Genomic DNA, 55929 nt, shown 5'->3' with positions numbered 1-55929 from the left:
AAGCCCCTGTGGGAGCGGGTTTACCCGCGAAGAGGCCCTAAAGGGAGAAGTTAATGGCGGAAGGCAGCGGGAGTCGAACCTGCCCGGGAACGGCTGCCGTCCCCAACCGGGTTTGAAGCCCGGCCGCGCCACCGGGCGCGATTGCCTTCCTAGAACTCAGTGCCTGGCCTGCTGCTGGGCCAGGGCGCTGTCGGCGCGGATGTAACGCTGGTCGGCCACCCGGCGGGTCAGGCCGATGCGGTCGAAATACTCAAGAATCTGCACACTGCGCTTGCGACCGATGCCCAACATATCGCGAAACGCAGCCACCTGCACTACCGGCGCTTCACTCACCTGGCCAAGCAGCAGCGCGGCCATGCGCTGTACCGTCGCAGCCGGGTAGAACAGGTCCCGCACCACCTGGTGCACCAGGCCCAGCCTGGCCAGCTTGCGCATCAGCAAGCGCACATCCGTTTCGGCGCAGCCCAATTCACTGGCCAGCGTCCGCACCCACGGCGGGTCGTACTGCCCTTCCAGCAAGCGGGGTTCCAACCGCGCCCATAGCGCGTTATCGGCCTCACTCAATTGCACCTTGTGATCGGGCAGGTGCAACCACGGGCCGCTGCTGGCAACCTGCCCCTCATCAAGCAATTCATCCAGCAGGCTGACAAACGCCGGACGCTCCAGCGGCAAGGCAGCAAAGCGCCGTAAACGGTCGCGGTCCGGGCCGAGTTGGTCAGGCTCCTGCTGATGAAACAGTGCCAGCCGCTCCAGCACCTGCTGCTTCAACGCATCCCACGTCGCACGAGCAAATAGCAACGGCCCCTGGCGCGTGGCAATCACCAGAACATTCGCGGGCAACTGCCAGCTCGCACGCAGGCGGTTGAACTGTCGCTCCAGCCGCTGCGGGTCGAGCCCTGCGGGCGCGGCATCCAACAAGGCGGGTAACGCTTGCTCCAGGCCCTCGGCATCACGCAGCACCTGCAACTGGCGCAGCCGCGCCTCGCTTCGACGCTGCCGACTGGGCGCAAACGGGTCAAGTACCCACCCGCCCCCCAGCGTGCGCTGGGCGCGCTGGTCGCGCAGCACCAGCCGGTCGCCATGCACGGCCTGCAGCGGCGCGTTGAGTAGTAACTGGGCAAACATCCGCTGGCCGGCCAGCAGTGCCTCACCTTCGAGCAGCGCCACGCGGGCGGTCACATCCTGAGTGCCGAGGTGGACGTGCACAGCGCTGAAGTGCTCGAACGGGCGGGTTTCCCCCGCCAGCAACGTCAGCTCGATATCGACCCGAACGCTGGGTGCGTGCAGCCATTCGGGCACCAGCCAGTCACCCCGGTGCACCTGTTCGACGGACAACCGCTCGGCAGCGATGTTCAGCGCCACCCGCTGGCCCGCTTCGGCCATCAGCGCGGCCTGGCTCTGGGCATGCAGGCCGCGCACCCGCACGGGTTTGCCAGCCTTGCCCAACAACAGGGTGTCACCCGCACTGACCTGGCCGGCCAATGCCGTGCCGGTGACCACCACGCCAGCGCCAGACACCGCGAAGGCGCGGTCGATGGCCAGGCGAAAACCGCCGCGCACACTGCGCTGCCGCACGCGCCCTTGCGCCTGCAGCAGTGCCTGGCGCAATGCCTCCACACCCTCGCCCGTGATGCTCGACAGTGCAAACTGCGAGGCCCCCACATACGGCCCCGGCGCCAGCAGCGCGGCGATCTGCGCGTGCACTTCTGCCAGGCGAGCCGGCGCTACCCGGTCGCATTTGCTGACCGCCACTAACGCCTGAGGAATGCCCAGCAACTCGATGATCGCCAGGTGCTCGCGGGTTTGCGGCATGACGCCGTCGTCCGCAGCCACCACCAGCAACACCAGGTCGATGCCGTGCGCCCCTGCCAGCATGTTGTGGATAAAGCGCTCATGGCCCGGCACATCGATGAAACCGGTCAGTGGCGCACCTTCGGCCAGTGCGGCATAGCGATAGCCGAGGTCGATGGTCATGCCGCGCTCGCGTTCTTCCTGACGGTGGTCGCCAGCCTGCCCGGTCAAGGCCTGCAGCAGCGCCGTCTTGCCGTGGTCGATATGGCCAGCGGTACCGACGATCACTGCACCGGCCCCAGTTGCAGGGCAGGCAGCTGCGCCAGCCACTGGGCTTCATCGTCCAACTGGCGCAGGTCGAGCCACAGCGCATCGTCGTCGATACGCCCCAGCACCGGCACCGGTAACTCGCGCAAGGCGCGCTCCAGCACATGCAGGCTGCGCCCGCGCAGCTTCTTCGACACCTGCGGGCGCAGGCACAACGCGGCGCTGGGCAGGCGCGCCACCGGCTGGCTGCCGCTGCCAATCATGCCCAGTGCCGGTTCCACACTGACCGCCCATTGCCCATCGAGGCGGGCTTTGAGTTCGGGCGCCAGGCGCTCGGCCTGGGCCTGGATCTCGGCCTGGCTGCGGGTCAGCAGGCGCAGGCTGGGCAGGCGCTCGGCCAGCCGGTCCGGGTTGCGGTACAGCGCCAGCACCGCTTCAAGGGCGGCGAGGGTGATCTTGTCGACGCGCAGCGCACGTTTGAGGGGGTTCTTCTTGATCTTGGCGATCAGGTCCTTGCGCCCGACGATGATCCCGGCTTGTGGCCCGCCAAGCAGCTTGTCGCCGCTGAAGGTGACGATATCGGCGCCATCTGCCAGTGCCTGGCGCACGGTCGGTTCGGCGGGCAGGCCCCAGCGGGTAAGGTCAAGCAAACTGCCGCTGCCCAGGTCTTCGAGCAGCGGCAGTTCATGGTGATGGGCAATGCGCGCCAGCTCGGCGGTAGGCACCTGGGTCGTGAAGCCCTGGATGCTGTAGTTGCTGCAGTGCACGCGCATCAGCAGGCCGGTGCGCGGGCCGATGGCGGCCTCGTAGTCGCGCGCATGGGTGCGGTTGGTGGTCCCGATCTCGTGCAGCCGTACGCCTGCACGGGCCATGATGTCGGGGATACGAAAGGCCCCGCCGATCTCGATCAGCTCGCCTCGGGAGATGATGCCCTCCTTGCGCGCCCCCAGGCTGTTCAGCGCCAGCAGCACCGCTGCGGCGTTGTTGTTGACCACGGTGACGGCTTCGGCACCGCTCAATTCGCGGATCAGGCCTTCGATCAGGTCGTCACGGTCGCCGCGCTTGCCGGTGGCCAGGTCGAACTCAAGGTTGAGCGGGTAACGGGCGGCGGTCTGCATGGCGTCGATAGCCTCTTCCGGCAACAGGGCGCGGCCGAGGTTGGTGTGCAGCACGGTGCCGGTGAGGTTGAACACCCGGCGGACCTGGCTGCGTTGCTGGGTAGCCAGGCGCTCGCCAGTGCGGCCGAGCAGTACCTCTGCGGCCAACTCGGCAGCGCTGAGTTGGCCCAGATGGGCGGGCTCGCGCAGGTCATCGAGCAGTTGGCGCAGGGTGGCGAGTACAGCGTCGCGGCCGTGGCGGTCGATCAGCGGGAGGCAGGCCGGATGACGCAGGAGGGTGTCGATGGAAGGCAGGCGTGGGGTGTCGTTGGCGAGGCTTGAAGACATCAGGTACTACCTTCAGCTGATCCGTTGTCTGTTCTGGCCCTTTCGCGGGGCAAGCCCGCTCCCACAGAGAACTTGCTGGTTCCGAATACAGCGAAGTACCTGTGGGAGCGGGCTTGCCCCGCGAAGGGCGCGACTCGATCTTGCAGTGTAGACACTCACCCGCCACCCGGCGCCAGCAGCAGGTTTGGCGCCAGGCGATGAAACCCTTCCTCATCCAGCCGGATATCCAGCGCCAGGCTGGCCAGGTCATCGGCCAGCGGCTCGGCAGCGGCATCGTTCTCCAGATAATGCTGCTTCAGGTAGGTGTTGCACCCCGGGCAACACTCGGCCTGCAACGGCGCCTTGCCCGGCGCATGGCGATCATCCTCCAAGCTGGTATAGCGCAGGTCCTTGCTCGACTCGCAGTACACGCACTTGACCCGCACCACATGCCACTCGCAGGCACACAACGAGCAGGCCAGGTAACGCAGACCGTTATGCTTGCCACGGTTACGCACCACACCGGCCAACGCCGGCGACCCGCAGGCCGGGCACTGGGCCAGGCTGCCCGCCGGCTTGAGTTCGCAGGCCGGCAGCGCCAGCAGCCAATAGGACCAGGCGGCTTGCAGCGCCGCGCCCAGAAACGGCACAAACGCGGCCGGCACGGCATCGAACTGCCCTGCCAGCAACGCGATGCCCCAGCCCTTGCGCCGGCCGTCGTCACTGTTGCGCAGTGCCTGCAGCGCTTCAGCCAACGGCCCCGTGGCCACTTCACCGAACTGATCGAGCAACGCCTGCAGCCAGACCAGCCACGGCCCTTCGCGCACCAGGCTGTCGGCTGCCAGCGGCGGCAGCCCATGACTTATGCACAGGCGCTGGCGGTCTTCGGCCACAGGCAAAGCACCAGGCGGGTTATCCACAAGCCACTGCTGGAGGTGGCACAGCCGCGCGATCAGCCACAGGTAATCGCCAAGGGCATTACCTTCAGCCAGCAGCTCCAGCCGCTCCGCACGCAGGGCAAACAAGCCCTTGGGTGGCAGGTGCAAAAAGGGCGGCGCCACCGCCGAGGCCTCGATCTGCCCGGGTACGAGTATCGTACTCATGTACTCATCCTTCTTTACGTCCGTGATCACCCGGGGGCTTGTCGCCGGTCACCTCGCGGTACCACAGCTCATGATGTTTGCGGGCCCAGGCGCGGCTGACCCAGCCATGCAGCATGGCGCCAATGGAGCCCTTGATCCAGATACCGGCGTAGATGTGCACAATGATGCTAAGGATGAGCACAAAACCCGCCAGCGCATGCAACAAGGTAGCCAGGCGAATGGAGCCGATATCGAAGAAATGGCTGAAGTACGCGCGCCAGATGACCACACCGCTCAGCAACAGCACCAGCATGCACAGCAGCAGCGTCCAGAACAGCAGCTTCTGCCCGGCGTTGTACTTGCCAATGGGCGGCACGCCGTCTTCACGGTTGACCATCACCCGGTCGATGCGGCGCAGCCACAGGCGGTCGTTGGCGGTGATGAAGTTGGCGCGCCAGAAACGCACCACCAGGCCGAGGAAGAACACGAACATGGCCACGCCCATGAACGGGTGCAGGATGCGTGTCCACGGCCCACCGCCGAACAGGTGGCTTAGCCAGAACAGTGCCGGATGGAACAGCGCCAGCCCAGACAGCCCGGCCATGAAAAACAGAATGGCGACAATCCAGTGGTTGGTCCGCTCGTTGGCGTTGTAACGCAGGATAGGCTTGTTGTGGTTCATGGCCGTTGCTCCCCTTGCCCACCGGGCTGCTTCGGATCGTACACATGCACCGCAGGGTCCACCTGGTGCACGCTGTCATCAGGCGGCGTGGGGTGCTCGTCCTCTTCGACCCGCTGCGGGCCAACCCGCACATAGTGGAAGAACCCAGCCAGCACCGCCGCGCCCATGGCCAGCAGCGCCAGCGGCTTGGTGAAGCCTTTCCACAAGCCTACCAGCGGGCTGATCACCGGCTGGTCCGGCAGGCCGGCGTACAGCCGAGGGGTGTCGGCATGGTGCAACACGTACATCACATGGGTGCCGCCGACGCCGTCCGGGTCGTACAGCCCGGCGTTGTCGTAGCCACGTGACTTGAGGTCGACGATGCGCTCGGCGGCATGCACCTTCATCTCGTCCTTGCTGCCGAAAACGATCGCCCCGGTCGGGCAGGTTTTCACGCAGGCCGGCTCCAGCCCCACGCTGACCCGGTCGGAACACAGCGTGCACTTGTACGCCTTGTGGTCCTTCTGCGATATGCGCGGGATGTTGAACGGGCAGCCGGTGATGCAGTAGCCGCAACCGATGCAGTGGTCCTGGTTGAAATCGACGATACCGTTGGCGTGCTTGATGATCGCCCCCGGGCTCGGGCAGGCCTTCAGGCAACCGGGGTCGGCGCAGTGCATGCAGCCATCCTTGCGGATCAGCCACTCCAGGTTGCCGTCGTCGCGCTCGTGCTCGGTGAAGCGCATCAGGGTCCAGGTCTCGGCCGTGAGGTCCTGGGGGTTGTCGTAGGTGCCGTGGTTGTGGCCAACCTCGTCACGCAGCTCGTTCCACTCCGAACAGGCCACCTGGCAGGCCTTGCAGCCGATGCACTTGGTGGTATCGATCAGCTTGGCGACTTCCTCCTGCTGGCGTACCGAAGGCGGTACGGTGGTGGTGGCCGAGCGGGCGATGATGTCTTGGCTGGCCATCAGAGTTTCTCCACTTTGACGAGGAACGACTTGGACTCCGGCGTCTGGGTGTTGCCATCACCCAGGAACGGCACCAGGGTGTTGGTGAGGTAGCCGTGCCGGGTTGCCCCGGTGAAGCCCCAGTGCAACGGGATGCCGATCTGGTGCACGGTCTGGTTGTTGACCTGCAGCGGGCGAATCCGCTTGGTCACCACCGCCACCGCGTCGATATGCCCGCGCTTGCTCGACACCCGCACCCGGTCACCTGCCTTGATTCCCTTCTCGTTCGCCAGCACCTCGCCGATCTCGACGAACTGCTCGGGCTGGGCGATCGCGTTGAGCCGGCAATGCTTGCTCCAGAAGTGGAAGTGCTCGGTCAGCCGGTAGGTGGTCGCCGCGTAAGGGAATTCATCATGGGTGCCGAGGCTGTCCCACACCGAATCGAAGATGCGCCCGGCCGGGTTGCTGGTGGCCTTCTTGTTCTGCGGGTGCAGTGGGTTGATGCCGATCGGCGTTTCGAACGGCTCGTAGTGCTCGGGGAACGGGCCTTCGGCCATCTTGTCGATGGCAAAGAACCGCGCCACGCCCTCGGGGTTCATGATGAACGGGTTCATCCCGGCTTCCGGTGGCGAGTCGACCTTGAAGTCGGGCACATCGGTACCGGTCCAGGCTTTGCCGTTCCACCACACCAGGCGTTTTTTCTCTGGGTCCCATGGCTTGCCTTGCGGGTCGCTGGAGGCACGGTTGTAGAGGATGCGGCGGTTGGCCGGCCACGCCCAGGCCCAGTTCTGCACCTGGTGCATGCCGTACGGGTCGCTGTTGTCGCGGCGTGCCATCTGGTTGCCTTGCTCGGTCCAGCAGCCGGCGAAAATCCAGCAACCCGAAGCGGTACTGCCGTCATCCTTGAGCTGGCCGAAGCCCGACAACTGTTGCCCACCCTTGAGCACCGCGCCGGTCGGGTCGGTGACGTCGGTTACCGCCCAGCCGTTCATTTCCTTGGCCAGCTCCTCCGGGGACGGCTCTTCAGGGACCTTGTACGGCCAGCTGATGTTCATCAGCGCATCGGGGTAAGCGCCGCCCTCAGCCTGGTAGCGTTGGCGCAGGCGCAAGAACAGCTCGCTCATGATGTGCACATCGGTGCGGGTCTGGCCCGGGCCGTCGGCACCTTTCCAGTGCCATTGCAGCCAGCGGCTGCTGTTGACCAGCGAGCCGTCCTCCTCGGCAAAACAAGTGGTGGGCAGGCGGATCACTTCGGTCTGGATATTGGCCGTGTCGACGTCGTTGAACGGCCCGGCATTGCGCCAGAACTCCGAGGTTTCGGTGGCCAGCGGGTCCATGATCACCAGCCACTTGAGCTTGCCTAGCGCGGCGGTGACACGGTTCTTGTCCGGCAGCGCGGCAATCGGGTTGAAGCCTTGGCAGATGTAGCCGTTGACCTTGCCCTGGCCCATCATCTCGAACATGCGCAGCACGTCGTAGGCCGGCACATCGAGCTTGGGTAGCCAGTCGTAGCCCCAGTTGTTTTCCGCCGTGGCATTGGCGCCATACCAGGCCTTCATCAGGCTGACATGGAACTTGCCGTAATTCTGCCAGTAGGACAGCTGCCCAGGGCGCAGCGGCTTGGAGGCACGCTTGTCGATGAACGCGGCGTAGTCTTGCTCGGCATCACCGGCCAGGGTCAGGTAACCCGGCAGCGAGTTGGACAGCAGGCCGAGGTCGGTCAGGCCTTGGATATTGGAGTGCCCACGCAAGGCGTTGACCCCACCACCCGGCATGCCGACGTTACCTAGCAACAGCTGCACCATCGCCGCACTGCGGATGATCTGCGCGCCGATCGAGTGCTGGGTCCAGCCCAGTGCGTAGAGAATCGTCATGGTCTTGCCCGGTACCGAGCAGGTGGCGATCTCTTCCCAGATTTTCATCATGGCGTCCTGCGGCATGCCACAGGTCATGCTGGCCAGCTCCGGGGTGTAGCGGCTGTAGTGCTGTTTCATCAGCTGGAACACGCAACGCGGGTGCTGCAAGGTCGGGTCGACATTGGCAAAGCCGTCCTCACCCAGCTCGTAGCCCCAACCGGACTTGTCGGCGTACACGCGCTTGGCCGCGTCGTAGCCGCTGAACAGCCCGTCCTCGAAGCCATAGCCTTCTTTGACGATGAACGACACGTCGGTGTAGTTGCGCACGTATTCGTGCTGGATCTTGTCGGTGCTCAGCAGGTAATTGATCAGCCCGCCCATGAAGGCGATGTCGCTGCCGGTGCGGATGGGCGCGTAGTAGTCCGCCACCGAGGCGGTACGGGTAAACCGCGGGTCGACCACGATCAGCCGCGCCTTGTTGTGCGCCTTGGCTTCGGTCACCCACTTGAAGCCGCACGGATGCGCTTCTGCTGCGTTGCCCCCCATCACCAGGACCAGATTCGCGTTGGCGATATCGGACCAGTGGTTGGTCATGGCACCACGGCCGTACGTCGGGGCAAGACTTGCCACCGTCGGGCCATGTCAGACACGTGCTTGGTTATCGAACCCCAGCATGCCTGTTGCACGAACAACCTTGTGGGTCAGGTAGCCGGCCTCGCTGGAGGCGGCGGAGGCGGCGAGAAAACCGGTGGTAAGCCAGCGGTTGACGGTTTGCCCCTGGGCGTTCTTCTCGATGAAGTTGGCATCGCGGTCCTGCTTCATCAGGTCGGCGACGCGGTCGAGCGCCTCGTCCCACTCCACCCGCACCCACTCCTTGCTGCCCGGCTTGCGCACCTCGGGGTACTGCAGGCGGCTTGGGCTGTGGATAAAGTCCAGAAGGCCCGCGCCTTTCGGGCACAGGGTGCCGCGATTGACCGGGTGGTCGGCGTCGCCTTCGATATGGATGATGTTCTGTTTGACGTTCTTGCCCGCATCACCCTGGCTGTACATGATCAGGCCGCAGCCGACCGAGCAGTAGGGGCAGGTGTTGCGGGTCTCTTTGGTGTGCGCCAACTTGAAGTGACGCACCTGCTCGGCGAAGGCCGGCGTCGGGGCCATGCCCAACGCCGCCAGGCTCGAGCCTCCAAGGCCGACAGCGGCGACCTTGAAGAACTGCCGACGGTTGAGGTCCATCGTGCACTCCTGATCAGGTGGTGGACGCGCGGAACATAGCCGGCGCCTCTTGGTAGTCACGGTGGCGGGTTTTTGATGGCCGCCGATAGGTAAGACTAGTCAAGAATCGGGAAGGTGCTATGACAGGGGTCAGGGGGGGATCGGTGTGGAGGCTGACAGGTGCTCGCCATAACATCTCCAGCGGCTGTGAGATCGAGCGCCGCCCGCGCGGCGCTTCGCGGGGCAAGCCCGCTCCCACATCTGTTTCGGGCCAATTATTCCTGAGGCATTGGCGCGCGGCCCCTTGGCGCCCGCCTCGATATCGCGTCGGACAAACAAGGCGGTCGCGCGCAAATGCCACAGGCCTCACTGGCCCGAAACAGATGTGGGAGCGGCGGTGCGGCGGTCCGACTTGCCCCGCGAAGCGCCGCGCGGGCGGCGCTCGATCTCATAAGCGCCGAAAATGTTACGGCGAACACCCTGCGCGCGCACCTCTATCAAGCAGCGCCCAACGGCCTGGGCAGATTTCGCACCACATTCAGCGCCGCACTGCTCTGCGCCACCGGCATGATTTCGAGGGTGTTGATATTCACATGCGCGGGCTGCTCGGCGATCCACGCCACCGTAGCCGCGATATCCTCCGGCAGGATGGCTTCCACGTCGCGGTACAGCGCCTCCACCGCGTCCAGGTCGCCCTTCAGGCGCACCACCGAAAAGTCGGTGCCCGAGCACAGGCCCGGCTCGATATTGCTCACCCGCACGCGGGTACCGGCCAGGTCGGCACGCAGGTTGAGGCTGAACTGGCGCACGAATGCCTTGCTGGCGCCATACACGTTGCCGCCTGGATAGGGATAGGTGCCGGCAATCGAGCCGATGTTGATGATCATCCCGCTGTCTGCTTCCACCATCTGCGGCAGGATCTTGTGGGTGACCATGGCCAGCCCGGTGATGTTTGTATCGATCATCCGCTGCCAATTCTCGGCGCTGCTGGCCTGGGCGCGATCGACCCCAAGCGCCAGCCCGGCGTTGTTGACCAACAGATCGATTTGCAGCGAGGCATCACGAATCTGCTCGACAGCCGTTTCAAGCGACGCAGGGTCGGTGACATCCAACGCCAAGGGGATGAAGTTGACCCCCAGTTCACCCTCCAGCGCCTGCAGTTTGTCCATGCGCCGGGCGCCACCGATCACGCGGTAGCCCTTGGCAATCAACGTACGGCAGATGGCTCGGCCAAACCCCGAGGAGGCGCCGGTTACGAATGCGGTTTTCATCAGTTATCTCCGAGTAGGTAGGTCAAACCAGGTACTTCACGCCCAGGCTGGTGAACAAGCACAGCATCGAGAACACCAACACTTTGCGCACCACGTCGTTGCCTTTGCGCAAGGCCAGGGCACTGCCCATGTGGTTGCCGAGAATGTTGCAGGCCACCAGTGGCAGGGCCAGCAGGTACACAACCTTGCCGGCCATGATGAACGCCACCAGCGCGCCGATGTTGGAGGCGAAGTTGAAGGTCTTGGAGTTGGCCGAGCTGGAGACCAGGTCCATGCGCAGCAGGTAATGGAAAGCGATGATGAACATGCTGCCGGTGCCTGGGCCGAAGAAGCCGTCATAGAAGCCGATGGTCAGGCAGGTCAACGGCACCACGGTGTAGAGCGTGCGCGGCGACAGTTCGCGCTCCTCGACCGGGCGGTCTTTGGGGGTGAGGAAGATCAGGATGCCGAACGGGATCAAAGCCAGGATGATCTTGCCCACGGTCTCCTGGGAGATCGACACGATCAGGTGCGCCCCCAGATAAGCGCCGAGCAACGAGAACGGCACCCCGACCAGCGCCACCTTCCAAACCATCTTGCTGTTGGCCAGAAAGTTGCGGATGGCAGCCAGCGTGCCGAGTGTGCTCACCAATTTTTCTTGCCCGAGAGCCACCTGAGGCGGCATGCCCACTAACAGAAACCCAGGGACCAGGAACAACCCGCCGCCACCGGCAATGCTGTCGACGAAGCCTGCAATGAACGCGATCGCCCCCAGCATCAGGATCGCCAGCAGCCAGTGTTCCGCCCAGAAAGCGCCTAACAGTTCCATATCGTTACTTCCATCGAGTCGTTGAGAAAGATCAGGAGCGCACTTCGTAGAGGTGGTCCGCACGGGCGAAATGCACTCGGTTCAGGTCGTTGACCGCGAACAGGCGCAACAGCCAGCGGTCGGCACCGTCGTTCTGCGGCTCGAAGCCATCACGGGCATGCAACACACGCTGATTCTTGAAAATCATGAAGTCGCCCGGCAGCAGCAGGTGTGGCTCGTCGAAGCGGCGGGTCTCCAGCACACCGCGCAAGCTGGCCAGGGCTTGCTCGGCACGCAGGTTCAGGCCGTGGGTGTTCTCGCTGTCGAAACGGCACAACCACTCGCCGGCATTGCCATGCGCCAGCACGGGCAACTCGGCGGTGCATCGCCGATTGGCGGTAAACGAGTCGGGGCGGCGGATTTCGAACTGAGGCAGGCAAAGCTCACGCACGGTGGCCGACGGCAGCGCCGCCACTACCGCATCGAGGTTGACCAGCGTTGTGCTGATGCGCGGGTCGCAGCGCATGCCAAAGAACGACAGGTATTCCGGGCAGCAGGAGGCCGTGCCGAGTGGTTCGGATGACAGCGGCAGGTCGGGGTTGTCGACGTGGTAGGAAAAACGCAGCCGCGAGCCGTGGGAGCTCTTGTGGCTGGATGAAGTGCGTGCCGGAATGACATGGCGGAACAGCCGGCCGTCATTCTCCCCCTCATAAACGATCGGGTTGATGCCCATCAGGCTCTGCATGGTCAGGCTGACCAGGCAGGCAATCGGCGTGCTGCGCGGGCTGAGCACCCCCGAGTACGGCGTAGGAGGTACGTCACGGTCGCGTGGGCAATTGCGCACGATCATGCTGGTCAGTTGCGGGTCTTCGACGAAACCACGAATCTGCTGGCACAGTGCGTTGCCCAGCACCTCTTGCGCCTGATCCTTGAGCTGAGGGTAGAGCTCTTTGCTGGTTTCAAAATCGAGGGGGGTATTGTTCAGCAAGATTTGCCAGGCACTTGAGGTTACCCAAGGCAGGCGGATCTCCAGTGAAGTCTGAGGCTCGGCTCCTTGTTGCAGGTGTGCGCTTTCCATTTCGAGTGATATTCCATTGAGCTAGCTTGAGGCCATTCGGTGTCGTGCTAAGCCGGGCAGAGGCGGCAGACGTTGTCTTTTTTTGAAGCCGTTCACAGCTGTGCGATGAGATAAGTGGAGCCAGGGCGGCACCCCGCAAATTGCATCGACTCAATCATTGTAATTACAAAAATAGAATCGACTCAATTTATTTCAGCATAGCGCGAGCACATCGATTGCATCGATTCAATCAACTTATTGATTTCAAAAGATTTCTGGAAAAACCACTGAATTCCCTGAAGCAGTTCGCCGAGCGCTGCCGAAGCCGAAGGACCTTCAGTCGCTCATCTCGCCGGAAAAAGCCAGCTCAATCGATGTAATTTGCCTACAAGAAAACACAATTACTCCTATCAGACCTTTCGTGCTAGGCTTCCGCGTTCTTGCAGCCTTTGGTGCCATTTCTATGTGGGTTCCTCACTACAGCGACCTGGCGCAGCCGGTCTATCTGATGATCGCCGACGCCCTTGAACAGGACATCGGCAGCGGCCGACTGACCGCTGGCGATCGCCTGCCGACCCTCAAGGACTTGGCCGAATCATTGAACGTGACGCCTGGCACCATTGGGCGCGCCTATGACGAAGCCGCCAAACGGGGCCTGGTGGTGGGCGAGGTCGGCCGCGGCACCTTTGTGTTGCAGCAACGCCCGGCGCATGCGCCAGCCTCGGCAGCACGCCCCATGCCTGCGCCAGCCGAGCGCGAGAGTGGCCAGATCGACCTTTCGATCATCAAACCCAATGACGCGCACATGACCGACTGGTTGCGCGGGGCAATAAACGAACTGGCAGCATCTCCCGACCTGGCCCAGGTGCTCGATTACGTCACCGAGGGTGGCCACGCGACGCACAAGCAGGCCGGTGCGGCCTGGATTCAACGCTGGCTACCCGAAGCGAACTGGCAGCAGGTGGTGCTGACCTCGGGCGCCCAACACGGGCTGCTGGTGGCCATCAGCAGTTTGTCCAAGAACGATGACGTCATCCTGTGCGAGTCATTCTGCTACCCGGGCATCATTTCCCTGGCGCACAGCATGGGGCGCCGCCTGCGCGGCGTGGCCATGGACGAGCACGGTTTAATTCCCGAGGCCTTGCGCGCGGCGTGCCTGGAACACCGCCCTTCCCTGCTGGTGTGCGTGACCACCCACCAGAACCCCACCAACTCGATCATGCCCCACGCGCGCCGTGAAGCCATCGCCGAGATCGCCCGCGAGTTCGACCTGTTCATCGTCGATGACGATATCTATGGCTTCCTTGAACCTGCACCTGACTACAAGCCGTTGGCGGCCTATGCCCCAGAGCGCTCGGTGTACCTGACCAGCTTGTCCAAAAGCGTGCTCCCCGCGCTGCGGATCGGTTACCTCTATGCCCCGCCCCAAACCCTTTCGCGGCTCTCGTCGATGGTGCGCAGCAGCGTCTGGATGCCCTCGCCGTTGATGGCGCAACTGGCCAGCAACCTGATCAACAGCGGCATGGCCGACCAACTGGTGCAGGTGCAGCAGGACGAAGCGGCCGCGCGCCAGCAAATGGCCCGTGAGATCCTGGGTAACTACAAGGTCCGCAGCCAGCCCAATAGCTTCCATCTCTGGTTGGAGCTGCCCGAGCCATGGACCAGCGACGAATTTGCCAACCTGGCGCGCAACAATGGCGTCACCGTGGTCAGTGGCAGTCAGTTCCTGCCGGAGCGCAGCGCTGCCACCTGCGGCGTGCGTATCGCACTGATGACGCCAAGCCGCACGGAGTTGGGCTTTGCCCTGACCAAGCTGGTCAGCTTGCTGGATTCGCCGGAGCCGCGGCTTTTTTACTAGGGCCGGTGTAGCCAGCTCCACAACTCTGGACAGGCGCTCTTGCGCCTTGCATAAAAAAACCCAGAGCAATTTGCCCTGGGTTTTCGCTGTAGCTCGACGCTAACCGCTCTGATCAGAACGGAATATCGTCATCAAAGCTGTCAAAGTCAGCCGCCGGCTGCGGCGCTGGCTGCTGCGGCGCTGGGCGCTGAGGAGCCTGTTGCGGGCGCTGGGCCTGCTGACGTGGTGGCGCCTGGTTGTATTGTTGCTGCTGGCCACCCTGGTTGTAGTTGTTGCCACCACCCTGGTTGTACTGGTCGCCGCCACCTTGCTGGTTCTGCGGACGGCCGCCCAGCAGCTGCATGGTGCCGTTGATGTCGACGATGATCTCGGTGGTGTAGCGCTTGATGCCGTCTTTTTCCCACTCGCGGGTCTGCAGCTTGCCTTCGATGTACACCTGCGAACCCTTGCGCAGGTATTCGCCGGCGATTTCGGCAACCTTGCCGAACAGCGACACACGGTGCCACTCGGTACGCTCGACCTTCTGGCCCGACTGCTTGTCGGTCCACTGCTCGCTGGTAGCCAGGCTCAGGTTGGTCACGGCGTTACCGTTGGGCAGGTAGCGGACTTCGGGATCCTGGCCACAGGTGCCGACCAGAATGACTTTGTTAACCCCACGGGCCATAACGTTCTCCTAGGCTTCGCACGCCGAAGAGGCTGGGTTTACCAGACGCTCGAGGGTCGTACGGTCCAAAATTTTCGTATCCAGTTTGATATAGATGGCGGCTTCTTCTGCCACCACAACGGCGTCGGTCACACCCGGCACGGCCATCAGGCGTTCGGTCAACCCGGCTTCCCGGACTGCCTCGGGCGTCAGCGGCATGCGCAGGCTGGTCACATACGGCGGCTCGTTCATGCGCAATGCGACGACCAACCATACGGCACACAGCAGCGCGCAACCGAGAAACACCATGTTCAGCCCACCGTGCTGGAACAACCAGCCACCGAGGATGCCCCCCAGGGCGGCGCCCAGGAACTGGCTGGTGGAGTACACCCCCATCGCCGTTCCCTTGCCACCCGCAGGCGACACCTTGCTCACCAACGAAGGCAGCGAGGCTTCCAGCAGGTTGAATGCGGTAAAGAATACCACGGTGCCAATCACCAGTCCGCGCAAGTTGTCAGCCCACTGCCAGAAGAACACCTCGACCAGCAGCAACACACTGACCGCTCCGGCCAGTACGCGTTTCATCTTGCGCTTTTTTTCGCCGTAGATGATGAACGGGATCATTGCAAAAAATGAGATGAACAGCGCGGTCAGGTAGACCCACCAGTGCTCTTCCTTGGGCAGGCCGCCACGCTCGACGAAGGCCAAGGGCAGTGCGACGAAGCTGGCCATGAGGATGGCGTGGAGGATGAAGATACTGATGTCCAGGCGCAGAAGGTCCGGATGGCGCAGGGTCGGGCCCAGTGCCTGGCGGGCAACGCCTGACTCACGGTGTTGCAAGGTGCTGTGAGTGCTAGGCACGACGAAGGCGATCAGCAGGGTGCCCACCAGCGCAAGCCCTGCCGTGGACAAGAACAATCCTGACAGCCCGTAGGCACGGGTCAACAGCGGGCCGACGACCATGGCGACGGCGAACGACAGGCCGATGCTCATGCCGATCATGGCCATGGCCTTGGTGCGATGCTGTTCCCGGGTCAGGTCGGACAGCAGTGCCATGACGGCGGCGGAAATCGCCCCCGCGCCCTGCAGAATGCGCCCGGCGATGACGCCCCAAATAGAGTCGGCCTGGGCCGCCAGCACGCTGCCCAGGGCGAAGATCACCAGCCCCAGGTAAATTACCGGGCGCCGGCCGATGCGGTCGGACACCATGCCGAACGGGATCTGCAGGACCGCCTGGGTCAGGCCGTAGGCGCCAATGGCCAGGCCAATCAGCGCGGGGGTGGCACCGGCCAGGTCCATGCCGTAGGTGGCCAGCACCGGCAAGACCATGAACATGCCCAGCATACGAAAGGCAAAGACCAGGGCCAGGCCGCCTGCGGCGCGGGTTTCGCTGCCACTCATGCGCTCGTTGTGGGTGTCGTGCATGGATTAACCTCGTGTGAACCGGCGGCGATTCTATCAGTCCGACAGCTTGACGGCATATACGCGACGCTTTGCCGCGTACTGGCAGCGCGCCGTATACTTCTTTGTTTATGCCCGCCGAGCGAGGCCGCAGTGGACAAGATCCTGATTCGTGGGGCACGTACCCACAACCTGAAGAACATCGACCTGACCCTGCCGCGGGACAAGCTGATCGTCATCACCGGCCTGTCCGGGTCCGGCAAGTCCTCCCTGGCGTTCGACACACTGTACGCCGAAGGCCAGCGCCGTTATGTCGAATCCCTGTCGGCCTATGCCCGGCAGTTCCTGTCGATGATGGAAAAGCCCGACGTCGACACCATCGAAGGCCTCTCCCCGGCCATTTCCATCGAGCAGAAGTCGACCTCGCACAACCCCCGCTCCACCGTGGGCACCATCACCGAGATCTACGACTACCTGCGCTTGCTTTACGCCCGCGTTGGCACGCCGCGCTGCCCGGACCACGACATCCCGCTGGAGGCGCAGACCGTCAGCCAGATGGTCGACCTGGTACTGGAGCGCCCCGAAGGCAGCAAGCTGATGCTGCTGGCACCGGTGATACGCGAGCGCAAGGGCGAGCACCTGGCAGTGTTCGACGAGCTGCGCGCCCAGGGCTTCGTCCGCGCGCGCGTCAACGGCAAGCTCTACGAGCTCGATGAGCTGCCCAAGCTGGATAAACAGAAGAAGCACAGCATCGATGTGGTGGTAGACCGCTTCAAGGTCCGCACCGACCTGCAGCAGCGTCTGGCCGAGTCGTTCGAGACGGCACTCAAATTGGCCGACGGTATCGCCTTGGTGGCGCCGATGGACGACGAAGAAGGCGAAGAGATGATCTTCTCCGCCCGCTTCGCCTGCCCGGTCTGTGGCCATGCGATCAGTGAGCTGGAGCCCAAGCTGTTCTCCTTCAACAACCCGGCCGGTGCTTGCCCGACCTGTGACGGCCTGGGGGTCAAGCAGTTCTTCGACACCAAACGCCTGGTCAACACCGAGCTGACCCTGGCCGAGGGCGCTATACGCGGCTGGGACCGGCGCAACGTCTATTACTTCCAGATGCTTGGCTCGCTGGCCGCGCACTACGGGTTCAGCCTTGAGGCGCCGTTCGGCGAGCTGTCGGCCGAGCACCAGAAGGTGATCCTGCAAGGCAGCGGCAAGCAGAGCGTCGACTTCAAATACCTCAATGACCGCGGCGACATCGTCAAACGCTCGCACCCGTTCGAAGGCATCGTGCCGAACCTGGAGCGGCGCTACCGCGAGACCGAGTCGGCCACCGTGCGTGAAGAGCTGGCCAAACTGCTCGGCACCCAACCCTGCCCTGACTGCCGCGGCACCCGTCTGCGGCGCGAAGCTCGGCACGTGTGGGTGGGCGAAAAAACCCTACCGGCCGTCACCAACCTGCCGATCGGTGAAGCCAGCAGCTACTTCGGTGAGCTGACCCTGACCGGGCGCCGTGGCGAAATTGCAGCGAAAATTCTCAAGGAAATCTGCGAGCGCCTGCAGTTTCTGGTCAACGTCGGCCTGGACTACCTCACCCTGGACCGCAGCGCCGACACACTGTCGGGTGGTGAGGCCCAGCGCATCCGCCTGGCCAGCCAGATCGGTGCGGGCCTGGTCGGGGTGATGTACATCCTCGATGAACCGTCCATCGGTCTTCATCAACGTGACAACGACCGCTTGCTGGCCACCCTCAACCACCTGCGCGACCTGGGCAATACGGTCATCGTGGTGGAACACGACGAGGACGCTATTCGTTTAGCCGACTATGTGGTGGACATCGGCCCGGGTGCCGGGGTGCATGGTGGCCAGATCGTCGCCGAGGGCACGCCCGAGGAGGTCATGGCGCATCCTGACTCGCTGACTGGCAAATACCTGTCCGGGCGCAAGAAAATCGTCGTCCCAGCCAAACGCACGCCACGCGACAAAAAACTCTCGCTGAAGCTCAAGGGCGCGCGCGGTAACAACCTGCAGAACGTCGACCTGGAAATCCCGATTGGCCTGTTGACCTGCGTAACGGGCGTGTCGGGTTCGGGCAAATCGACCCTGATCAACAACACCCTGTACCCGCTCGCCGCTACCGCGCTCAACGGCGCGAGCAGCCTGGAAGCCGCGCCGCACAGCAGCATGGATGGCATGCAGCACCTGGACAAAGTGGTGGATATCGACCAGAGCCCGATTGGCCGCACACCGCGCTCGAACCCGGCAACCTACACCGGCATTTTCACGCCGATCCGCGAGCTGTTCTCGGGTGTTCCAGAATCGCGCTCACGCGGCTACGGCCCAGGGCGCTTCTCGTTCAACGTCAAGGGCGGCCGTTGCGAGGCCTGCCAGGGCGATGGCCTGATCAAGGTCGAGATGCACTTCCTGCCCGATATCTACGTGCCGTGCGACGTGTGCAAGAGCAAGCGCTACAACCGCGAAACCCTGGAGATCAAGTACAAGGGCAAGAACATCCACGAGGTGCTGGAAATGACCATCGAGGACGCCCGCGAGTTCTTCGACGCGGTCCCGGCGTTAGCGCGCAAGCTGCAAACCCTGATGGACGTAGGCCTGTCCTACATCAAGCTGGGCCAGTCGGCGACTACCTTGTCGGGCGGTGAGGCTCAGCGGGTGAAGCTGTCCCGCGAGCTGTCCAAGCGCGATACCGGCAAGACCCTGTATATCCTCGACGAGCCAACCACGGGCCTGCACTTTGCCGATATCCAGCAGTTGCTCGATGTGCTGCACCGCCTGCGCGACCACGGCAACACCGTGGTGGTGATCGAGCACAACCTGGACGTGATCAAGACCGCCGACTGGCTGGTGGACTTGGGGCCGGAAGGTGGCTCCAAAGGTGGGCAGATCATTGCCAGCGGTACACCGGAAGAACTGGCCAAGATGAAGCAGTCCTACACCGGGCATTACCTCAAGCCGCTGTTGGAGCGTGACCGGGCCTGATCCGCCTGTGCATAAAAAAGCCCCTGGCACCGTAAGTGCCAGGGGCTTTTTATGACTGTGGATAACTTACATCTGCGACTGCAGGTAGTTCTCCAGGCCGATAACCTTGATCAGGCCCTGCTGCTTCTCCAGCCAGTAGGTGTGATCTTCTTCGGTATCAGCCAACTGCGCGCGCAAGATGTCGCGGCTGATGTAGTCCTTGTGCAGCTCGCACAGCTCGATGCCTTTGCACAGCGCGGCGCGGACCTTGTATTCCAGCTTAAGGTCGGCTTCGATCATCTCCGGCACAGTGCTGCCCACTTCGAGGTCATCCGCGCGCATGTCGGGGGTGCCTTCGAGCATGAGGATGCGGCGCATCAGCGCGTCGGCGTGCTGCGTTTCTTCTTCCATCTCGTGGTTGATGCGCTCGTAGAGCTTGGACAGGCCCCAGTCTTCATACATACGCGAGTGAATGAAGTACTGGTCGCGTGCTGCCAGTTCGCCCTTCAGCAACGTGACGAGGTAGTTGATTACGTCCGGGTGACCTTGCATCGCCCTGCTTCTCCATGTGAAAACATCAATGGACATAGTGTGAACCACGTTTTGCTCGCGGTCACTGAAAAACGCGCAATTAGATGCAAAAAATCGGTTAAACAGTAGTGATATTCATTGAAAAACCGCCCAAATGAGGGCGGTTCTTCTTATCACTTCGACTTAGGCGAGATTCACGCCCAGCGCCTTGGCAATGCCCTCACCGTAGGCCGGGTCGGCCTTGAAGAAGTACTGCAACTGGCGTTGGATGACATCGTCGCTCACGCCTGCCATGGCGCCCGCGATGTTGTTGATCAGCAGGGCCTTCTGCTGTTCGTTCATCAAGCGGAACAGTGCACCGGCGTGGCTGTAGTAGTCATTGTCCTCACGGTGATCGTAGCGATCAGCCGAGCCATTCAGGGCCAGGGCAGGCTCAGCATGGCGTGGCGACTGCTTGGGTGCATCGCCGTAGCTATTGGGCTCGTAGTTCGGCGCGCTGCCGTAGCTGCCAATGGCCATCGAACCATCACGCTGGTAGCTGTTGACCGCAGAGCGCGGCGCGTTGACCGGCAACTGCTGGTGGTTGGTGCCCACGCGGTAGCGATGCGCATCGGCGTAGGCGAACACCCGGCCCTGCAGCATACGGTCAGGCGACAGCCCGACACCTGGGACCATGTTGCTCGGGCCAAACGCCGCTTGCTCGACCTCAGCGAAGTAGTTGAGCGGGTTACGGTTGAGCTCCAGTACGCCCACCTCAATCAGCGGATAGTCCTTCTGCGACCAGGTCTTGGTCACATCGAACGGGTTCTCGTCACGGCTGGCGGCCTCGGCCTCAGTCATCACCTGAATGCACACGGTCCAACGCGGGTAGTCGCCGCGCTCGATGGCCTCGAACAGGTCGCGCTGGGCGTAGTCCGGGTCTGTACCTGCCAAGCGTGCAGCGTCGGCAGGGGCGAGGTTCTTGATGCCTTGCTGGGTCTTGAAATGCCACTTCACCCAGGTACGTTCACCGGCGGCGCTGATCAGGCTGTAGGTGTGGCTGCCAAAGCCGTGCATGTGACGGTAGCCGTCCGGGATGCCGCGGTCAGAGAACAGGATGGTGACTTGGTGCAGCGCCTCGGGCGAGTGTGACCAGAAGTCCCACATCATTTGCGCGTTCTTCAGGTTGGACTGCGGGTGGCGCTTCTGGGTGTGGATAAAGTCCGGGAACTTGAGCGGGTCACGGATGAAGAACACCGGGGTGTTGTTGCCAACGATGTCCCAGTTGCCTTCCTCGGTATAAAACTTGACGGCGAAACCACGCGGATCACGCTCGGTGTCAGCCGAACCACGTTCGCCACCGACCGTGGAGAAGCGCAGGAAGGTTTCAGTCTGCTTGCCGACCTGATCGAACAGCTTGGCGCTGGTGTAGCCGGTGATGTCGCGGGTAACGGTAAAGGTGCCGTACGCGCCCGAACCCTTGGCGTGAACACGACGTTCTGGGATGTTCTCGCGGTTGAAGTGGGCGAGCTTCTCGATCAGGTGGAAATCGTCGAGCAGCAGCGGGCCGCGGGGGCCGGCAGAGCGGGAATTCTGGTTGTCAGCTACGGGTGCACCGCTGGCGGTGGTGAGAATCTTGCTCATGGGCTCTCCTTATCGGTCTAGAACTGCCGGCTAATCGGCTTGGATAGGAGTATTGACGAGCGGTCGCTTCAGGACAAATTCATTACATGACTTGTATCAATAGAAATTAACAATACTTGCAGGCACAAAAAACCGGGCACAAGGCCCGGTTCTTTGTAGCAGACAGAACGTCTTACTCGGCAGCTTCTACAGCACCACCGACTGGACGATCAACCAGCTCGACGTACGCCATAGGCGCGTTGTCGCCAGCGCGGAAACCGCACTTCAGGATGCGCAGGTAGCCGCCCTGACGGGTGGCGTAACGCTTGCCCAGATCGTTGAACAGTTTGCCAACAGCGGACTTCGAACGGGTACGGTCGAAGGCCAGACGACGGTTAGCAACGCTGTCTTCCTTGGCCAGGGTGATCAGCGGCTCGGCAACGCGGCGCAGTTCCTTGGCTTTCGGCAGGGTGGTTTTGATCAGCTCGTGCTCGATCAGCGACACAGCCATGTTCTGGAACATAGCTTTGCGGTGAGAGCTGGTACGGCTCAGGTGACGTCCACTTTTACGATGACGCATGATTCATTCCTTACCAAACACTACGTTCGGTGATTACGACGATCAGGCGGTCGCCTTGTCGTCTTTCTTAAGACTTGCAGGCGGCCAGTTGTCGAGGCGCATGCCGAGAGACAGACCACGAGAGGCCAGGACGTCCTTGATTTCAGTCAGGGACTTCTTGCCCAGGTTAGGAGTCTTCAACAGCTCTACTTCGGTACGCTGAATCAGGTCGCCGATGTAGTAGATGTTCTCCGCCTTGAGGCAGTTGGCCGAACGTACAGTCAGTTCCAGGTCGTCAACCGGACGCAGCAGGATCGGATCGATCTCGTCTTCCTGCTCGACTACGACAGGCTCACTGTCACCTTTGAGGTCGACGAACGCGGCCAGCTGCTGTTGCAGGATGGTCGCAGCGCGGCGGATTGCCTCTTCAGGATCCAGGGTGCCGTTGGTTTCCAGATCAATGACCAGCTTGTCCAAGTTGGTACGCTGTTCAACACGGGCGTTTTCGACCACATAGGCGATACGACGCACCGGGCTGAACGAAGCGTCCAACTGCAGACGGCCAATGCTACGGCTTTCGTCTTCGTCGGTTTGACGGGAGTCGGCCGGCTCGTAACCACGACCACGAGCTACGGTGAGCTTCATGTTCAGGGCGCCGTTCGACGCCAGGTTCGCGATTACGTGATCGGGGTTGACGATCTCGACATCGTGATCCAGCTGAATATCGGCAGCGGTAACCACCCCCGAACCCTTTTTCGACAAGGTCAGCGTAACTTCGTCACGACCGTGCAGTTTGATAGCCAGGCCTTTCAGGTTCAACAGGATTTCAATTACGTCTTCCTGAACACCTTCGATCGCGGAGTACTCATGGAGTACGCCATCGATCTCGGCCTCGACTACTGCACAGCCAGGCATGGAGGACAACAGGATGCGGCGCAGCGCGTTGCCCAGGGTATGGCCGAAGCCACGCTCGAGAGGCTCGAGCGTGATCTTGGCGCGGGTCGGACTGACTACCTGCACATCAATGTGGCGGGGAGTCAGGAACTCATTTACCGAAATCTGCATGGATGCACCTATTTTCTAGCCCTTACTTGGAGTAGAGCTCGACAATCAGGTTCTCGTTGATGTCGGCAGACAGGTCGCTGCGAGCAGGAACGTTCTTGAAAACGCCCGACTTTTTAGCAGCATCCACGTCAACCCACTCAACGCGGCCACGCTGGGCGCACAGTTCAAGGGCTTGAACAATGCGCAGCTGGCTCAGCGACTTCTCGCGAACCGCGACCACGTCACCCGGACGAACTTGGTAGGATGGAATGTTTACAGTCTTACCGTTGACGCTGATCGCTTTGTGCGAAACCAGCTGACGGGACTCGGAACGAGTCGAGCCGAAGCCCATACGGTAGACGACGTTATCCAGACGGCACTCGAGCAGTTGCAGCAGGTTCTCACCGGTTGCGCCTTTTTTCGAGGCAGCAGCTTGGTAGTAACCGCGGAACTGACGCTCCAGAACACCGTAGATACGACGGACTTTTTGTTTCTCGCGCAGCTGGGTACCGTAGTCGGACTGACGGCCACGGCGCTGGCCGTGGATACCTGGGGCTGCTTCGATGTTGCACTTCGATTCCAGAGCGCGAACGCCGCTCTTCAGGAACAGATCGGTGCCTTCACGACGAGACAGTTTGCATTTTGGACCAATGTAACGTGCCATTCTTCTGTCTCCTGATTACACGCGACGCTTCTTCGGCGGACGGCACCCGTTGTGCGGGATTGGCGTCACGTCGGTGATGCTGGCGATCTTGTAGCCGCAGCTGTTCAATGCACGAACGGCGGACTCACGACCTGGACCTGGACCCTTGACGTTAACGTCGAGGTTCTTCAGACCGTATTCCAGCGCAGCTTGACCAGCACGCTCAGCAGCGATCTGTGCTGCGAACGGGGTGGATTTGCGCGAACCACGGAAACCCGAACCACCGGAGGTCGCCCAGGACAAAGCATTGCCCTGACGGTCGGTGATGGTCACGATGGTGTTGTTGAAAGACGCATGGATGTGGGCGATGCCATCAACCACTGTCTTTTTGACTTTCTTACGAGGACGAGCAGCAGGTTTTGCCATGTCTATATTCCTGGGCGGTTACTTGCGGATCGGCTTACGCGGGCCCTTACGGGTGCGTGCGTTGGTCTTGGTGCGCTGACCGCGAACCGGCAGACCTTTACGATGACGCAGGCCGCGGTAGCAACCCAGGTCCATCAAGCGCTTGATCTTCATGTTGATGTCACGACGCAGGTCACCTTCGGTGGTGAACTTCGCGACTTCGCCACGCAGGGTTTCGATTTGCTCGTCGCTCAGATCCTTGATCTTAGCGGCTGGGTTTACACCAGCGTCTGCACAGATCTTCTGCGCAGTTGTGCGACCGACACCATAGATGTAGGTCAGCGAGATAACAGTATGCTTGTTATCTGGAATGTTGACGCCTGCAATACGGGCCATTCAGTGGGACTCCAATTGACAGCTACCTACGCCCCGGAAGCCAAGAAATAGGGCGCGAGATAATATCGCTGTAGAAACGAATAATCAACCCAGCAGCACACTAGCTGCTGGGTTTGAAGCGACGATCACACTCAGCCTTGGCGCTGTTTGTGACGCGGTTCCGCGCTGCAGATCACTCGTACGACGCCTTCGCGACGGATGATCTTGCAGTTACGGCACAGCTTTTTCACCGATGCACGAACTTTCATTACCGACTCCTCGAACCTTAGGGGCGTATCAGCGCAGCAAACCGCTGCCACCGTAGCCTTTCAGGTTGGCTTTCTTCATCAGGGATTCGTACTGGTGCGAAACGAGGTGCGATTGTACTTGGGACATGAAGTCCATCACAACCACTACCACAATCAGCAACGAGGTCCCGCCAAGGTAGAACGGCACATTTGCTGCCACCACCAGGAACTGGGGCAGAAGGCAGACGGCCATCATGTAAAGAGCACCGAACATGGTCAAACGGGTCAGAACGCCATCAATGTAGCGAGCCGACTGTTCACCAGGACGGATACCCGGAATAAAGGCACCGGACTTCTTCAGGTTTTCCGCTACGTCTTTCGGATTGAACATCAGCGCTGTGTAGAAGAAGCAGAAGAAAATGATCCCTGCACTAAACAGCAAGATGTTCAACGGCTGACCAGGAGCGATCGACTGCGAGATGTCCTGCAACCAGCCCATACCTTCGGACTGACCGAACCAGGCACCCAGCGAAGCCGGGAACAGCAAAATGCTGCTGGCGAAAATAGCCGGGATAACCCCCGCCATGTTCACCTTCAACGGCAAGTGGCTGGTCTGCGCAGCGAAGACCTTGCGGCCCTGCTGACGCTTGGCGTAGTGAACGGCGATACGACGCTGACCACGCTCAATGAACACCACGAAACCGATAATCGCTACTGCCAGCAAACCGATTGCGACCAGGGCGAAAATGTTGATATCGCCTGTACGCGCAGACTCGAAAGACTGCCCGATTGCTCTCGGAAGACCGGCAACGATACCTGCGAAGATCAACATCGAGATACCGTTGCCCACACCGCGCTCGGTGATCTGCTCGCCCAGCCACATCATGAACATCGCGCCGGCCACAAACGTGGAAACCGCGACGACATGGAAGCCCAGGCCGACAGAAAACGCCACGCCCTGGTTGGCCAGGCCAATGGACATGCCAATGGCTTGGACCAGCGCCAGGATAACGGTGCCGTAGCGGGTGTACTGGCTGATCTTGCGACGGCCAGCTTCACCTTCCTTCTTCAACTGCTCCAGTTGCGGGCTGACCGCCGTCATCAGCTGCATGATGATCGATGCCGAAATGTACGGCATGATCCCCAGTGCAAAGATGCTCATGCGCTCAAGCGCGCCACCGGAAAACATGTTGAACAAGCTAAGAATGGTCCCCTCATTCTGCCGAAACAGATCCGCCAGACGGTCCGGATTGATGCCTGGAACCGGGATATGCGCACCTATCCGATAGACGATGATCGCCATGAACAGAAAGCGCAGACGAGCCCAGAGTTCCGACATCCCGCCCTTACCGAGCGAAGAGAGAGCACCTTGCTTAGCCATTTATTCCTCGAATTTGCCGCCAGCTGCTTCGATAGCCGCACGCGCACCCTTGGTGGCTGCGATGCCCTTGATGGTGACTGCGCGAGTAACTTCGCCAGACAGCATGATTTTCACACGCTGAATGTGCTGGTTGATCACGTTGGCATCCTTCAGGGATTGCACGGAGATCACGTCGCCTTCCACTTTGGCCAGCTCGGACAGACGCACTTCTGCGCGGTCCATGGCTTTCAGGGAAACGAAGCCGAATTTCGGCAGACGACGGTGCAGCGGCTGTTGACCGCCTTCGAAGCCCGGAGCGATCGAACCACCCGAACGGGAGGTCTGACCTTTGTGGCCACGGCCGCCGGTCTTACCCAGACCGCTACCGATACCACGACCCGGACGATGCTTTTCGCGACGGGAACCCGGCGCTGGACTCAGATCATTGAGTTTCATCGATTAACCCTCGACGCGCAGCATGTAGTAAGCCTTGTTGATCATCCCGCGATTCTCGGGAGTATCCTGGACTTCTACAGTGTGACCGATGCGACGCAGACCCAGACCCTTAACGCACAGTTTGTGGTTAGGGATACGGCCCGAGACGCTCTTGATCAGCGTTACTTTAACGGTTGCCATGATCAGAAGATCTCCTCGACGCTCTTGCCGCGCTTGGCAGCAATGGATTCAGGAGATTGCATGGCTTTCAGACCCTTGAAGGTGGCGTAAACCACGTTCACTGGGTTGGTCGAACCGTAGCACTTGGCCAGAACGTTCTGAACGCCAGCAACTTCCAGGACAGCACGCATTGCACCGCCGGCGATGATACCGGTACCTTCCGAGGCAGGCTGCATGTAAACCTTCGAGGCGCCGTGGGCAGCCTTGGTGGCGTACTGCAGGGTGGTGCCTTTCAGGTCAACCTGGATCATGTTGCGACGAGCAGCTTCCATGGCTTTCTGGATCGCAGCAGGTACTTCGCGCGATTTGCCACGGCCGAAGCCGACACGACCTTTACCATCACCAACCACGGTCAACGCGGTGAAGGTGAAGATACGGCCGCCTTTTACGGTCTTGGCAACGCGGTTAACTTGAACCAGCTTCTCGATGTAGCCTTCGTCGCGCTTTTGATCGTTATTTGCCATAACTTAGAACTCCAGCCCGCCTTCACGAGCAGCATCAGCCAGCGCTTTGACGCGGCCATGGTACTTGAAGCCGGAACGGTCAAAGGCAACTTGAGATACACCGGCGGCTTTCGCACGCTCAGCTACCAGCTTGCCAACCTTAGTGGCCGCGTCGATGTTGCCAGTGGCGCCATCACGCAGGTCTTTGTCCAAGGTCGAGGCGCTTGCCAGAACCTTGCTGCCGTCGGCCGAAATGACCTGGGCGTAGATGTGCTGCGAGGAGCGGAACACGCACAGGCGCACGACTTCGAGTTCGTGCATCTTGAGGCGTGCTTTGCGAGCGCGACGCAGTCGAGTAACTTTTTTGTCGGTCATTTGCTAGGCCCTACTTCTTCTTGGCTTCTTTACGACGGACTACTTCGTCCGCGTAACGCACACCTTTACCTTTGTAAGGCTCTGGTGGACGGAAGTCGCGGATTTCAGCGGCCACCTGACCTACCAGCTGCTTGTCGATACCCTTGATCAGGATGTCGGTCTGGCTAGGCGTTTCAGCGGTGATACCGGCTGGCAGTTCGTAGTCCACTGGGTGCGAGAAGCCCAGGGCCAGGTTCAGGATAGTGCCCTTGGCCTGTGCCTTGTAACCAACACCGACCAGCTGGAGCTTGCGCTCGAAGCCTTGGCTTACGCCCTGGACCATGTTGTTGACCAGAGCGCGGGTAGTACCGGCCATGGCGCGAGCTTGCTGGTCACCATTGCGAGCGACGAAACGCAGCTCACCAGACTCTTCGGTAACTTCAACAGACGAGTGAACGTTCAGTTCGAGAGTGCCTTTGGCACCCTTCACCGAAAGCTGCTGGCCGGCGAATTTGACTTCGACACCAGATGGCAGCTTAACGGGGTTCTTAGCGACGCGAGACATGTCTATCCCCCCTTAGAACACTGTGCAGAGAACTTCGCCGCCGACACCGGCAGCGCGCGCAGCGCGATCAGTCATCACACCTTTGTTGGTGGAGACAATAGACACGCCCAAACCGCCACGTACTTTCGGCAGATCGGTAACGGCCTTGTACTGGCGCAGGCCTGGACGGCTGGAGCGCTTCAGTTCCTCGATGACCGGACGGCCTTCGAAGTACTTCAGTTCGATCGACAGGGAGGGCTTGGCTTCGCCACTGACTTGGTAGCCAGCGATGTAACCTTCATCCTTCAGAACTTTGGCAACCGCGACCTTCAGCGTAGAGGAAGGCATGCTTACGACGGACTTTTCAGCCATCTGGGCATTACGGATGCGAGTTAGCATGTCCGCTAACGGGTCCTGCATACTCATGGGCTAGATGCTCCTGATACAAGAATTATTAGCCTTGCGGCTATCACAACCACCCGAGCGGATTGGGCAAAAAACCCAGGCTCAGGTGAGCCGGTCATTCTAGACACAAGGTAGAAACGAAACAAGCCCCATATAGGGGCTTGTTTGTTGGCGAGGTCACCGGCGGTCGGAAGATTGCTCCCCTTCCACCGGGATCACACCTGCAGCGATTACCAGGAGGCCTTGACCAGACCTGGTACGTCACCGCGCATTGCCGCTTGACGCAGCATGTTACGGCCCAGGCCGAACTTACGGTATACACCGTGAGGACGACCGGTCAGGCGGCAACGGTTGCGCAGACGCGCAGCGCTGGCATCACGTGGCTGCTTCTGCAGAGCGACAACGGCAGCGAAACGCTCTTCTGGAGAGGCGTTCAGGTTGACGATGGTCGCTTTCAGCTCAGCACGCTTTTTGGCGAACTTGGCTACCGTGAGCTGACGCTTCAGCTCGCGGTTTTTCATGCTCTTCTTGGCCATTTTCCTACTCCAATCAGTTGCGGAACGGGAATTTGAAAGCACGCAGCAGAGCGCGACCTTCGTCATCCGAACGAGCAGTGGTGGTCAGGGTGATGTCCAAACCGCGCAGAGCATCGATCTTGTCGTAATCGATTTCCGGGAAGATGATCTGCTCTTTCACGCCCATGCTGTAGTTGCCACGGCCATCGAAGGACTTGGCATTCAGGCCGCGGAAGTCGCGAACCCGAGGCAGGGAGATCGCCAGCAGGCGGTCCAGGAATTCGTACATCTTGTCGCTACGCAGGGTCACCTTGACGCCGATCGGCCATCCTTCACGGACTTTGAAGCCCGCGATGGATTTACGAGCGAAAGTCACGACCGGCTTTTGACCGGTGATCTTTTCCAGGTCGGCAACAGCGTGCTCGATGACTTTTTTGTCGCCGATCGCTTCGCCCAGACCCATGTTCAGGGTGATTTTGGTAACGCGCGGAACTTCCATCACGTTCGACAGCTTAAGTTCTTCCTTAAGCTTGGGAGCGATTTCGTTCCGGTAAATCTCTTTCAGTCGTGCCATGGTCTTCTACCTAGCAGTGTTCAAGCATCAACCGCTTTTTGGGTCGACTTGAAGACACGAATTTTCTTACCGTCTTCTACTTTGAAACCAACGCGGTCAGCCTTGTTGGTTTCGCCGTTGAAGATGGCAACGTTGGAAGCGTGCAGAGGCGCTTCTTTCTCGACGATACCGCCCTGAACGCCCGCCATCGGGTTAGGCTTGGTATGACGCTTGACCAGGTTCACGCCACCGATGACCAGACGGTCATCAGCGAGAACCTTCAGCACCTTACCGCGCTTACCTTTGTCTTTGCCGGCGATCACGATGATCTCGTCGTCACGACGAATCTTTTGCATGTCGGATCTCCTTACAGCACTTCAGGGGCGAGCGAGACGATCTTCATGAACTTCTCAGTACGAAGTTCACGGGTCACTGGCCCGAAGATGCGAGTGCCGATCGGCTCTTGCTTGTTGTTCAGCAGAACAGCAGCGTTGCCGTCGAAACGAATGATGGAACCGTCAGCGCGACGTACACCGTGACGGGTACGGACGACAACAGCGGTCATCACTTGGCCTTTTTTGACCTTACCGCGCGGAATTGCTTCCTTGACGGTTACTTTGATGATGTCACCGATGCCGGCGTAACGGCGGTGCGAACCGCCGAGTACCTTGATGCACATGACGCGACGAGCGCCGCTGTTATCGGCCACATCGAGCATGGATTGAGTCTGAATCATAAAATTTCTCCGACCCCTAGCCCTTAGACTTCAACAGCGCGTTCGAGGACTTCAACCAGTGCCCAGGACTTGGTCTTGGCCAGCGGACGGGTTTCACGGATGGAAACCTTGTCGCCGATCTTGCACTGGTTGGCTTCGTCGTGCGCGTGCAGCTTAGTCGAACGCTTAACGTATTTACCGTAGATCGGGTGCTTTACGCGACGCTCGATCAGAACGGTGATGGTCTTGTCCATTTTGTCGCTGACGACACGGCCAGTCAGCGTACGGACGGTTTTTTCAGCTTCAGCCATGATCACTTACCTGCCTGCTGGTTGAGCACAGTTTTCACGCGAGCGATGTCACGCTTAACTTGCGAGAGCAGGTGCGACTGCCCCAACTGGCCAGTTGCTTTCTGCATACGCAGATTGAACTGGTCGCGCAGCAAGCCGAGCAGTTGCTCGTTCAGCTGCTGTGCCGATTTTTCACGAAGTTCATTCGCTTTCATCACATCACCGTCCGCTTAACAAAGGAGGTGGCGAGAGGCAGCTTTGCAGCAGCCAGGGCGAAAGCTTCGCGCGCCAGCTCTTCAGAAACACCCTCGATCTCGTACAGGACTTTGCCTGGCTGGATCTGGGCAACCCAGTATTCCACGGAACCCTTACCTTTACCCATACGAACCTCGAGAGGTTTCTTGGAGATCGGCTTGTCCGGGAAGACACGGATCCAGATCTTACCGCCACGTTTCACGTGACGAGTCAGAGCACGACGTGCCGACTCGATCTGGCGAGCGGTGAGGCGACCGCGAGCAACAGCTTTCAGGGCGAATTCGCCGAAGCTGACTTTGCTACCGCGCAGTGCCAGACCACGGTTGTGGCCAGTCATCTGCTTGCGGAATTTTGTACGCTTTGGTTGCAACATTTGGCGTACCCCTTACTTAGCAGCTTTTTTACGAGGCGCTGGTGCTTGTGGTTTCAGTTCTTCTTGGCGACCACCAATAACTTCGCCTTTGAAGATCCAAACCTTCACACCGATCACACCGTAAGTGGTGTGAGCTTCGTAGGTGTTGTAGTCGATATCGGCACGCAGGGTGTGCAGAGGCACACGACCTTCGCGATACCACTCGGTACGAGCAATCTCGGCGCCGCCGAGACGACCGCTCACCTGGATCTTGATGCCCTTGGCACCAATACGCATGGCGTTCTGTACGGCGCGCTTCATGGCGCGACGGAACATTACGCGGCGTTCCAGCTGCTGAGCTACGCTCTGCGCAACCAGCATAGCGTCGAGTTCCGGCTTGCGGATCTCTTCGATGTTGATGTGCACAGGCACACCCATCTGCTTGGTCAGGTCCTGACGCAGCTTCTCGACATCCTCACCTTTCTTACCGATAACGATACCGGGACGAGCGGTGTGGATGGTGATGCGTGCAGTTTGAGCCGGACGATGAATATCGATACGGCTTACGGACGCGCTTTTTAGTTTGTCTTGGAGGTACTCACGTGTTTTCAGATCCTTCAACAGGTAATCTGCGTAAGTAGCACCGTCTGCGTACCAGACGGAGGTGTGCTCCTTGACGATTCCCAGGCGAATGCCAGTGGGATGTACTTTCTGACCCATCTGATCGACTCCGTTACTTGTCCGCAACCTTGACAGTGATATGGCAAGACCGCTTGACGATGCGATCAGCACGGCCTTTGGCACGTGGCATGATGCGCTTCAGCGAACGCCCTTCGTTGACGAAGACGGTGGAGACCTTCAGGTCATCAACGTCTGCGCCTTCGTTGTGTTCGGCGTTGGCAACGGCCGACTCGAGGACTTTCTTCATGATTTCAGCGGCTTTTTTGCTGCTGAAGGCCAACAGGTTGAGCGCTTCGCCCACCTTCTTCCCGCGGATCTGGTCGGCGACCAAGCGGGCTTTCTGGGCGGAGATGCGAGCGCCCGACAACTTAGCGGCTACTTCCATTTCCTTACCCCTTAACGCTTGGCTTTCTTGTCAGCCACGTGCCCGCGATAGGTGCGGGTACCGGCGAACTCGCCCAGTTTGTGGCCGACCATGTCTTCGTTCACGAGAACTGGGACATGTTGGCGACCGTTGTGAACCGCGATGGTCAGACCGACCATTTGTGGCAGGATCATCGAGCGACGCGACCAGGTTTTAACTGGCTTGCGATCGTTCTTCTCCACCGCCACTTCGACCTTCTTCAACAGGTGAAGATCGATAAAAGGACCTTTTTTCAGAGAACGTGGCACTGTCGTATCCCTCTAGTTACTTGCGACGACGGACGATCATGTTGTCGGTACGCTTATTACCACGGGTTTTAGCACCCTTGGTTGGGAAGCCCCATGGCGATACCGGATGACGACCACCGGAGGTACGACCTTCACCACCACCATGCGGGTGGTCAACCGGGTTCATGGCAACGCCACGAACGGTTGGGCGAACGCCGCGCCAGCGTTTGGCACCTGCTTTACCCAGCGAACGCAGGCTGTGCTCGGAGTTCGAGACTTCGCCCAGGGTCGCACGGCACTCAGCCAGTACTTTACGCATTTCACCAGAGCGCAGACGCAGGGTCACGTAGACACCTTCGCGAGCGATCAGCTGAGCCGAAGCACCAGCGGAACGAGCGATCTGTGCACCTTTACCCGGCTTCAGTTCGATGCCGTGAATGGTGCTACCTACTGGGATGTTACGCAGCTGCAGGGAGTTACCGGCCTTGATTGGGGCCAGGGAACCTGCGATCAGCTGGTCGCCAGCGCTCACGCCTTTAGGGGCGATGATGTAGCGACGCTCACCGTCTGCATAGCACAGCAGGGCGATGTGAGCAGTACGGTTTGGATCATATTCGATACGCTCGACAGTGGCTGGGATGCCATCTTTGTCGTTGCGACGGAAGTCGACCAGACGGTAATGCTGCTTATGACCACCACCAACGTGACGAGTGGTAATGCGGCCATTGTTGTTACGACCACCAGACTTCGATTTCTTCTCGAGCAGCGGTGCGTGAGGAGCGCCCTTGTGGAGCTCCTTGTTGACCACCTTGACCACGAAACGGCGGCCAGGGGAAGTCGGTTTGCATTTAACGATTGCCATGATGCACCCCTTCCTTACTCAGCACTGCTGCTGAAATCGAGATCTTGGCCTGGCTGAAGGGAGACAATTGCCTTCTTCCAGTCATTACGCTTGCCCAGACCACGTGCGGTACGCTTGGTTTTACCCAGAACGTTAACGGTCGACACGTTTTCAACTTTTACGTTGAACAGGCCTTCGACAGCTTTCTTGATTTCCAGCTTGGTTGCGTCAGTAGCAACCTTGAATACGAACTGGCCTTTTTTCTCAGCCAGAACGGTAGCCTTCTCGGAAACGTGCGGGCCAAGGAGGACTTTGAATACGCGTTCCTGGTTCATCCCAGCAGCTCCTCGAATTTCTTCACGGCCGAGACAGTGATCAACACTTTCTCGTATGCGATCAGACTGACCGGGTCGGAACCTTGCACGTCACGTACATCGACGTGTGGCAGGTTGCGAGCAGCCAGGTACAGGTTCTGATCAACAGCGTCCGAAACGATCAGAACGTCGCTCAGACCCATGCCGTTCAGCTTGTTCAGCAGATCTTTGGTTTTCGGTGCTTCAACAGCGAAGTCCTGAACCACGACCAGACGGTCGCTACGCACCAGCTCAGCGAGGATGGAGCGCAGAGCTGCGCGATACATCTTCTTGTTGAGCTTTTGCGAGTGATCTTGAGGGCGAGCTGCGAAGGTAACACCACCGCCACGCCAGATCGGACCACGAGTGGTACCAGCACGAGCACGGCCAGTACCCTTCTGACGCCATGGGCGCTTACCGCCACCAGCCACGTCGGAACGGGTCTTTTGCTGCTTGGTGCCCTGACGGCCGCCGGCCATGTAGGCCACGACTGCTTGGTGAACCAGCGTCTCGTTGAATTCGCCACCGAAAGTCAGTTCGGAAACTTCGATCGCCTGAGCGTCATTTACATTAAGTTGCATGTCAGTTTCCCCTTAACCGCGAGCCTTGACAGCCGGACGTACAACCACGTCGCCGCCAGTAGCGCCAGGTACGGCACCCTTGATCAGCAGCAGGTTGCGTTCAGCGTCTACGCGTACTACTTCCAGGGACTGAACAGTCACGCGCTCGGCGCCCATGTGACCGGACATTTTTTTGCCCTTGAACACACGACCAGGAGTCTGGCACTGGCCGATGGAGCCTGGGACGCGGTGCGACACGGAGTTACCGTGGGTGTTGTCCTGACCACGGAAGTTCCAGCGCTTGATGGTACCGGCGAAGCCTTTACCTTTGGACTGACCAGTAACGTCTACCAGCTGGCCTGCAGTGAAGAGTTCAGCTTTGATCGAGTCGCCAGCCTGGAACTCGCCTTCTTCAAGGCGGAACTCCCAGACACCGCGACCAGCGGCAACGTTCGCTTTAGCGAAGTGACCTGCTTGAGCAGCAGTCACACGCGAAGCACGACGCTCGCCGACAGTGACTTGCACTGCACGGTAGCCATCGGTTTCTTCAGTCTTGAACTGGGTGACGCGATTCGGCTCGATCTCAATGACCGTGACCGGAATGGAGACACCTTCTTCGGTGAAAACGCGGGTCATACCGCATTTACGACCGACTACACCAATAGTCATGTTGTAACCTCATGAGTGTACGGGGCTTTCACCCGCTATGGCCGCCCATTTCAGAGCGTTACACGGACAAGACCGAAGTCTTAGCCGAGGCTGATCTGCACTTCCACACCTGCCGCGAGATCAAGCTTCATCAGCGCGTCAACGGTTTTATCCGTTGGCTGGACGATGTCCAGAACACGCTTATGAGTGCGAATCTCGTACTGGTCACGCGCGTCTTTGTTGACGTGCGGGGAGACCAGAACGGTGAAACGCTCTTTGCGGGTAGGCAGTGGAATTGGACCACGCACTTGTGCACCAGTACGTTTCGCGGTTTCCACGATTTCCTGGGTGGATTGGTCGATCAGGCGATGGTCGAAAGCCTTCAACCTGATACGGATTTGCTGATTTTGCATTGGATTTCAGACTCCAGGCTGTTCCCAACGGACGCACTACGCCCGCTAAAAGGAGGCGTGATTCTATAGACGCCCCAATTTAGTGTCAACCCAATAAAAAAAACCCCCGCTGAGCGGGGGTTTTTTCAATCGGTCGAGTGATTACTCGATGATTTTGGCTACGACGCCGGCGCCGACGGTACGACCGCCTTCACGGATAGCGAAGCGCAGACCGTCTTCCATTGCGATGGTCTTGATCAGAGTGACAGTCATCTGAATGTTGTCACCTGGCATTACCATTTCAACGCCTTCCGGCAGTTCGCAGTTACCGGTCACGTCAGTGGTACGGAAGTAGAACTGAGGACGGTAGCCTTTGAAGAACGGAGTGTGACGGCCGCCTTCTTCCTTCGACAGGACGTAGACTTCTGCGGTGAACTTGGTGTGCGGCTTGACCGAACCTGGCTTGACCAGAACCTGGCCACGCTCAACGTCGTCACGCTTGGTACCACGCAGCAGAACGCCGCAGTTCTCGCCAGCACGACCTTCGTCCAGCAGCTTGCGGAACATCTCAACACCGGTGCAGGTGGTGGTGGTGGTGTCACGCAGACCAACGATTTCCAGCGGATCTTGAACGCGGACGATACCACGCTCGATACGGCCGGTAACAACGGTACCACGACCCGAGATCGAGAATACGTCTTCGATTGGCATCAGGAACGGCTTGTCGATAGCACGCTCTGGCTCTGGGATGTAGCTGTCCAGAGTTTCAACCAGCTTCTTGACAGCGCTGGTGCCCATTTCGTTGTCGTCTTTGCCTTCCAGCGCCATACGAGCCGAACCGATGATGATCGGGGTGTCGTCGCCTGGGAAGTCGTAGGTGGACAGCAGGTCGCGAACTTCCATCTCGACCAGTTCCAGCAGCTCAGCGTCGTCTACCAGGTCAGCCTTGTTCAGGAAGACCACGATGTACGGAACGCCAACCTGACGGGACAGCAGGATGTGCTCACGGGTTTGTGGCATCGGACCATCGGCGGCCGAGCAAACCAGGATCGCGCCGTCCATCTGGGCAGCACCGGTGATCATGTTCTTCACGTAGTCAGCGTGACCTGGGCAGTCGACGTGAGCGTAGTGACGAATGTTCGAGTTGTACTCGACGTGAGCGGTGTTGATGGTGATACCGCGCGCTTTTTCTTCCGGAGCCGAGTCGATCTTGTCGAACTCAACGACTGCCGAACCGAAAACTTCGGAGCAGACGCGAGTCAGAGCTGCGGTCAGAGTGGTCTTACCGTGGTCAACGTGGCCGATGGTGCCGACGTTAACGTGGGGAAGGGAACGATCAAATTTTTCTTTAGCCACGACAGTGAACCTCTTGCCTAAAGGGGATTAGCCTTGTTTTTTAACGAGTGCTTCGACGATGTTCGACGGAGCTTCGGCGTATTTGGAGAATTCCATGGAGTAGCTTGCGCGACCCTGAGACATGGAACGAACGTCGGTCGCATAACCGAACATTTCTCCGAGCGGTACCTCAGCAGTGATTACCTTGCCGGACACCGAGTCTTCATTACCCTGGATCATCCCGCGACGACGGCTCAGGTCACCCATCACGTCACCCAGGTAGTCTTCCGGGGTTACAACTTCGACCTTCATGATCGGCTCAAGCACCACGCCACCGCCCTTCTGGGCCAGTTGCTTGGTCGCCATCGAAGCAGCGATTTTGAACGCCATTTCGTTGGAGTCGACGTCGTGGTACGAACCGTCGAATACCGTGGCCTTCAGGCCGAGCAGCGGATAGCCGGCAACAACGCCGTTTTTCATCTGCTCTTCGATACCCTTCTGGATCGGGGCGATGAATTCCTTAGGAATCACACCACCAACGACTTCGTTGGTGAAGACCAGACCTTCGGTGATGTTGCCCTTCTCGTCGACGTCCGGCTCCGAGAAACGGATCCAGCAGTGACCGAACTGACCACGACCGCCCGACTGACGAACGAACTTGCCTTCGATCTCGACGTTGGACTTGGTGATCTTCTCGCGGTACGAAACCTGAGGCTTACCGATGTTGGCTTCGACGTTGAACTCGCGCTTCATGCGGTCAACGAGGATGTCCAGGTGCAGCTCACCCATGCCCGAGATGATGGTCTGACCAGTCTCTTCGTCGGTCTTGACGCGGAACGACGGGTCTTCCTGGGCCAGTTTGCCCAGAGCGATACCCATCTTCTCCTGGTCAGCCTTGGTTTTCGGCTCTACGGAGAGCGAAATAACCGGCTCAGGGAAGTCCATACGCTCAAGGATGATTGGCTTGTCGGCGTTGCACAGGGTTTCGCCTGTGGTCACGTCCTTCATGCCGATCAGGGCCGCGATGTCGCCAGCGCGCACTTCCTTGATCTCTTCACGCTGGTTGGCGTGCATCTGCACCATACGACCAACGCGCTCTTTCTTGCCCTTGACCGAGTTGATGACGGAGTCACCGGAGGTCAGAACACCCGAGTAGACGCGAACGAAGGTCAGAGTACCCACGAACGGGTCAGTCGCGATCTTGAACGCCAGAGCCGAGAACGGCTCGTCGTCGTCAGCGTGACGCTCATCTTTACGAACAGCCGGATCGTCTTTGTCCAGATCCTTGTCATCCGGGTTGATACCCTGGATTGCAGGAATCTCGGTCGGAGCAGGCAGGTAGTCGATGACGGCGTCGAGAACCAGGGGAACACCCTTGTTCTTGAACGACGAACCGCAGACGGCCGGTACGATTTCGCTGGCCAGGGTGCGCGCGCGCAGACCGGCTTTGATCTCTTCGACGGTCAGCTCTTCGCCTTCCAGGTACTTGTTCATCAGCTCTTCGCTGGCCTCGGCAGCCGCTTCAACCATGTTGGAGCGCCACTCTTCAGCCAGCTCCAGCATATCGGCAGGAATTTCTTCCTCGCGATAGGTGGTGCCTTTGTCGTCGTCGTTCCAGTAGATAGCCTTCATCTTGATCAGGTCGACCTGACCCTGGAAGTTATCTTCCGAACCGATGGCCAGCTGAACAGGAACCGGGGTGTGACCCAGACGGTTCTTGATCTGACCTACGACGCGCAGGAAGTTTGCACCGGCACGGTCCATCTTGTTCACGTAAACAACACGTGGAACGCCGTATTTGTTGGCCTGACGCCATACGGTTTCGGACTGAGGTTCAACGCCGGAGGTACCGCAGAACACAACGACCGCGCCGTCGAGTACGCGCAGCGAACGCTCTACTTCAATGGTGAAGTCAACGTGGCCGGGGGTATCGATGACGTTTACGCGGTAGTTGTCGTACTGACCAACAGAGCCCTTCCAGAAGGTAGTTACGGCAGCGGAGGTAATGGTAATACCCCGCTCCTGCTCCTGAACCATCCAGTCGGTGGTCGCGGCGCCGTCGTGCACCTCGCCCATCTTGTGGCTCAGGCCTGTGTAGAACAGGATCCGCTCGGTAGTGGTGGTCTTGCCCGCGTCAACGTGGGCACAGATACCAATGTTACGGTAGCGGTTAATTGCTGTAGTACGAGCCATAAAGCCCTCGCAAAATGATTGATGCTTGAATTAGAAGCGGTAGTGCGAGAACGCTTTGTTGGCTTCAGCCATACGGTGAACGTCTTCACGCTTCTTGACTGCAGCACCCTTGCCTTCAGCAGCATCCAGCAGCTCGCCAGCCAGGCGCAGAGCCATCGACTTCTCGCCGCGCTTGCGGGCGTAGTCTACGAGCCAGCGCATTGCCAGAGCATTACGACGGGATGGACGAACTTCAACCGGAACCTGGTAAGTGGCACCGCCGACACGACGGGACTTTACTTCGACCAGCGGAGCGATGGCGTCGAGAGCTTTCTCGAAGATTTCCAGGGGGTCGCTGTTCTTGCGCTCTTTGACCTTGTCCAGTGCACCGTAAACGATGCGCTCGGCCACGGCCTTCTTGCCGCTTTCCATCACGTGGTTCATGAACTTGGCGAGGATTTGGGATCCGTATTTAGGATCGTCCAGAATCTCACGTTTTGCTGCTACACGACGTCTTGGCATGATAAGCCCTCAAACGGTCTTCAGGTTAGCCCGGGACGTGGGTCTTCGACCCCTGCCCGACCTTACTCTTATCGACTCAAAAAAATGGATGGGTGCAAACGACCGATTACTTCGGACGCTTGGTACCGTACTTCGAACGACCCTGGTTACGGCCTTTAACGCCCGAAGTATCCAGAGAGCCGCGAACGGTGTGGTAACGAACACCTGGCAAGTCTTTTACACGGCCGCCACGGATCAGGACGACGCTGTGCTCTTGCAGGTTGTGGCCTTCACCGCCGATGTACGAGGAAACCTCGAAACCGTTGGTCAGACGCACACGGCAAACTTTACGCAGTGCCGAGTTAGGTTTTTTCGGCGTGGTGGTGTACACGCGGGTGCACACGCCACGACGTTGCGGGCAGTTCTGCAGCGCAGGAACGTCGGACTTCTCGACCGAACGCTTACGCGGCTGACGTACCAGCTGGTTGATAGTTGCCATCTACTAGCTCCACTGATTGTCTTGCGACTCTATTGTCTTGCAAGAAAGCCAAAAATTGGCGAGACGGAGCCTCACCAAATTTAAGGGTACAAAAGTCTACGGAGGATCTTGCACCCAGTCAAGACGAGGCCCCGGCCCTCCCCGCCCGGTCATCGGCAACAATTCATGTCGACGATGGCCGTTCGGGGCTTGCCGGGGCCCTGCCCTGTACTTAGTTACCGCTGGAATTCAGCGCTTCGGTCAGTGCGGCTTCCACCTCACTGGCGCTCACACGCAGCGGTTTGTCGGCATCACGGCGGCGCTTGCGCTCGCTGTGGTAAGCCAGACCGGTACCGGCCGGGATCAGACGACCCACGACCACGTTCTCTTTCAGGCCGCGCAGGTAATCGCGTTTGCCGGTGACGGCCGCTTCGGTCAGTACGCGGGTGGTTTCCTGGAAGGAAGCCGCGGAGATGAACGATTCGGTCGACAGCGACGCCTTGGTGATACCCAGCAGCACACGCGAGAACTTCGAGATGAACTTGTCTTCGCTAGCGAGACGCTCGTTCTCGACCAGTACGTGAGTCAGTTCCATCTGGTCGCCCTTGATGAAGCTGGAATCACCCGACTCGGCGATCTCGACCTTACGCAGCATCTGACGCAGGATGGTCTCGATGTGCTTGTCGTTGATCTTAACGCCTTGCAGGCGGTAAACGTCCTGGATCTCGTTGACGATGTACTTGGCCAGCGCGCTCACACCCAGCAGACGCAGGATGTCGTGCGGATCGCTCGGGCCGTCGGAGATAACTTCGCCGCGGTTTACCTGTTCGCCTTCGAAGACGTTCAGGTGGCGCCACTTCGGAATCAGCTCTTCGTACGGATCGCTACCGTCGGTCGGCGTAATGACCAGACGGCGCTTGCCTTTGGTCTCTTTACCGAACGCGATGGTGCCGCTGACTTCAGCCAGAATCGAGGCTTCTTTCGGACGACGCGCTTCGAACAAGTCGGCAACGCGCGGCAGACCACCGGTGATGTCACGGGTCTTCGACGTTTCTTGCGGGATACGCGCGATAACGTCACCAACACCGATCTGTGCACCGTCAGCCACACCGACAAGGGCGTTGGCCGGCAGGAAGTACTGAGCCGGTACGTCGGTACCTGGCAGGTACAGGTCCTTGCCGTTGGCATCGACCATCTTGATTGCCGGACGGATTTCCTTGCCTGCGGCAGGGCGATCCTTGACGTCCAGAACTTCGATGTTGGTCAAACCAGTCAGTTCGTCGGTCTGACGCTTGATGGTGATGTTTTCTTCCATGCCCACGAAGGTCACGGTACCTTTCAGCTCGGTAACGATCGGGTGGGTGTGCGGGTCCCACTTGGCGACGATGGCGCCAGCTTCGACCTTGTCACCTTCCTTGACCGAAATGACCGCACCGTAAGGCAGCTTGTAACGCTCACGCTCACGACCGAATTCATCGGCAATGGCCAGCTCGCCGGAACGCGATACGGCAACCAGGTTGCCATCGGCGCGCACGACCTGCTTCAGGTTGTGCAGACGAACCATACCGCCGTTCTTCACCTGGACGCTGTCGGCAGCCGAGGTCCGGCTTGCAGCACCACCGATGTGGAACGTACGCATGGTCAGCTGGGTACCCGGCTCACCGATCGACTGTGCAGCGATAACGCCGACAGCTTCACCGATGTTCACCTGGTGACCACGAGCCAGGTCACGACCGTAGCACTTGGCGCAGATACCGTAGCGGGTTTCGCAGTTGATCGGCGAACGCACGATAACTTCGTCGATGCTGTTCAGCTCGATGAACTCGACCCACTGCTCGTCAACCAGGGTACCGGCTGGGACGATGACGTCCTCGGTGCCTGGCTTGAACACGTCACGGGCAATGACACGGCCCAGTACGCGCTCACCCAGCGGCTCGACAACGTCACCGCCTTCGATGTGCGGAGTCATCAGCAGGCCGTGGTCGGTGCCACAGTCGATCTCGGTCACGACCAGATCTTGCGCTACGTCTACCAGACGACGCGTCAGGTAACCGGAGTTCGCAGTTTTCAGTGCGGTATCCGCCAGACCCTTACGAGCACCGTGAGTCGAGATGAAGTACTGCAGTACGCTCAGACCTTCACGGAAGTTCGCGGTGATCGGCGTCTCGATGATCGAGCCGTCCGGCTTGGCCATCAGACCACGCATACCGGCCAGCTGACGGATCTGTGCTGCGGAACCCCGCGCACCCGAGTCAGCCATCATGTACATCGAGTTGAAGGACTCTTGCTCGACTTCCTTGCCCTCGCGGTCGATGACCTTCTCTTTCGAGAGGTTGGCCATCATCGCCTTGGACACTTCGTCGTTCGCCTTCGACCACAAGTCGATGACCTTGTTGTACTTCTCGCCCTGGGTTACCAGGCCGGAGGCGTACTGGCTCTCGATTTCCTTCACTTCGTCGGTAGCAGTACCGATGATGCGGGCTTTTTCGTCCGGGATAACGAAGTCGTTAACACCGATCGAAACGCCGGAAATGGTCGAGTAGGCAAAGCCGGTGTACATCAGCTGGTCAGCGAAGATGACAGTCTCTTTCAGACCAACCACGCGGTAGCACTGGTTGATCAGCTTGGAGATCGCTTTCTTCTTCATCGGCTGGTTGACCACGTCGTACGGCAGACCTGCCGGTACAACCTGGAACAACAGCGCACGGCCGACGGTGGTGTCGACGATGCGGGTGTTCTTGGTGACGGAGCCATCACGGTCATTCACGGTCTCGTTGATACGGACCTTGATTTTCGCGTGCAGGGCAGCTTCGCCGGCGCGGAATACGCGGTCGACTTCTTGCAGGTCAGCGAATACGCGACCTTCGCCCTTGGCGTTGATGGCTTCACGGGTCATGTAGTACAGACCCAGTACAACGTCCTGCGACGGAACGATGATTGGCTCACCGTTGGCTGGCGACAGAATGTTGTTGGTCGACATCATCAGCGCGCGCGCTTCGAGCTGGGCTTCCAGCGTCAGCGGCACGTGAACGGCCATCTGGTCACCGTCGAAGTCGGCGTTGTACGCCGCACAGACCAACGGGTGCAGCTGGATCGCCTTACCTTCGATGAGCACAGGCTCGAACGCCTGGATACCCAGACGGTGAAGGGTCGGTGCACGGTTGAGCAGTACGGGGTGTTCGCGGATGACCTCGGCGAGAACGTCCCACACCTCTGGCAGCTCGCGCTCGACCATCTTCTTGGCAGCCTTGATGGTGGTCGCCAGACCACGCATTTCCAGCTTGCCGAAAATGAACGGCTTGAACAGCTCGAGGGCCATTTTCTTCGGCAGACCGCACTGGTGCAGACGCAGGGTCGGGCCCACGGTAATTACCGAACGACCGGAGTAGTCCACGCGCTTACCGAGCAAGTTCTGACGGAAACGACCTTGCTTACCTTTGATCATGTCAGCCAGGGACTTCAGCGGACGCTTGTTCGAGCCAGTGATGGCGCGACCGCGACGGCCGTTGTCCAGCAGGGCGTCGACCGCTTCCTGCAGCATGCGCTTTTCGTTGCGCACGATGATGTCCGGCGCCGACAGATCGAGCAGGCGCTTCAGACGGTTGTTACGGTTGATCACCCGACGATACAGGTCGTTCAGGTCGGAGGTCGCGAAGCGGCCGCCATCCAGCGGTACCAGCGGACGCAGGTCCGGCGGCAGTACTGGCAGGACGGTCAGGACCATCCACTCAGGCAGGTTGCCCGAGCCCTGGAAAGCTTCCATCAGCTTCAGGCGCTTGGACAGCTTCTTGATCTTGGTTTCCGAGTTGGTCTGCGGAATCTCTTCGCGCAGGCGACCGATCTCGTGCTCCAGGTCGATAGCGTGCAGCAGCTCGCGGACAGCCTCGGCACCCATGCGGGCGTCGAAGTCGTCACCGAACTCTTCCAGCGCTTCGAAGTACTGCTCGTCGTTCAGCAGCTGGCCTTTTTCAAGGGTGGTCATGCCTGGGTCGATAACGACGTAGCTCTCGAAGTAGAGAACGCGCTCGATATCACGCAGGGTCATGTCCATCAGCAGGCCGATACGGGACGGCAGCGACTTCAGGAACCAGATGTGGGCAACCGGCGAGGCCAGTTCGATGTGCGCCATGCGCTCACGACGAACCTTGGCCAGGGCAACTTCAACGCCGCACTTCTCGCAGATCACACCGCGGTGCTTGAGGCGCTTGTACTTGCCGCACAGGCACTCGTAGTCCTTGACTGGGCCAAAGATCTTGGCGCAGAACAGGCCGTCACGCTCAGGTTTGAACGTACGGTAGTTGATGGTTTCCGGCTTCTTAACTTCACCGAACGACCACGAACGGATCATTTCAGGCGACGCCAGACCGATGCGGATGGCGTCGAACTCTTCGACTTGACCCTGGTTTTTCAGCAAATTCAGTAGGTCTTTCAAGGCCTTTCCTCCTGGCGGAGCAGGAAGCGGGCATTACCTGCCCCGCTCCCCTTCGCGTCACGTGTTATTCGGTTTCCAGATCGATATCGATACCGAGCGAACGGATCTCTTTGATCAACACGTTGAAGGACTCGGGCATGCCCGGCTCCATACGGTGATCGCCATCCACGATGTTCTTGTACATCTTGGTACGGCCGTTCACGTCGTCCGACTTCACTGTGAGCATTTCTTGCAGGGTGTATGCCGCGCCGTATGCTTCCAGCGCCCACACTTCCATCTCCCCGAAACGCTGACCACCGAACTGCGCCTTACCACCCAGCGGCTGCTGGGTAACCAGGCTATAGGAACCAGTGGAACGCGCGTGCATCTTGTCGTCCACCAAGTGGTTCAGCTTGAGCATGTACATGTAACCAACGGTCACAGGACGCTCGAACTTGTTGCCGGTACGGCCATCGAACAGCACCATCTGGCCGCTTTCTGGCATGTCTGCCAGTTTCAGCATGGCCTTGATCTCGCTTTCCTTGGCACCGTCGAAGACTGGGGTAGCCATAGGCACGCCCTTCTTCAGGTTGTTCGCCAGGGCAAGGATCTCTGCGTCGGTGAACTCTTCCAGGCTTTCCTGACGACCGCCGATCTCGTTGTAGATCTCGGTCAGGAACACGCGCAGCTCAGCGGCTTTGCGCTGCTCTTCGAGCATCCGGTCGATCTTCTCGCCCAGGCCTTTGGCCGCGAGGCCCAGGTGGGTTTCAAGGATCTGACCAACGTTCATACGCGAAGGTACGCCCAGTGGGTTCAGTACGACGTCGACCGGAGTACCGTTGGCGTCGTGCGGCATGTCTTCGACCGGCATGATCACCGAGACCACACCTTTGTTACCGTGACGGCCTGCCATCTTGTCGCCCGGCTGGATGCGGCGGCGGATAGCCAGGTAGACCTTGACGATCTTCAGTACGCCCGGTGCCAGGTCGTCGCCTTGCTGCAGCTTGCGCTTCTTGTCTTCGAACTTGTCGTCCAGCAGACGACGGCGATCGACGATGTAAGCCTGAGCCTTTTCCAGCTGTTCGTTCAGCGCGTCTTCGGCCATGCGCAGTTTGAACCACTGGCCGTGCTCCAGACCGTCCAGTACTTCGTCAGTGATCACGGTGCCTTTCTTCAGGCCCGCACCACCGTCGACCACTTGGCCGTTCAGGGCGGAACGCAGACGCTCGAAGGTTGCACCTTCGACGATGCGGAACTCTTCGTTGAGGTCCTTGCGGATCTCGTCCAGCTGCATCTTCTCGATGGCCAGGGCGCGGCTGTCGCGCTCAACGCCGTCACGGGTGAAGACCTGGACGTCGATGACAGTACCCTTGGTGCCGGTTGGCACACGCAGGGAGGTGTCTTTAACGTCGCTTGCCTTCTCACCGAAGATGGCACGCAGCAGCTTCTCTTCCGGCGTCAGTTGGGTCTCGCCTTTCGGAGTGACCTTACCAACCAGAATGTCGCCAGCGCCGACTTCGGCACCTACGTAAACGATACCGGCTTCGTCCAGCTTGTTCAGCGCAGCTTCACCCACGTTCGGGATGTCTGCGGTGATTTCCTCTGGGCCAAGCTTGGTGTCACGCGCCACACAGGTCAGTTCCTGAATGTGGATCGTGGTGAAGCGATCTTCCTGAACCACACGCTCGGACAGGCAGATGGAGTCTTCGAAGTTGAAGCCGTTCCACGCCATGAACGCGATGCGCATGTTCTGACCCAGTGCCAGTTCACCCATATCGGTGGACGGGCCGTCGGCCATGATGTCGTGACGCTTGACCACATCACCCTTGCTGACCAGCGGACGCTGGTTGATGCAAGTGTTCTGGTTCGAACGGGTGTATTTGGTCAGGTTGTAGATATCTACACCTGCTTCACCGGTTTCGACTTCGTCATCGGCAACACGCACGACGATACGGCTGGCATCGACCGAGTCGATCACGCCGCCACGACGGGCCACGACGCAGACGCCGGAGTCACGGGCAACGTTGCGCTCCATGCCGGTACCTACCAGCGGCTTGTCAGCGCGCAGGGTCGGTACAGCCTGACGCTGCATGTTCGAACCCATGAGTGCACGGTTGGCGTCGTCGTGCTCGAGGAACGGAATCAGCGACGCTGCGACCGAAACAACCTGCTTCGGCGAAACGTCCATCAAGGTGACGTCTTCTGGCGCCTTGACGGTGAATTCGTTCAGGTGACGAACTGCTACCAGCTCATCGATCAGCTGCTTCTTCTCGTTCATCGCGGCCGAAGCCTGGGCGATAACGTGATCCGCTTCTTCAATGGCCGACAGGAACACGATGTCGTCGCTGACCACGCCTTCCTTCACCACGCGATACGGGCTTTCGAGGAAGCCGTACTGGTTGGTGCGGGCATAGGCTGCCAGGGAGTTGATCAGACCGATGTTCGGACCTTCAGGGGTCTCGATCGGGCACACACGGCCGTAGTGGGTCGGGTGTACGTCACGGACTTCGAAGCCAGCACGCTCACGGGTCAGACCGCCAGGGCCGAGTGCAGAAACGCGGCGCTTGTGGGTGATCTCGGAGAGCGGGTTGTTCTGGTCCATGAACTGCGACAGCTGGCTGGAACCGAAGAACTCTTTCACCGCCGCCGCTACCGGCTTGGCGTTGATCAGGTCTTGCGGCATCAGGCCTTCGCTTTCGGCCATCGACAGACGTTCCTTGACCGCACGCTCAACGCGCACCAGGCCAACACGGAACTGGTTCTCGGCCATCTCGCCGACACAACGTACGCGACGGTTACCCAGGTGGTCGATGTCGTCGACGATGCCTTTGCCGTTACGGATGTCGACCAGGGTCTTGAGGACCTCGACGATGTCTTCCTTGCTCAGCACGCCCGAACCTTCGATCTCGGTACGACCGATACGACGGTTGAACTTCATGCGGCCTACGGCGGACAGGTCGTAACGCTCGGCACTGAAGAACAGGTTGTTGAACAGGGTCTCGGCAGCATCCTTGGTTGGCGGCTCGCCTGGACGCATCATGCGATAGATTTCGACCAGGGCTTCCAGCTGGTTGCTGGTGGTGTCGATCTTCAGGGTGTCCGAGATGAACGGACCGCAATCGATGTCGTTGGTGTACAGGGTCTCGATACGGACGACCTGTGCCTTGGCGACCTTGATCAGCAGCTCGGTGGTCAGCTCGGTGTTGCACTCGGCCAGGATCTCGCCGGTAGCCGGATGCACGATAGCCTTGGCGGTGGTGCGGCCCAGGACGTATTCCATAGGAACGTCGAGCTGCTTGACGCCGGCTTTCTCGAGCTGGTTGATGTGGCGCGCAGTGATGCGGCGACCCTGCTCGACAATGACCTTGCCGGTTTCGTCATGGATGTCCATGACCGCAACTTCACCACGCAGACGCTGAGGTACCAGTTCCAGGCTGAGTTTTTCGCCGGAAACGTGGAACACGTTGGTGGTGTAGAAGGTGTTCAGAACCTCTTCGGTGCTGTAACCCAGTGCGCGCAGCAGTACCGAGGCCGGCAGTTTGCGGCGACGGTCGATACGCACGAACACGCAGTCCTTCGGGTCGAACTCGAAGTCCAGCCAGGAGCCGCGGTAAGGGATGATGCGAGCGGAGTACAGCAGCTTGCCGGAGCTGTGCGTCTTGCCACGGTCGTGGTCGAAGAACACACCAGGCGAACGGTGCAGCTGGGAAACGATCACACGCTCGGTACCGTTGATTACGAAGGTACCGTTCTCAGTCATCAGGGGGATTTCACCCATGTAGACTTCTTGCTCTTTGATGTCCTTGATCGCTTTGTTCGACGATTCCTTGTCGAAGATGATCAGGCGCACCTTGACCCGCAGTGGGACCGCGAAGGTCACGCCACGCAGGACACATTCCTTCACATCGAAGGCGGGTTCGCCCAGGCGATAGCCTACGTACTCCAGGGCAGCATTGCCGGAGTAGCTGATGATCGGGAATACCGATTTGAAGGCCGCGTGCAGGCCGACGTCGCGGAACTGATCCTTGGATGCTCCCGCTTGCAGGAATTCGCGATACGAATCCAGCTGGATGGCCAGGAGGTAAGGCACATCCATGACGTCCGGCAACTTGCTAAAGTCCTTGCGGATACGTTTTTTCTCAGTGTATGAGTAAGCCATCAGCGTTCCCCAGCTTGGTCACCTGCTTGTTTGGCTTCTCCCGGCGGGAGCAGCCAGAAAATCGTGCAAACCCCTTGGTTTGCGCCACCCACATGGGTGTCTTGCAGCTCGTTATCGGGGCCGATCTGATCGGCCACCAATAACGGAAAAAGGCCGGTGGCATAAGCCACCAGCCATCAGCCTTGTGCTCAACGCTCAGGCTGGCATCGCAAAGTCGAAATTACTTCAGCTCGACTTTAGCGCCTGCTTCTTCCAGCTTCTTCTTAGCGTCTTCAGCGGCTTCTTTCGAAACGCCTTCAGCTACGACCTGAGGAGCGCCGTCGACTTTCTCTTTGGCTTCTTTCAGGCCCAGACCGGTCAGTTCACGAACGGCCTTGATCACGTTTACTTTCTTCTCACCGGCTTCAACCAGAACAACGTTGAACTCGGTTTGCTCTTCAACAACGGCAGCAGCAGCAGCTGGGCCAGCAGCGGCAACAGCAGCGGTAACGCCGAAGGTTTCTTCCATAGCTTTGATCAGCTCAACAACTTCCAGAACGGTTTTCTGGCCGATTGCTTCGATGATTTGCTCGTTAGTCAGGGACATGACTTAAATCCTGTATTGGGGTGACAGCCTTCGCAGCCATCAAATTAAACAAATGATTTTGAAAGAGGTTACGCCGCCTTAGGCAGCAGCAGCTTCTTTCTGGTCGCGAACGGCCGCCAGAGTACGAGCCAGCTTGCTGGTGGCGCCTTGAATCACGCTCATCAGACGTGCGATAGCTTCGTCACGGGTCGGCAAGGTAGCCAGTACATCGATCTGGTTGGCGGCAATGAATTTGCCGTCAAACGCAGCTGCCTTGATCTCGAACTTGTCCTGACCCTTGGCGAACTCTTTGAACAGACGAGCAGCAGCGCCCGGGTGTTCGTTGGAGAAAGCGATCAGGGTCGGGCCAGTGAAGGCGTCGTTGAGGACACTGAATTCAGTATCGGCAACAGCGCGCTTGAGCAGGGTGTTACGTACGACACGTACGTAAACGCCAGCTTCACGAGCCTCTTTACGGAGTCCGGTCATTGCGCCTACAGTCACACCACGGGCATCAGCCACGACAGCGGACAGAGCGACTTTGGCAGCCTCGTTGACTTCAGCGACGATGGCCTTCTTGTCTTCGAGTTTAATTGCCACGGGTTTACTCCTGGTTTCTACCGTTTCATCTGGCCGAAGCCGGATGTCGTTTTGGTGTCTGATTCGATAACGAATCGGGAGCACCATCTGCGTAGGCTTGTGGTTTAAGGCTTGCGCCGCCTACGGTCTTGGATAGCCCCCGCCAGGCAGGGACCCCAATTTTTTTGCTGGCGGCGCGACACGTCGCACCGCCATGGCCTTACGCGTTCAGCGAACCCTGGTCGATGACCAGGCCTGGGCCCATAGTGGTGCTCAGGGTAACGCGCTTGACGTAGATACCTTTCGAAGAAGCTGGCTTGATACGCTTCAGATCAGCGATCAGGGCTTCAACGTTTTCCTTCAGCTTGCCAGCTTCGAAGCCGACTTTGCCAACGGAGGTGTGAATGATACCGTTCTTGTCGGTACGGTAGCGAACCTGACCAGCCTTGGCGTTTTTGACAGCGCCGGCTACGTCTGGAGTCACAGTACCCACTTTCGGGTTAGGCATCAGGCCGCGAGGACCCAGAACCTGACCCAGCTGACCAACAACGCGCATGGCATCAGGCGATGCGATGACGACGTCATAGTTCAGGTCGCCGGCTTTCATTTCTGCAGCCAGATCGTCCATACCTACACGGTCAGCGCCGGCAGCCAGAGCGGCCTCAGCAGCTGGACCCTGGGTGAAGACGGCAACGCGCACGGTCTTGCCAGTGCCGTGTGGCAGCACAGTAGCGCTACGAACGACCTGGTCGGATTTACGCGGGTCAACGCCGAGGTTGACGGCAACGTCGAAGGATTCGCTGAACTTCACGGTGGACAGTTCGGCCAGCAGCACTGCTGCTTCTTCGAAGTTGTAAACTTTGCCAGCTTCGATTTTCGAAGCAATGGCCTTTTGGCGCTTGGTCAGCTTAGCCATTACACACCCTCCACGTTCAGGCCCATGCTGCGGGCAGAGCCAGCGATGGTGCGTACAGCAGCGTCCAGGTCAGCAGCGGTCAGATCAGCCTGTTTAGTCTTGGCGATCTCTTCGAGCTGAGCACGGGTCACGGTACCGACTTTAACGGTGTTCGGACGAGCCGAACCACTGGTCAGGCCAGCAGCTTTCTTCAGCAGAACCGAGGCAGGGGTGCTCTTGGTCTCGAAGGTGAAGCTACGGTCGCTGTAAACAGTGATGATCACAGGAGTCGGCAGGCCGGCTTCTTGACCCTGAGTACGGGCGTTGAAGGCCTTGCAGAATTCCATGATGTTCACACCGTGTTGGCCCAGTGCTGGACCAACGGGTGGGCTTGGGTTGGCCTGGCCGGCCTTAACTTGCAGCTTGATGTAAGCCTGAATCTTCTTAGCCATGAGCTACTCCAAAATCGGGTACAAACGCCAGATGGCTCCCCGGATGACTTGCGTTTTATCCCAGTGACGACAAAACCCCGCAGCACACAGGGCTGCGGGGTATGGGATGCTTCGTTCGCCTAGACCTTCTCGACCTGGCTGAACTCGAGCTCCACCGGAGTAGAGCGACCGAAAATGAGCACCGCCACCTGGAGGCGACTCTTTTCGTAGTTAACCTCTTCGACACTGCCATTGAAGTCAGCAAACGGACCGTCAATGACACGAACCACTTCACCTGGCTCGAACAGCGTCTTCGGCTTCGGCTTGTCGCTGCCGTCGGCAACGCGACGCAGGATAGCCTCTGCTTCTTTATCAGTGATTGGCGCAGGCTTGTCTGCGGTACCACCAATAAAGCCCATCACACGAGGGGTATCCTTGACCAAGTGCCAAGTCCCTTCGTTCATCTCCATCTGGACCAGTACATAGCCAGGGAAGAATTTGCGCTCACTTTTGCGCTTTTGGCCGTTACGCATTTCAACGACTTCTTCGGTCGGAACCAGAATTTCGCCGAAACCGTCTTCCATGCCAGCCAGCTTGACGCGCTCGATCAGCGAGCGCATCACATGCTTCTCGTAACCCGAGTAAGCATGCACTACGTACCAACGCTTAGCCACGGGACACCCTTAGCCAACAATCAAGGAGACCGCCCAGCCGAGCAGGGAATCAAGACCCCACAACAGCAGCGCCATAACCAGAACTACAGCCACGACAATCAGCGTGGTCTGAGTGGTTTCTTGGCGGGTCGGCCACACGACTTTACGGATCTCGGTACGAGCTTCCTTCGCCAGCGCAAAGAACGACTTACCCTTCGCAGTCTGCAAGGCAACAAAGCCAGCAGCCGCAGCCAGGGCGAGCAATGCGAGTACGCGATACAGGATTGGGGAGGCGGAGTAATACTGATTACCCACGACGCCAACAACCACCAAAGCAACTACAGCCAGCCACTTGAACAGATCAAAACGCGATTCTTGGGCTTCAGTTTTGGGAGTCATCGGGGAGGATCCTGTGAGAAGAAAGCCAATCACACCGAGGTGAATGGCAGGTCAGGAGGGAATCGAACCCCCAACCTACGGTTTTGGAGACCGTCGCTCTGCCAATTGAGCTACTGACCTGTAACGCTGTATCAGGCCGGCCATTATACCGGCCTGATCAAGTAAATCAACTACTTATTCAATAATTTTTGCTACGACGCCGGCGCCGACGGTACGACCGCCTTCACGGATAGCGAAGCGCAGACCGTCTTCCATTGCGATGGTCTTGATCAGAGTGACAGTCATCTGAATGTTGTCACCTGGCATTACCATTTCAACGCCTTCCGGCAGTTCGCAGTTACCGGTCACGTCAGTGGTACGGAAGTAGAACTGAGGACGGTAGCCTTTGAAGAACGGAGTGTGACGGCCGCCTTCTTCCTTCGACAGGACGTAGACTTCTGCGGTGAACTTGGTGTGCGGCTTGACCGAACCTGGCTTGACCAGAACCTGGCCACGCTCAACGTCGTCACGCTTGGTACCACGCAGCAGAACGCCGCAGTTCTCGCCAGCACGACCTTCGTCCAGCAGCTTGCGGAACATCTCAACACCGGTGCAGGTGGTGGTGGTGGTGTCACGCAGACCAACGATTTCCAGCGGATCTTGAACGCGGACGATACCACGCTCGATACGGCCGGTAACAACGGTACCACGACCCGAGATCGAGAATACGTCTTCGATTGGCATCAGGAACGGCTTGTCGATAGCACGCTCTGGCTCTGGGATGTAGCTGTCCAGAGTTTCAACCAGCTTCTTGACAGCGCTGGTGCCCATTTCGTTGTCGTCTTTGCCTTCCAGCGCCATACGAGCCGAACCGATGATGATCGGGGTGTCGTCGCCTGGGAAGTCGTAGGTGGACAGCAGGTCGCGAACTTCCATCTCGACCAGTTCCAGCAGCTCAGCGTCGTCTACCAGGTCAGCCTTGTTCAGGAAGACCACGATGTACGGAACGCCAACCTGACGGGACAGCAGGATGTGCTCACGGGTTTGTGGCATCGGACCATCGGCGGCCGAGCAAACCAGGATCGCGCCGTCCATCTGGGCAGCACCGGTGATCATGTTCTTCACGTAGTCAGCGTGACCTGGGCAGTCGACGTGAGCGTAGTGACGAATGTTCGAGTTGTACTCGACGTGAGCGGTGTTGATGGTGATACCGCGCGCTTTTTCTTCCGGAGCCGAGTCGATCTTGTCGAACTCAACTACTGCCGAACCGAAAACTTCGGAGCAGACGCGAGTCAGAGCTGCGGTCAGAGTGGTTTTACCATGGTCAACGTGGCCGATAGTGCCAACGTTTACGTGTGGTAGGGAACGATCAAACTTTTCCTTAGCCATCGATACAATCCTCCGCAGAAGAAATAGTCTTACGCTGATAAAGCTGATAAAACAAAGGCAGATATTTTCATATCTGCCTTGTTTATATGGAGCTCTTGAGCGGACTTGAACCGCTGACCTCACCCTTACCAAGGGTGTGCTCTACCAACTGAGCTACAAGAGCGAAACACTTTGCGCAAAATCCAGCAAACTTGGAGCGGGTAGCGGGAATCGAACCCGCATCATCAGCTTGGAAGGCTGAGGTTCTACCACTAAACTATACCCGCGGAGCTTGCGGCTCTCGCTAAAACTGGTGGAGGGAGAAGGATTCGAACCTTCGAAGCTCTCGCAACGGATTTACAGTCCGTCCCCTTTGACCGCTCGGGAATCCCTCCAGATGTGGCCGGCATTCTATTTGTCTGCCGTCCTAGTGTCAAGCGTTTTTTCAAATTTTTTCAATCAAATCTGAAACTTAGCTGCTTTGACACCGCTTCCAGCTCTACCACCTCAGTGGTGTTCCCTGTGAAGCGGGCGCCATTCTATCAAGCTATTCGCCAGTTGCAATACCCTGGCAGAAAATAATTTTATGTTTTAAGTCTTTGAAATCGTTGGAAAGAGCGACGAGTACTGTTTGGTCCAGCAAACGCTCGCTTTCCGGGGAAATCTTGAGCCAGAGACCATCAGCGCCCGGTAACTGACCCGACACCGGCAACGCATTGATATCCAGGCTCAGCAGCCGCTGGCGCAGTGCATCGAGCTGCTCTTTTGCCGCCAGGCCACCTACTACCAGGCATTCATCACGACGACGGGCCGGCGCGGACACACCGGTTTCACGCAACAGGCGAATTTCTTGCTGACTACCTTTGTACAACGACAGCGGGGCGACATCCTTGGCCTTGAGCGGGGCTTCCTGTTGGTGCCAGACGTAATAGAAGACGTTGAGCACCAGCAACAGCAGAAACAACCAACGCATAAGCACCTCAGTCCAGTGGGCAGGCCATTGCCAGGCCAACGAATACCAGGTCAGGGACTACGCGCGCCGTCGGTGCTGCTTCACGCACCAGCGGCGCATCCCCACCGGTAAGGAACACCGTAAAATTCTCCCCCCACAGCGCCCGCGCCTGCTCAAGCTGAGTATGGGCAAAGCCTTGCAACATCAACACACAGCCACGCTCCACAGCCTCGACCGTCGAGCGGCCAGGGGCAAGGCTTGTCAGTGCGCGTACTGCCGAAGCATCGTCATAGCGGATACGCCGTGTGTGCGTACGCAGCTGGCTGCGCATCAGCGGCATGCCCGGGCAGATGTAACCGCCCAGGTGCTCGCCATCGGCGGCAATGAAATCGGATTTGGCGGCGGTGCCAAGATCAATCACCAGACAAGCCCCCTTGGCCAGGTGGAATGCACCCAATGCTGCAAGCCAACGATCCATGCCCAGGCGCTGGTAGTCTTCATAACCATTGCGCACCCCTGCCATTTGCTGAGCAGGTTCGGCAACGCGCGCCACCACCGAGAACGCCTGGCGGATCAGCGCGCAGAGCGCCGCGGTTTCTTCTTCGCTGCGCACACTGACGATACGGCAGCCAGACAAACGCAACGACGCCAACGCACTGACCTCGGCCACCAATGCCTGGTCGGAATCGACAATACCGCCGCCCACGATCGTAGCGTCGGCGGCGTGAATGACTCGCCATTTAATGAAGCTGTTACCGCAATCGAGCTCAAGAATCATCACGCAACCTCAAACTGAGCTCACCACCACTGAAGCTCTTTTCTACACCTTCGACTTCAAGGCGCAAACCGCCCTGCCCGTCCACCCCCAGCACCACCCCATCAATGCGGGTACTGCCAGCAACAAGCGATACGTTACGCCCCTGCCATAGATGCGCCTGCTCCCATTCTTCCTGGAATGCAGCAAACCCATAGCGGCGGTGACGCGCCAATTCATGCTGCAACTGCTGACTGAGCTTTGCCACCAGACGGTTGCGATCAATAGCGGTGCCAACCTCTCGCCGCATTGAGGTCCACTCCTGGTCGACCCGGTCGTTGGCTTGCATGTTCACATTGATACCTATTCCAAGCACAACGTGACACACGTCTGCAGGATCACCCACTAACTCAAGCAAGATACCGGTGATCTTCTGCCCACGAACAAGCACATCATTGGGCCATTTCAGCCCCACTTCCTTTACTCCAAAGCCCTGCAGGGTCCGCATCACTGCCAACCCCACCACCAGGCTCAGCCCTTCGAGCTGACGCATGCCACCTTCGACACGCAGGACCAGACTGTAATAGAGGTTCTCTGCGAAAGGGCTGACCCATTGGCGACCGCGGCGGCCACGCCCAGCGCTTTGGCGCTCGGCAAGCACCAGGAATGGCGCCGGCTGCCCTTCGCTTGCAAGCCGAAGCCCTTCAGCATTGGTTGAATCGATGGTTTCGTGGATGAAAACAGGCCACTGCTCACCCTCGGCGAATTCATTGATCGCTTGTGATTCGAGCAGGGCGAGAGGTGCCGCCAGCTGGTAGCCACGCCCACGAACCTTGTGAATGGTGAGGTTCAGCTCACTCTCCAGGTGCTGCAGCTGCTTCCAAACGGCGCTGCGACTCACCCCGAGGGCTGCCCCCAAGGCTTCTCCGGAATGGAACCGGCCATCCTTGAGGAGATTCAACAACTTCAGCATGCCAGTCTCGACTTGGAATAAGGCTGGCATGATAGCTATGGGTAGTGGGCTTGCATAGGAAAAGGGCTGCCCGGAAAGACCGCAGGAAGGACTATTTTCGGCCCTGA

At 59.4% G+C, this 55929-nt stretch carries 60 protein-coding genes and 5 tRNA genes; 2 read left to right on the top strand and 63 right to left on the bottom strand.

Annotation, left to right across the window (positions count from 1 at the left end; translation table 11 throughout):
- Positions 1-54: 54 nt before the first annotated feature.
- The 10 genes from GIB19_RS13560 to GIB19_RS13515 all read right to left on the bottom strand — a co-directional run bounded on the left by GIB19_RS13560 (position 55) and on the right by GIB19_RS13515 (position 12376).
- Positions 55-150: transfer RNA gene (locus tag GIB19_RS13560), tRNA-Sec, on the bottom strand.
- Positions 151-156: 6 nt separating this feature from the next.
- Entirely contained in the window at positions 157-2079 is a 1923-nt protein-coding gene (gene selB, locus GIB19_RS13555) for a selenocysteine-specific translation elongation factor (RefSeq protein ID WP_274886803.1), read from the bottom strand.
- Entirely contained in the window at positions 2076-3503 is a 1428-nt protein-coding gene (gene selA / locus GIB19_RS13550; protein WP_274886802.1) for an L-seryl-tRNA(Sec) selenium transferase, read from the bottom strand. Before selA ends, selB begins: the two co-directional genes overlap by 4 nt.
- Positions 3504-3658: 155 nt before the next feature.
- Positions 3659-4585, bottom strand: a complete 927-nt coding sequence (fdhE, locus tag GIB19_RS13545) for a formate dehydrogenase accessory protein FdhE (RefSeq protein WP_274886801.1) — start codon at positions 4583-4585, stop codon at positions 3659-3661.
- Between the two features lie 4 nt (positions 4586-4589).
- Positions 4590-5246 carry a formate dehydrogenase subunit gamma gene (locus tag GIB19_RS13540; RefSeq protein WP_099428202.1) on the bottom strand — a complete coding sequence of 219 codons (657 nt, stop codon included), beginning with the start codon at positions 5244-5246 and terminating at the stop codon, positions 4590-4592.
- Positions 5243-6193, bottom strand: a complete 951-nt coding sequence (gene fdxH, locus GIB19_RS13535; protein WP_027594885.1) for a formate dehydrogenase subunit beta — start codon at positions 6191-6193, stop codon at positions 5243-5245. Before fdxH ends, GIB19_RS13540 begins: the two co-directional genes overlap by 4 nt.
- Complete coding sequence (fdnG, locus tag GIB19_RS13530) at positions 6193-9261, bottom strand: formate dehydrogenase-N subunit alpha (protein ID WP_155951438.1); 3069 nt, start codon at positions 9259-9261, stop codon at positions 6193-6195. Before fdnG ends, fdxH begins: the two co-directional genes overlap by 1 nt.
- A 476-nt stretch (positions 9262-9737) precedes the next feature.
- Positions 9738-10511 (bottom strand): SDR family NAD(P)-dependent oxidoreductase, encoded by a 774-nt coding sequence (locus GIB19_RS13525; RefSeq protein WP_027594882.1) that lies wholly within the window; start codon positions 10509-10511, stop codon positions 9738-9740.
- A 22-nt stretch (positions 10512-10533) separates the two neighbouring features.
- Positions 10534-11319: a sulfite exporter TauE/SafE family protein gene (locus GIB19_RS13520; RefSeq protein ID WP_027594881.1), complete on the bottom strand. Its 786-nt coding sequence runs from the start codon at positions 11317-11319 to the stop codon at positions 10534-10536.
- Between the two features lie 31 nt (positions 11320-11350).
- Positions 11351-12376 (bottom strand): TauD/TfdA family dioxygenase, encoded by a 1026-nt coding sequence (locus GIB19_RS13515; protein WP_027594880.1) that lies wholly within the window; start codon positions 12374-12376, stop codon positions 11351-11353.
- 442 nt (positions 12377-12818) lie between these two features.
- Between GIB19_RS13515 and GIB19_RS13510 the strand changes: the two genes are divergently transcribed.
- Positions 12819-14213: an aminotransferase-like domain-containing protein gene (locus GIB19_RS13510; RefSeq protein ID WP_099428201.1), complete on the top strand. Its 1395-nt coding sequence runs from the start codon at positions 12819-12821 to the stop codon at positions 14211-14213.
- A 112-nt stretch (positions 14214-14325) separates the two neighbouring features.
- Here the strand turns inward: GIB19_RS13510 and GIB19_RS13505 are convergent, their stop codons facing one another.
- Both GIB19_RS13505 and GIB19_RS13500 read right to left on the bottom strand, forming a co-directional pair.
- Positions 14326-14877, bottom strand: coding sequence for a single-stranded DNA-binding protein (locus GIB19_RS13505; protein ID WP_027594878.1), 552 nt, complete (start codon positions 14875-14877; stop codon positions 14326-14328).
- A gap of 9 nt (positions 14878-14886) precedes the next feature.
- Positions 14887-16281, bottom strand: coding sequence for an MFS transporter (locus GIB19_RS13500; RefSeq protein WP_085274033.1), 1395 nt, complete (start codon positions 16279-16281; stop codon positions 14887-14889).
- Positions 16282-16410: 129 nt separating this feature from the next.
- Between GIB19_RS13500 and uvrA the strand changes: the two genes are divergently transcribed.
- A complete protein-coding gene (gene uvrA / locus GIB19_RS13495; RefSeq protein WP_027594876.1) occupies positions 16411-19245 on the top strand; it encodes an excinuclease ABC subunit UvrA in 2835 nt (944 codons plus the stop codon).
- A 66-nt stretch (positions 19246-19311) separates the two neighbouring features.
- Here the strand turns inward: uvrA and bfr are convergent, their stop codons facing one another.
- The 51 genes from bfr to birA all read right to left on the bottom strand — a co-directional run bounded on the left by bfr (position 19312) and on the right by birA (position 55822).
- Positions 19312-19776 (bottom strand): bacterioferritin, encoded by a 465-nt coding sequence (bfr, locus tag GIB19_RS13490; RefSeq protein WP_008089766.1) that lies wholly within the window; start codon positions 19774-19776, stop codon positions 19312-19314.
- A gap of 162 nt (positions 19777-19938) precedes the next feature.
- On the bottom strand, positions 19939-21378 hold the full coding sequence (locus GIB19_RS13485) for a catalase (protein WP_274886795.1): 1440 nt from the start codon (positions 21376-21378) through the stop codon (positions 19939-19941).
- Positions 21379-21550: 172 nt separating this feature from the next.
- Positions 21551-21937: a 50S ribosomal protein L17 gene (gene rplQ, locus GIB19_RS13480; RefSeq protein ID WP_003255451.1), complete on the bottom strand. Its 387-nt coding sequence runs from the start codon at positions 21935-21937 to the stop codon at positions 21551-21553.
- A 42-nt stretch (positions 21938-21979) separates the two neighbouring features.
- Entirely contained in the window at positions 21980-22981 is a 1002-nt protein-coding gene (locus GIB19_RS13475) for a DNA-directed RNA polymerase subunit alpha (RefSeq protein WP_003255452.1), read from the bottom strand.
- 22 nt (positions 22982-23003) lie between these two features.
- Positions 23004-23624, bottom strand: a complete 621-nt coding sequence (gene rpsD / locus GIB19_RS13470; RefSeq protein WP_009681977.1) for a 30S ribosomal protein S4 — start codon at positions 23622-23624, stop codon at positions 23004-23006.
- Positions 23625-23639: 15 nt separating this feature from the next.
- On the bottom strand, positions 23640-24029 hold the full coding sequence (rpsK, locus tag GIB19_RS13465; protein WP_003255454.1) for a 30S ribosomal protein S11: 390 nt from the start codon (positions 24027-24029) through the stop codon (positions 23640-23642).
- Between the two features lie 18 nt (positions 24030-24047).
- A complete protein-coding gene (gene rpsM / locus GIB19_RS13460; protein ID WP_003255457.1) occupies positions 24048-24404 on the bottom strand; it encodes a 30S ribosomal protein S13 in 357 nt (118 codons plus the stop codon).
- 131 nt (positions 24405-24535) lie between these two features.
- Positions 24536-24652 (bottom strand): 50S ribosomal protein L36, encoded by a 117-nt coding sequence (gene rpmJ / locus GIB19_RS13455; protein ID WP_002555468.1) that lies wholly within the window; start codon positions 24650-24652, stop codon positions 24536-24538.
- Positions 24653-24680: 28 nt separating this feature from the next.
- Positions 24681-26012 carry a preprotein translocase subunit SecY gene (gene secY / locus GIB19_RS13450; protein ID WP_003257108.1) on the bottom strand — a complete coding sequence of 444 codons (1332 nt, stop codon included), beginning with the start codon at positions 26010-26012 and terminating at the stop codon, positions 24681-24683.
- Positions 26013-26447: a 50S ribosomal protein L15 gene (gene rplO, locus GIB19_RS13445; RefSeq protein WP_003255461.1), complete on the bottom strand. Its 435-nt coding sequence runs from the start codon at positions 26445-26447 to the stop codon at positions 26013-26015.
- A gap of 3 nt (positions 26448-26450) precedes the next feature.
- Positions 26451-26627 (bottom strand): 50S ribosomal protein L30, encoded by a 177-nt coding sequence (gene rpmD / locus GIB19_RS13440; protein WP_008089798.1) that lies wholly within the window; start codon positions 26625-26627, stop codon positions 26451-26453.
- Positions 26628-26629: 2 nt separating this feature from the next.
- The gene (rpsE, locus tag GIB19_RS13435; RefSeq protein WP_003255465.1) at positions 26630-27130 is read right to left on the bottom strand and encodes a 30S ribosomal protein S5; all 501 of its coding nucleotides are present in this window, start codon (positions 27128-27130) and stop codon (positions 26630-26632) included.
- 3 nt (positions 27131-27133) lie between these two features.
- Positions 27134-27484 carry a 50S ribosomal protein L18 gene (rplR, locus tag GIB19_RS13430; RefSeq protein ID WP_008089801.1) on the bottom strand — a complete coding sequence of 117 codons (351 nt, stop codon included), beginning with the start codon at positions 27482-27484 and terminating at the stop codon, positions 27134-27136.
- 10 nt (positions 27485-27494) lie between these two features.
- Positions 27495-28028 carry a 50S ribosomal protein L6 gene (gene rplF / locus GIB19_RS13425; RefSeq protein ID WP_027594874.1) on the bottom strand — a complete coding sequence of 178 codons (534 nt, stop codon included), beginning with the start codon at positions 28026-28028 and terminating at the stop codon, positions 27495-27497.
- 12 nt (positions 28029-28040) lie between these two features.
- Positions 28041-28433, bottom strand: coding sequence for a 30S ribosomal protein S8 (gene rpsH, locus GIB19_RS13420; RefSeq protein ID WP_027594873.1), 393 nt, complete (start codon positions 28431-28433; stop codon positions 28041-28043).
- Between the two features lie 209 nt (positions 28434-28642).
- Positions 28643-28948, bottom strand: a complete 306-nt coding sequence (rpsN, locus tag GIB19_RS13415; protein WP_012316516.1) for a 30S ribosomal protein S14 — start codon at positions 28946-28948, stop codon at positions 28643-28645.
- Positions 28949-28961: 13 nt separating this feature from the next.
- Positions 28962-29501 carry a 50S ribosomal protein L5 gene (rplE, locus tag GIB19_RS13410; RefSeq protein WP_003255474.1) on the bottom strand — a complete coding sequence of 180 codons (540 nt, stop codon included), beginning with the start codon at positions 29499-29501 and terminating at the stop codon, positions 28962-28964.
- A gap of 20 nt (positions 29502-29521) precedes the next feature.
- Entirely contained in the window at positions 29522-29836 is a 315-nt protein-coding gene (gene rplX, locus GIB19_RS13405) for a 50S ribosomal protein L24 (protein ID WP_003255476.1), read from the bottom strand.
- An 11-nt stretch (positions 29837-29847) separates the two neighbouring features.
- Positions 29848-30216 carry a 50S ribosomal protein L14 gene (gene rplN / locus GIB19_RS13400; protein WP_002555479.1) on the bottom strand — a complete coding sequence of 123 codons (369 nt, stop codon included), beginning with the start codon at positions 30214-30216 and terminating at the stop codon, positions 29848-29850.
- A gap of 23 nt (positions 30217-30239) precedes the next feature.
- Positions 30240-30506, bottom strand: a complete 267-nt coding sequence (rpsQ, locus tag GIB19_RS13395; RefSeq protein ID WP_003255478.1) for a 30S ribosomal protein S17 — start codon at positions 30504-30506, stop codon at positions 30240-30242.
- A 2-nt stretch (positions 30507-30508) separates the two neighbouring features.
- Entirely contained in the window at positions 30509-30700 is a 192-nt protein-coding gene (gene rpmC, locus GIB19_RS13390; protein ID WP_002555481.1) for a 50S ribosomal protein L29, read from the bottom strand.
- Complete coding sequence (gene rplP, locus GIB19_RS13385) at positions 30700-31113, bottom strand: 50S ribosomal protein L16 (protein WP_003255479.1); 414 nt, start codon at positions 31111-31113, stop codon at positions 30700-30702. The genes rpmC and rplP overlap by 1 nt, the downstream gene beginning before the upstream one ends.
- Before the next feature lie 12 nt (positions 31114-31125).
- The gene (gene rpsC, locus GIB19_RS13380; protein WP_003255481.1) at positions 31126-31812 is read right to left on the bottom strand and encodes a 30S ribosomal protein S3; all 687 of its coding nucleotides are present in this window, start codon (positions 31810-31812) and stop codon (positions 31126-31128) included.
- A gap of 13 nt (positions 31813-31825) precedes the next feature.
- Positions 31826-32158, bottom strand: coding sequence for a 50S ribosomal protein L22 (rplV, locus tag GIB19_RS13375; protein WP_003103908.1), 333 nt, complete (start codon positions 32156-32158; stop codon positions 31826-31828).
- 11 nt (positions 32159-32169) lie between these two features.
- Positions 32170-32445, bottom strand: a complete 276-nt coding sequence (gene rpsS / locus GIB19_RS13370) for a 30S ribosomal protein S19 (RefSeq protein WP_003255482.1) — start codon at positions 32443-32445, stop codon at positions 32170-32172.
- Between the two features lie 16 nt (positions 32446-32461).
- Positions 32462-33286 (bottom strand): 50S ribosomal protein L2, encoded by an 825-nt coding sequence (gene rplB, locus GIB19_RS13365; protein WP_027594872.1) that lies wholly within the window; start codon positions 33284-33286, stop codon positions 32462-32464.
- A 14-nt stretch (positions 33287-33300) separates the two neighbouring features.
- Complete coding sequence (gene rplW, locus GIB19_RS13360; RefSeq protein WP_003255484.1) at positions 33301-33600, bottom strand: 50S ribosomal protein L23; 300 nt, start codon at positions 33598-33600, stop codon at positions 33301-33303.
- Positions 33597-34199 carry a 50S ribosomal protein L4 gene (rplD, locus tag GIB19_RS13355; RefSeq protein ID WP_003255485.1) on the bottom strand — a complete coding sequence of 201 codons (603 nt, stop codon included), beginning with the start codon at positions 34197-34199 and terminating at the stop codon, positions 33597-33599. Before rplD ends, rplW begins: the two co-directional genes overlap by 4 nt.
- A gap of 12 nt (positions 34200-34211) precedes the next feature.
- Positions 34212-34847 carry a 50S ribosomal protein L3 gene (gene rplC, locus GIB19_RS13350; protein WP_027594871.1) on the bottom strand — a complete coding sequence of 212 codons (636 nt, stop codon included), beginning with the start codon at positions 34845-34847 and terminating at the stop codon, positions 34212-34214.
- 80 nt (positions 34848-34927) lie between these two features.
- Positions 34928-35239 carry a 30S ribosomal protein S10 gene (rpsJ, locus tag GIB19_RS13345; RefSeq protein ID WP_003186070.1) on the bottom strand — a complete coding sequence of 104 codons (312 nt, stop codon included), beginning with the start codon at positions 35237-35239 and terminating at the stop codon, positions 34928-34930.
- A 141-nt stretch (positions 35240-35380) separates the two neighbouring features.
- Positions 35381-36574, bottom strand: coding sequence for an elongation factor Tu (gene tuf, locus GIB19_RS13340; RefSeq protein ID WP_016484647.1), 1194 nt, complete (start codon positions 36572-36574; stop codon positions 35381-35383).
- Positions 36575-36601: 27 nt separating this feature from the next.
- A complete protein-coding gene (fusA, locus tag GIB19_RS13335; protein ID WP_027595471.1) occupies positions 36602-38746 on the bottom strand; it encodes an elongation factor G in 2145 nt (714 codons plus the stop codon).
- 30 nt (positions 38747-38776) lie between these two features.
- Positions 38777-39247 carry a 30S ribosomal protein S7 gene (rpsG, locus tag GIB19_RS13330; RefSeq protein ID WP_008089143.1) on the bottom strand — a complete coding sequence of 157 codons (471 nt, stop codon included), beginning with the start codon at positions 39245-39247 and terminating at the stop codon, positions 38777-38779.
- Between the two features lie 106 nt (positions 39248-39353).
- Positions 39354-39725: a 30S ribosomal protein S12 gene (gene rpsL / locus GIB19_RS13325; RefSeq protein WP_003255492.1), complete on the bottom strand. Its 372-nt coding sequence runs from the start codon at positions 39723-39725 to the stop codon at positions 39354-39356.
- Positions 39726-39936: 211 nt separating this feature from the next.
- Positions 39937-44136 carry a DNA-directed RNA polymerase subunit beta' gene (gene rpoC / locus GIB19_RS13320; protein WP_027595470.1) on the bottom strand — a complete coding sequence of 1400 codons (4200 nt, stop codon included), beginning with the start codon at positions 44134-44136 and terminating at the stop codon, positions 39937-39939.
- A 64-nt stretch (positions 44137-44200) separates the two neighbouring features.
- A complete protein-coding gene (gene rpoB, locus GIB19_RS13315) occupies positions 44201-48274 on the bottom strand; it encodes a DNA-directed RNA polymerase subunit beta (protein ID WP_027595469.1) in 4074 nt (1357 codons plus the stop codon).
- On the bottom strand, positions 48274-48444 hold the full coding sequence (locus tag GIB19_RS13310) for a hypothetical protein (RefSeq protein ID WP_155951450.1): 171 nt from the start codon (positions 48442-48444) through the stop codon (positions 48274-48276). The genes rpoB and GIB19_RS13310 overlap by 1 nt, the downstream gene beginning before the upstream one ends.
- 50 nt (positions 48445-48494) lie before the next feature.
- Positions 48495-48860: a 50S ribosomal protein L7/L12 gene (rplL, locus tag GIB19_RS13305; protein ID WP_007957596.1), complete on the bottom strand. Its 366-nt coding sequence runs from the start codon at positions 48858-48860 to the stop codon at positions 48495-48497.
- A gap of 78 nt (positions 48861-48938) precedes the next feature.
- Positions 48939-49439: a 50S ribosomal protein L10 gene (gene rplJ / locus GIB19_RS13300; RefSeq protein WP_027595468.1), complete on the bottom strand. Its 501-nt coding sequence runs from the start codon at positions 49437-49439 to the stop codon at positions 48939-48941.
- A gap of 199 nt (positions 49440-49638) precedes the next feature.
- The gene (gene rplA / locus GIB19_RS13295) at positions 49639-50334 is read right to left on the bottom strand and encodes a 50S ribosomal protein L1 (RefSeq protein WP_027595467.1); all 696 of its coding nucleotides are present in this window, start codon (positions 50332-50334) and stop codon (positions 49639-49641) included.
- Positions 50334-50765: a 50S ribosomal protein L11 gene (gene rplK, locus GIB19_RS13290; RefSeq protein ID WP_027595466.1), complete on the bottom strand. Its 432-nt coding sequence runs from the start codon at positions 50763-50765 to the stop codon at positions 50334-50336. The genes rplA and rplK overlap by 1 nt, the downstream gene beginning before the upstream one ends.
- A 119-nt stretch (positions 50766-50884) precedes the next feature.
- Entirely contained in the window at positions 50885-51418 is a 534-nt protein-coding gene (gene nusG / locus GIB19_RS13285) for a transcription termination/antitermination protein NusG (protein WP_003255501.1), read from the bottom strand.
- Positions 51419-51427: 9 nt separating this feature from the next.
- Positions 51428-51796, bottom strand: a complete 369-nt coding sequence (gene secE, locus GIB19_RS13280; RefSeq protein WP_027595465.1) for a preprotein translocase subunit SecE — start codon at positions 51794-51796, stop codon at positions 51428-51430.
- A gap of 44 nt (positions 51797-51840) precedes the next feature.
- Positions 51841-51916, bottom strand: a tRNA-Trp gene (locus GIB19_RS13275).
- Between the two features lie 54 nt (positions 51917-51970).
- Complete coding sequence (gene tuf / locus GIB19_RS13270; protein WP_016484647.1) at positions 51971-53164, bottom strand: elongation factor Tu; 1194 nt, start codon at positions 53162-53164, stop codon at positions 51971-51973.
- Positions 53165-53251: 87 nt separating this feature from the next.
- Positions 53252-53327, bottom strand: a tRNA-Thr gene (locus tag GIB19_RS13265).
- A 29-nt stretch (positions 53328-53356) separates the two neighbouring features.
- Positions 53357-53430: transfer RNA gene (locus tag GIB19_RS13260), tRNA-Gly, on the bottom strand.
- Positions 53431-53454: 24 nt separating this feature from the next.
- Positions 53455-53538: transfer RNA gene (locus tag GIB19_RS13255), tRNA-Tyr, on the bottom strand.
- 152 nt (positions 53539-53690) lie between these two features.
- On the bottom strand, positions 53691-54116 hold the full coding sequence (locus GIB19_RS13250; RefSeq protein WP_027595484.1) for a hypothetical protein: 426 nt from the start codon (positions 54114-54116) through the stop codon (positions 53691-53693).
- A gap of 7 nt (positions 54117-54123) precedes the next feature.
- Positions 54124-54873: a pantothenate kinase gene (locus GIB19_RS13245; RefSeq protein WP_027595483.1), complete on the bottom strand. Its 750-nt coding sequence runs from the start codon at positions 54871-54873 to the stop codon at positions 54124-54126.
- The gene (birA, locus tag GIB19_RS13240) at positions 54863-55822 is read right to left on the bottom strand and encodes a bifunctional biotin--[acetyl-CoA-carboxylase] ligase/biotin operon repressor BirA (protein ID WP_099428194.1); all 960 of its coding nucleotides are present in this window, start codon (positions 55820-55822) and stop codon (positions 54863-54865) included. The genes GIB19_RS13245 and birA overlap by 11 nt, the downstream gene beginning before the upstream one ends.
- Between the last annotated feature and the right edge of the window lie 107 nt (positions 55823-55929).

This window comes from Pseudomonas sp. ITEM 17296, assembly GCF_028895205.1.
GTDB classification, from domain to species: Bacteria; Pseudomonadota; Gammaproteobacteria; order Pseudomonadales; family Pseudomonadaceae; genus Aquipseudomonas; species Aquipseudomonas kermanshahensis.
This window is presented reverse-complemented; position numbering and strand designations above follow the sequence as displayed.

Excerpts from the sequence above, each read along its gene's own strand:
- selA (WP_274886802.1), bottom strand. The coding sequence starts at position 3,503 with ATGTCTTCAAGCCTCGCCAACGACACCCCACGCCTGCCTTCCATCGAC.
- fdhE (WP_274886801.1), bottom strand. The coding sequence starts at position 4,585 with ATGAGTACGATACTCGTACCCGGGCAGATCGAGGCCTCGGCGGTGGCG.
- GIB19_RS13540 (WP_099428202.1), bottom strand. The coding sequence starts at position 5,246 with ATGAACCACAACAAGCCTATCCTGCGTTACAACGCCAACGAGCGGACC.
- fdxH (WP_027594885.1), bottom strand. The coding sequence starts at position 6,193 with ATGGCCAGCCAAGACATCATCGCCCGCTCGGCCACCACCACCGTACCG.
- GIB19_RS13525 (WP_027594882.1), bottom strand. The coding sequence starts at position 10,511 with ATGAAAACCGCATTCGTAACCGGCGCCTCCTCGGGGTTTGGCCGAGCC.
- GIB19_RS13520 (WP_027594881.1), bottom strand. The coding sequence starts at position 11,319 with ATGGAACTGTTAGGCGCTTTCTGGGCGGAACACTGGCTGCTGGCGATC.
- GIB19_RS13515 (WP_027594880.1), bottom strand. The coding sequence starts at position 12,376 with ATGGAAAGCGCACACCTGCAACAAGGAGCCGAGCCTCAGACTTCACTG.
- GIB19_RS13510 (WP_099428201.1), top strand. The coding sequence starts at position 12,819 with ATGTGGGTTCCTCACTACAGCGACCTGGCGCAGCCGGTCTATCTGATG.
- GIB19_RS13505 (WP_027594878.1), bottom strand. The coding sequence starts at position 14,877 with ATGGCCCGTGGGGTTAACAAAGTCATTCTGGTCGGCACCTGTGGCCAG.
- GIB19_RS13500 (WP_085274033.1), bottom strand. The coding sequence starts at position 16,281 with ATGCACGACACCCACAACGAGCGCATGAGTGGCAGCGAAACCCGCGCC.
- bfr (WP_008089766.1), bottom strand. The coding sequence starts at position 19,776 with ATGCAAGGTCACCCGGACGTAATCAACTACCTCGTCACGTTGCTGAAG.
- GIB19_RS13485 (WP_274886795.1), bottom strand. The coding sequence starts at position 21,378 with ATGAGCAAGATTCTCACCACCGCCAGCGGTGCACCCGTAGCTGACAAC.
- rplQ (WP_003255451.1), bottom strand. The coding sequence starts at position 21,937 with ATGCGTCATCGTAAAAGTGGACGTCACCTGAGCCGTACCAGCTCTCAC.
- GIB19_RS13475 (WP_003255452.1), bottom strand. The coding sequence starts at position 22,981 with ATGCAGATTTCGGTAAATGAGTTCCTGACTCCCCGCCACATTGATGTG.
- rpsD (WP_009681977.1), bottom strand. The coding sequence starts at position 23,624 with ATGGCACGTTACATTGGTCCAAAATGCAAACTGTCTCGTCGTGAAGGC.
- rpsK (WP_003255454.1), bottom strand. The coding sequence starts at position 24,029 with ATGGCAAAACCTGCTGCTCGTCCTCGTAAGAAAGTCAAAAAGACAGTG.
- rpsM (WP_003255457.1), bottom strand. The coding sequence starts at position 24,404 with ATGGCCCGTATTGCAGGCGTCAACATTCCAGATAACAAGCATACTGTT.
- rpmJ (WP_002555468.1), bottom strand. The coding sequence starts at position 24,652 with ATGAAAGTTCGTGCATCGGTGAAAAAGCTGTGCCGTAACTGCAAGATC.
- secY (WP_003257108.1), bottom strand. The coding sequence starts at position 26,012 with ATGGCTAAGCAAGGTGCTCTCTCTTCGCTCGGTAAGGGCGGGATGTCG.
- rplO (WP_003255461.1), bottom strand. The coding sequence starts at position 26,447 with ATGAAACTCAATGATCTGAGTCCAGCGCCGGGTTCCCGTCGCGAAAAG.
- rpmD (WP_008089798.1), bottom strand. The coding sequence starts at position 26,627 with ATGGCAACCGTTAAAGTAACGCTGATCAAGAGCGTCTCGGGCCGTATC.
- rpsE (WP_003255465.1), bottom strand. The coding sequence starts at position 27,130 with ATGGCAAATAACGATCAAAAGCGCGACGAAGGCTACATCGAGAAGCTG.
- rplR (WP_008089801.1), bottom strand. The coding sequence starts at position 27,484 with ATGACCGACAAAAAAGTTACTCGACTGCGTCGCGCTCGCAAAGCACGC.
- rplF (WP_027594874.1), bottom strand. The coding sequence starts at position 28,028 with ATGTCTCGCGTCGCTAAGAACCCCGTTAAGCTGCCATCTGGTGTCGAA.
- rpsH (WP_027594873.1), bottom strand. The coding sequence starts at position 28,433 with ATGAGTATGCAGGACCCGTTAGCGGACATGCTAACTCGCATCCGTAAT.
- rpsN (WP_012316516.1), bottom strand. The coding sequence starts at position 28,948 with ATGGCCAAGAAGAGCATGAAAAACCGCGAGCTGAAGCGTCAGCTCACG.
- rplE (WP_003255474.1), bottom strand. The coding sequence starts at position 29,501 with ATGGCACGACTGAAAGAGATTTACCGGAACGAAATCGCTCCCAAGCTT.
- rplX (WP_003255476.1), bottom strand. The coding sequence starts at position 29,836 with ATGCAAAAGATTCGTCGTGACGACGAGATCATCGTGATCGCCGGCAAA.
- rplN (WP_002555479.1), bottom strand. The coding sequence starts at position 30,216 with ATGATTCAGACTCAATCCATGCTCGATGTGGCCGATAACAGCGGCGCT.
- rpsQ (WP_003255478.1), bottom strand. The coding sequence starts at position 30,506 with ATGGCTGAAGCTGAAAAAACCGTCCGTACGCTGACTGGCCGTGTCGTC.
- rpmC (WP_002555481.1), bottom strand. The coding sequence starts at position 30,700 with ATGAAAGCGAATGAACTTCGTGAAAAATCGGCACAGCAGCTGAACGAG.
- rplP (WP_003255479.1), bottom strand. The coding sequence starts at position 31,113 with ATGTTGCAACCAAAGCGTACAAAATTCCGCAAGCAGATGACTGGCCAC.
- rpsC (WP_003255481.1), bottom strand. The coding sequence starts at position 31,812 with ATGGGTCAGAAAGTACATCCCACTGGCATTCGCCTGGGAATCGTCAAG.
- rplV (WP_003103908.1), bottom strand. The coding sequence starts at position 32,158 with ATGGAAGTAGCCGCTAAGTTGTCGGGCGCTCGCATCTCCGCCCAGAAA.
- rplB (WP_027594872.1), bottom strand. The coding sequence starts at position 33,286 with ATGGCAATCGTTAAATGCAAACCGACTTCCCCTGGCCGCCGTTTCGTG.
- rplW (WP_003255484.1), bottom strand. The coding sequence starts at position 33,600 with ATGAACCAGGAACGCGTATTCAAAGTCCTCCTTGGCCCGCACGTTTCC.
- rplD (WP_003255485.1), bottom strand. The coding sequence starts at position 34,199 with ATGCAACTTAATGTAAATGACGCTCAGGCGATCGAAGTTTCCGAACTG.
- rplC (WP_027594871.1), bottom strand. The coding sequence starts at position 34,847 with ATGACTATTGGTGTAGTCGGTCGTAAATGCGGTATGACCCGCGTTTTC.
- rpsJ (WP_003186070.1), bottom strand. The coding sequence starts at position 35,239 with ATGCAAAATCAGCAAATCCGTATCAGGTTGAAGGCTTTCGACCATCGC.
- fusA (WP_027595471.1), bottom strand. The coding sequence starts at position 38,746 with ATGGCTCGTACTACAGCAATTAACCGCTACCGTAACATTGGTATCTGT.
- rpsG (WP_008089143.1), bottom strand. The coding sequence starts at position 39,247 with ATGCCAAGACGTCGTGTAGCAGCAAAACGTGAGATTCTGGACGATCCT.
- rpsL (WP_003255492.1), bottom strand. The coding sequence starts at position 39,725 with ATGGCAACTATCAACCAGCTGGTACGTCAGCCGCGTAAGCGTTCGGTC.
- rpoB (WP_027595469.1), bottom strand. The coding sequence starts at position 48,274 with ATGGCTTACTCATACACTGAGAAAAAACGTATCCGCAAGGACTTTAGC.
- rplL (WP_007957596.1), bottom strand. The coding sequence starts at position 48,860 with ATGTCCCTGACTAACGAGCAAATCATCGAAGCAATCGGCCAGAAAACC.
- rplA (WP_027595467.1), bottom strand. The coding sequence starts at position 50,334 with ATGGCTAAGCTGACCAAGCGCCAAAAGGCCATTGCTTCGAAAATCGAA.
- rplK (WP_027595466.1), bottom strand. The coding sequence starts at position 50,765 with ATGGCTAAGAAGATTCAGGCTTACATCAAGCTGCAAGTTAAGGCCGGC.
- secE (WP_027595465.1), bottom strand. The coding sequence starts at position 51,796 with ATGACTCCCAAAACTGAAGCCCAAGAATCGCGTTTTGATCTGTTCAAG.
- tuf (WP_016484647.1), bottom strand. The coding sequence starts at position 53,164 with ATGGCTAAGGAAAAGTTTGATCGTTCCCTACCACACGTAAACGTTGGC.
- GIB19_RS13250 (WP_027595484.1), bottom strand. The coding sequence starts at position 54,116 with ATGCGTTGGTTGTTTCTGCTGTTGCTGGTGCTCAACGTCTTCTATTAC.
- GIB19_RS13245 (WP_027595483.1), bottom strand. The coding sequence starts at position 54,873 with ATGATTCTTGAGCTCGATTGCGGTAACAGCTTCATTAAATGGCGAGTC.
- birA (WP_099428194.1), bottom strand. The coding sequence starts at position 55,822 with ATGCTGAAGTTGTTGAATCTCCTCAAGGATGGCCGGTTCCATTCCGGA.